The organism is Streptomyces sparsogenes (assembly GCF_001704635.1).
GTDB lineage: Bacteria > Actinomycetota > Actinomycetes > Streptomycetales > Streptomycetaceae > Streptomyces > Streptomyces sparsogenes.
This window is the reverse complement of record NZ_MAXF01000088.1, coordinates 1-48694: the sequence shown is the minus strand read 5'-3', so window position 1 is coordinate 48694 and position 48694 is coordinate 1. Positions and strand designations below refer to the sequence as shown.

The following is a 48694-nucleotide window of genomic DNA, read 5'->3' as shown; positions in this document are numbered from 1 at the left end:
CGACATGACATCACACAGACCCGCTGGCCACAGACCTAAACCGGTGACCCGCGAAGTCCGGGGCTAGTCAGCTCAGGCGTGCGAGGGGCCCCGGCAACCAGACCGTCGCCGGGGCCCAGGGACGCCCCAGCTCTACTCGCCATCCCCTCCCTGCGGAGCGGGGTCGCGAGGGGCCTCGGGAGGAATGGGTCCTCCGTCGTGCTTCCCTCCGTCGGCCTGCGCGGTCGCCAGGTCACGCGGGTGCGGGAACGGGACTCCGCGCCACCCTTCCGCGTCGGGCGTGCGCGTCTCGTACGAATCGACGGCCGCAGCGCTCATCCACCAACCTCCTCTTTTCTTTCGCGATGGGCCATGCCGCCGCACCGTCGATGCACGATGGTGCCGCCCACGCATTGACGGCATGGCATTTTGAACGTGTGGGGACACGTCCGGCAGTCGAAGAACCCGAAGAGGTGTGGCTCATCGCCCGCCCCTTCGGGAATTCTTGGTCGTATATCCAAGGTAGCGGCGGGCGCTGCGTGAGCCTGTCAGTATTCCCGTTGTCGACTAAAGATCATGAACGGCAAGCAGAGGACCACGCGGACATCTGCTCCCTGACCTGTTCCCCGAAAAGCGCATACCCCTCCAGGGCGGAGAACAGGTCAAGGTGTTCGGCAATATCTCTGGGACCTCTCAGGATCACGACTCCGGTAGTGGTTTCCACAGTGGTGAGCACATCGTCATAGATCGTGAATGTTTCCATCGGAGCTATGGGCATGTGCCCTCTTACGGGGATCACCCCGAGCCTCACGCTGGACAGATACGTAATGGAAACCAGATGGCCAATTTGTATGGCCATTGCGGCGGGAGGAACAAGGGGCCACCTGACGGCTTGCTCTGTGAGGATGAACGTGAACCGCTTCGTGGTGTCGTGCAGAACTTCCTGACGTTCCAGCTTCTTCGTTATGACCTTACGCGTGTCCACGATGGAATGAGCGAGGCTGGCCCGGATGTATTCCGGAGTCGAGAGAAGACCCGTAATCATCGACGGTGTTTGCCAGCCTGGCCAATGCTGTGACCTCAGCGATCACCTCGGCCGAGGCATCGACCGCACGAAGGATCCGGTTCACGTCAAGGAGACTGGGTTGTACCTTGCCATTCTCGATCCGGCTGATTTTGGATTGAGACATGTTGCAACGCAGAGCGAGCCGGTCTCCGGAGAGGCCGGCTCGCTTGCGTAGCTCTTTCAGCAGGGCAGCGAGTTCCTGCTTGGGCTGCCCTGGCTGCTCAGGCTCGAACGTCACCCGTTCACGTACTCCAGGAACGGGACGGACTCGGCAATGGCGATCCGCTTCCATTGCCTATATGGTTCCGGGTCCCCGTCGTAAAGTTCCCGATTGATCTGAGTTCCGTCAGCGCGGTAGTTCATCAGGACGACTTTGGATTCGTCGAACATCCAGAAATCCTGACCAGGCAGTCCCGGGTTCTCCCTGTCGGTGAGATCGAGAATGCGGATGTCCTCTCCGGCTTTGACGTGGTGCCGGTAGTAGTACTCGAACTCGAACTGGAGGTAGTCCGAGAGGGGACGGGTCACGACGTGAACCCTGCCGACACCCTTGCCCTCACTCGCCCACTTCCGTATCTCGCCCATCCAGCGCGAGGTGTAGTTGTCGGGCGATTTCTCTCCGGCAAGAAATCGCTCGAACTTCTCCGCTTCCTGCGGCATGGTGTAGACGGGCAGTGTTTCAAGCCGCCACGCCTCTCGCTTCATGGAATCGAAGCAGTCGTTCCACGCCTCACCATCCAAGAGCACGGACGGCCTCCCTCAGAACGTGCTCGGGGATCTTCACCAGCGCCTCACCGGCCGGCGGCTGGAACGCGGCGCACCGCTCCCCCTGGACGACGATTCCGCCGTCCGCCTCATCGCGGTAGACGTTCGGGCAGTCCTTCTCTCCGCAGTCACCGGTGCCCGTGCCGGTGAGCCGGGTGAGCGCCGCACGTTCAGACATTCCAGACCCCCTCGCTCCGGCCCTGTTTGGACCGACTGACCACGACGGTAGAGGAAGCGTGACGAACGCGTCCATGCGCACTCGGGACTATGCCCGTTGTTGCATAAACCCGCGTAAGGCCGGGTCGCCAACCGCCTGGGCTGCCAACTGCTTTGTGTGCGGTCCTATCATCAGCCCGCAAGGCCGATCCGCCCCTCATGCGCGGTAGGAAGCGGCCCATTCCCCGAGCACGTTCCTTGCCTCCTCTCCGAAGAGCGCGTAACGCTCATACAGGTCGAACACTGCCAGGTGTTCCGCGATGTCCCTGGCGTCCTGAAACACGATGCGCCCTGTGAAAGTCTCGACTGTCGCCAAGCGCTGGTCGTAGACCGTGAAGGTATTCATGGGGCCTCGACTTACGGCGGCACCGAAGGGGATCACGCCGATACGCACATTCGGCAAATGGGACAGCGACACAAGGCGGTCGATCTGTATGGCCATTGCCGCCCGGGGAACCACAGTCCACCTGACGGCTTGCTCTGTCAGCAGGAAGGTAAAGCACTTAGTGGTGTCATACAGGACCGCCTGCCGATCCAGCTTTCTTGCCACTGTCTTGGAGATGTCGACCGGCGAGTGCTCAAGACTGGCCTTGATGTATTCAGGCGTGGCCAGGAGCCCGGTCACCATCGCAGGCAGGAAATACCGGAGTGTCTTGGCCTCCGCTTCGAGGCCGGCCAGCTCTGCCTGGCGCTTCTCCAGACCCCTACGCCACGATGCCCGTTTGCCTTGCCATTCGGTGTTGGCAAGCCTTGCAAGGGCCATCGCCTCCGCGACGAGCTCCATGGGGGCGTCAAGAGCTCTCAGCATGAGTTCAACGTCGATAAGGCTTGGGGCAATCCGGCCGGTCTCGATGTTGCTCAGCTTGGTCTGAGACATATTGCAGCGCCTAGCGAGCCAGACCTGGGTTCGGTTGGCTCGCTTGCGTAGCGTACGAAGTGTTTCTGCCAGGTCAGCTTTCGACTGGCCTAGCTGCCCCGGATCAAAGGTCAAGGCCCTTCACGTACTCCTCGAAGGGCACGGCGTGCTTCAGGGCGATCCGCTTCCATTCTCGGTAGGGAGCGGGGTCTCCCTCGTACACCTCGCGGTTGATCTGGGTGCCGTCCGGACGGAAGTTGAGATGGGCGATACGGGTCCCGTCGAACATCCACCAGTCCTGGCCGGTGATGGGCAAGCCATGGTCATCGTGGGTGACATCCAGGACGCGGATGTCCTCACCAGCCTTGACGTTGCCGGGGATACCCCACGCGAATTGGTACCGCTGGTAGTCGGTGAGCGGCCGGCGCACGATGCGGACACGTCCAATGCTGCGGCCCGAGCTGACGTATCCCCTCACTCGCTCATGCCATCGCGCATTGTGGTTCGGGGGCTTTCCTTCACCCCGCAGGAAGCGGGCTACGTTCTCCTGTTCCTTGGGCATGGTGTACGTGGGCTGTGCCTCGAACCGCCATGCCTCCCGTTCGAAGGCATCGAAGAACTCGCGCCAACCATCACCATCCAAGAGCACGAACAGCCTCCCTCAGAACGTGCTCGGGAATCTTCACCAGCACCTCACCAGCGGGAGGCTGGAACGCTTCGCACTGGTCGCCCTGGATGACGATGCCGCCATCGGTCTCGTCTCGGTAGACGTTCGGGCAATCGTCGTCGTCGCAGTGAGGCCCGTCGGCATTGCCGGTGAGACGGGTCAGATCGCTTCGCGTCATGGTGCCCCCTTCGTGCGCAGACTGATCCCCGCTACCTGGACGACGCTAGGTCGGCTGTCCGGACCTCGTCCACGACACAGCGCCAATATTCGCGTACTCGGGTAGATGATCACGGCTCCGCCCGGCGTAACGCAACGCCCCTGCCAAGGTGTGGCGATCGCACTCGCCAGGCTCGTGGCCGTCATCAACATGGCTTGGGGCGGCTCGTAGGAGCGGCAGCACGAGGGGAAGGGCTCGGCAGGTCCATCGCCGCAAGCTTGGCCGGGTCGATCACAATCGCGATACGGGTGATCCGGGCTTCGGTGACGGTGAACGCCACGACCGAGAGGGGGGAGCCGTCCTCGCGCCATGCCGCGATTCCGGGCAGGCCGCCCACGAGCACCGCCCGCCCCCGCACGGCCGCGTTGGCGGAGAGCCGGGCGCCGGCGGCGACCTCGGTCGCGCCCAGGGTGACGAACACGCCGTCGGGGGTGTCGACGGTCAGCTTCACCTCGGGGTCGAGCACGCGCAGCAGCCCTTCGAAGTCGCCGTGGCGGGCCGCCGCCAGGAAGGCCTGGACCACCTCGCGCTGCTCCCGCCCGACGGCCGGCGGCTGTTTCGTCGCGCGCACCTTCCTGCGGGCGCGGCTGGCGAGCATCTTGGTGGCGGCGGTGGACTTGCCGAGGATCTGGCCGATTTCGTCGAACGGCACCGCGAACAGGTCGTGCAGCACGAAGGCCAGGCGCTCGCTCGGCCTGAGGGAGTCGAGGACGACGAGGAGCGCGAGCCCGACCGAGTCGGCGAGGGCCGCGTCGTCCTCCGGGGTGGCGCCGTCGTCGATCGTCACGACGAGGTCGGGCAGCCGGTCGTCATAGGAGGCCTGGGGACGGGACTGGCGCGAGCGCAGGACGTCGAGGCTGATGCGGCCGACGACCGTGGTCAGCCAGCCGGCGAGGTTGTGGATGGCCGCCGCGTCCTGGCCGGAGAGCCGCAGCCATGCCTCCTGGACCACGTCCTCGGCGTCGGCGTGCGAGCCGAGCATGCGGTGGGCGACCGCGCGCAGCCGGTCGCGCTGAGCCTCGAACGCCTCGGCCACCGGGTCCGTCGGGCTGGGGTCGGACATGTTGTTACCTTCCTCGGATCCGCTCCGTCATGGGGATGACGTGCCCGGTCGGGCACAGGTAACCGATGAAGGGGCGAGACCGATGGAAGCACGCATGAAGAGCGCGGCGAATCCCGATGTGACCACCGCGATTCAGCATCTTTTCAAGGCGATTCACGCCGGTGGCGTCGACCCGCGCCTGCTGGAGCTGGTCCACCTTCGGGCCAGCCAGATCAACGGCTGCAGCCCGTGCGTATACGCGGGGGTCCAGTCGGCGAAGAAGCGCGGGGAGACCGAGGAGCGGCTGCACAACGTGGTCGCGTGGCGTGAGACGCCGTTCTTCTCCGAGGAGGAGCGGGCGGCGCTCGAACTGGCGGAGGCCGCCACCCGGATCCAGGACGGCGCGCCGGGGGTGACCGACGAGATCTGGGACGCCGCGGCCCGCCGTTTCAGCGAGGAGCAGTTGTCCGCGATCACCCTGGAGATCGCGCTCACCAACTTCTTCAACCGGATCAACCGCACGATCCGGGAGCAGGCCGGCAAGACCTGGTGAGCCTCACCTCCAAGCGGCGGCTGAGCCTCACGTGAGAGCGGCCCGCAGCGCCCGCACCAGCGCCTGCGCGCGGGGGTCGGCGGTGACGCCGCGCTGCATGCCGTTGGTGACGTAGCCGAAGGCGACGCCCGAGTCGGGGTCGGCGAAGGCGAGGGAGCCGCCGCGGCCCGGGTGGCCGAAGGAGCCCGGGCCGAGGAGCGGGGAGGCGGGGCCGTGCAGCATGTAGCCGAGGCCGAAGCGGGTGCCGACGACCAGCACCTCGTCCGGCCCCGCCGACTCCTCCGTACGGGCCAGGGTCAGCGTGGCGGGCGCGAAGAGGCGGCCGCCGGACCGCAGGGGGCCCGCCGAGGGCAGCGGGCCGATCAGCGCCGCGTAGAAGCGGGCCAGGGCATCGGCCGTGGCGACGCCGCCCGAGGCGGGCAGCTCGGCCTCCAGATAGGCGGGGTCGTTCTCGTCGGGCAGGGGGCTGATCGCCCCGAAGGCGCGCCGGGTGAGCGAGTCGGGGTTCTGGTAGGCCTCGGTGACCGACCGCTTGGGCCGCAGCCGCGGGCCCTGCGAGGCGGGCGCCGGCGGGGCCTCCACCGGGCCGATCCGGCCGACGCGGCCGCGCTGTTCGCGGGGCAGCCCGAGCCACAGGTCGAGGCCGAGCGGCCGGGCTATCTCCTCGGCTATCCAGCGCCCGATCGTCCGCCCGGTGACCCGCCGGACCAGCTCGCCGATCAGCCAGCTGTACGTATGCGCGTGGTAGCCGTGGGCGGTGCCCGGCTCCCATACGGGCCGCTGCGCGGCGACCGCGCGCGGACCGTGGAAGCCGTCGATGGCCTGGACGGGGGCCAGCGGGGTGTCCAGCACGGGCACCCCGGCGCGGTGGCTGAGCAGATGCCGCACCAGCACCCGCTCCTTGCCGTTCGCCTTGAACTCCGGCCAGTACGTGCCGACCCGGCCGTCCAGGTCGAGCTGGCCGCGCTGGTGGAGCAGCAGCGGCACCGCGGCGGCGATGCCCTTGGTGACGGACCGGACGACCTGGGCGGTGTCCTGGGCCCACGGCTCGCCGCCGGCCCCGTCCCCGCCGGCCCCGTCCGCGCCTCCCTCGACGTCCTTCGTGCCGGCCCACAGATCGACGACCTTGTGGCCCTCCCGGTACACGGCCACCGCCGCGCCCCGCTCGCCGCGCCGGGCGAAGTTGTCCACGAAGGCGTCCCGGACCGGTTCGAATCCGTCGGCCACCGTGCCCTGGACGTCCACCACTGATCCGTACTCCCACCATGCCGAGGGCGATGCGTGCTTCCCCCCATGGTGCAACGCCCCCGCCGGAAACCTCAGACCGGGGCCGTCACCGAGCGGGGGTCGAAACCGAAGGGCAACTCGAGTCGATGTTCCCGCATCAGGGCCTCGTCGCACAGCAGGTCCTGGGTACGGCCGTCGGCCGCGATCACCCCGCCGCTGAGCACCACGGAGCGCGGGCACAGCTCCAGCGCGTACGGCAGGTCGTGGGTGACCATCAGCACCGTCACGTCCAAGGACCGCAGGATGTCCGCCAGTTCGCGGCGTGAGGCAGGGTCCAGGTTGGAGGACGGCTCGTCCAGCACCAGGATCTCCGGCTCCATGGCCAGGACGGTGGCGACCGCCACGCGCCGCCGCTGCCCGAAGGAGAGGTGGTGCGGCGGGCGGTCGGCGAACTCCGCCATGCCCACCCGCTCCAGCGCCGCAGCGACCCGCCGCTCCAGCTCGGCGCCGCGCAGCCCGGCCGCGGCCGGTCCGAAGGCGACATCCTCGCGCACGGTCGGCATGAACAGCTGGTCGTCCGGGTCCTGGAACACGATGCCGACCCGGCGGCGGATCTCGGCCAGGTTCTGCTTGGCGACCGGCAGCCCGGCCACCTCCACCGACCCGGCGCCCGCGCCCAGGATGCCGTTGAGGTGCAGCACCAGGGTGGTCTTGCCCGCCCCGTTGGGTCCGAGCAGCGCCACCCGCTCCCCTCGGGCGACGGTCAGATCGACGCCGAAGAGGGCCTGGTGGCCGTCGGGATACGCGTAGGCCAGGCCCGACACCTGGAGGGAGGGCGGGGTGCTCTCGGCAGGAGTGGGGCCGGTCATATCAACATCCATCCGGTCAGGCAGACCACCAGCGCGGTCAGCGGGAGGGCCGCGGCGGACAGCCACTGCGCCCGGGTCGCCGTCATATCGTCGATCACCGGCATCGTGCCCGCATAGCCCCGGCTGACCATCGCCAGATGGACCCGCTCACCGCGCTCGTACGAGCGGATGAACAGCGCCCCCGCCGACTTGGCCAGCACGCCCCAGTGGCGCACGCCGCGCGCCTCGAAGCCCCGCGACTGGCGGGCGATCCGCATGCGGCGCATCTCGTCGGAGATGACGTCCCCGTAGCGGATCATGAACGACGCGATCTGGATCAGGAGAGGAGGCATCCGCAGCCGCTGGAGCCCCAGCAGCAGGGCGCGCAGCTCGGTCGTGGAGGCCAGCAGCACGGAAGCGGCGACCCCGAGCGTGCCCTTGGCCAGGATGTTCCAGGCGCCCCACAGGCCGGGGCGGCTCAGCTCCATCCCCAGCACCGCCACCCGCTCGCCGTCCGCGACGAACGGCATCAGCACGGCGAACGCCACGAACGGGATCTCGATCAGCAACCGCCGCAGCACATACCCCGCCGGGATCCGCGCCACGGCCGCGACGGCCGCCAGCGCCACCGCGTACGCCCCGAAGGCCCACACGGCCTCGCGCGGTGTGGACACGACGACCAGGACGAAGCACAGCACCGCGGCGATCTTGCACTGCGCGGGGAGGGCGTGCACGGGCGACCGGCCCTCCCGGTAGAGCTTGTGCGCATGGCCGGCGCCCATGTCAGGCCGTCTCCGAGTCGCGGCCGGAGGGGGTGGCGGGCGCGGGGGCGGCGGTTGCGGCGGCGGCTTCGGCCTTCTTGCTGCTGCGGCGGCGTACGACGACGAACAGCCCGGAGCCGACCGCGAGCGTCGCGCCGACCCCGATCACCCCGGCGAGGCCGCCGGAGAGCCGGGCGTCGGTGATGTCCTTGACGCCGTAGTCGGCGAGCGGGGAGTCCTTGGCGGCGTGGTCCTCGGCCTTCTTGTCGATGCCGTTGTCCTGGGCGACCTTCTCCAGCCCGTCGGGGCTGGCGGACGCGTAGAAGCTCACCACCCCGGCACACAGCACCGCCGCCGCGACCCCGACCGCCCACACCCGCCGCGTGGACCGCCGCGCGGTGTGAACCGCGGCCACCGGGGCCGCGGCGTCCGCGCCGGGGGTTTCGCCGGCGGTGGCCCCGGGCCGCGCCGCGTCGGCGCCGGCGTCCGCGCCGGTCGTGGGCGCGCCCGCCTCGCCGGCGGCCACCGCCGGGGCAGTCCCGGCCTCCGCCCGGTCGTGACCGTCCTCCGCACGCGCGGCAACCGCGCCGCCCTCCGGTGCCGTCCCGTCCTCGGCGCCGGACCGCGCCGGCGGCGAGGCGGCGTCCCGCTCCGGGGAAGCCGCCGGAGCCGCCCCGGGCGCCGGGAGGCCAGGGGCTGCGGGCGCGGGCGCCGCCAGGCCGGAGGTCGCGCCCGCGGGCGCCGCCAGGCCGGGGGTTGCCGGCGCGGCCACCGTGCTGGTGCGGATTTCCAGGGTGCGGGTCAGTCCCCGGGCGCCGTAGACCAGGTCGGGGCGTACGGCTACGACCGCGCCCACCGTCAGGGCGGTGATCGCGGCCTCGCCGATGCCGATCAGCAGATGCACACCGACCATGGCGGTGAAGACCTTGCCGAGCGAGACGTGGGCCGTGCCGCCGAGGGCGTAGATCGCGGTGAAGGCGACGGCCGCGGCGGGGACGGACACCAGCGCGGCGACGAAGGAGGCCACGGTCACCGAGCGGCGGCGCCGGGGGGTGAGCTTCAGGAGGCCGCGGAAGACGGCGTAGGCCACCACCGTGGTGACCACCGCCATGTCCGTGATGTTGACGCCGAGCGCGGTGAGGCCGCCGTCGGCGAAGAGGACGCCCTGCATGAGCAGGACCACGGAGACGCACAGGACGCCCGTGTACGGGCCGACGAGGATCGCCGCCAGCGCCCCGCCGAGCAGATGCCCGCTGGTCCCCGCCGCGACCGGGAAGTTCAGCATCTGTACGGCGAAGATGAACGCGGCCACGAGCCCGGCCAGCGGGGCGGTGCGCTCACCCATCGAGCCCACCGAGCCCACCGAACCGACCAAGCCCACCGAACCGACCGAACCGGACGAGGCACCCGAGGCGCCCGAGGCGACCGCGCCGGCCGCCGCTCCGTCCTCCCCCAGTTCGCGCCGGGCGCCGCGCAGGCTGACCGCGACCGCCACGGCCGCGATCGCGCCGGTCGCCACGGACACCGGGGCGTCGATGAATCCGTCGGGGACATGCATGACGGGGGCTCCGCTTCTGCGCCGGGGGTGTCCGCTTCATCCGCGGAATCCGTTAATCCGGTTGATCCGCTCGATGATGGTAACCCGTTATTGCAATCAATTCGCAAGAGCGCTCTACCCGCGAAAATCACCGCCCACACGCCGCCCAGCCCCCGCGTTCCCGCCCCGCCGCGCACCCCGCACACACGACGGCGGCCCTCCGCGCACTCGCGAAGGGCCGCCGCCGCACCGGGGCCGGGCTCTCACCCCCGGCCTCACCCCGGGACCTACACCCGGGTCAGATCCGCGTCGGAGTCCCGCACGTCCCGCGCGCCCCGCTCATCGCGGCCCGCCTCGGGGCCCGACCCGAGCTGCTTGCGCAGGCCCTCGCCCTCCACGTCCACGTTCGGCAGCGCCTTGTCGAGCCAGCGCGGCAGCCACCACGCGGACTTGCCGAGCAGGGCGAGCACCGCCGGGACGATGGCCATGCGGACGATGAACGCGTCGAAGAACACCGCGATGGCCAGGCCGAAGCCGATCATCTTCACCATCGACTCGGAGGAGCCGATGAATCCGGCGAAGACGCTGATCATGATGATCGCGGCCGCGGTCACCACCCGGGCGCCGTGCTTGAAGCCCGTGACGACGGCCTGGCCCGGCCGCTCGCCGTGGACGTACGCCTCGCGCATCCGGGTCACGAGGAAGACCTCGTAGTCCATCGCCAGGCCGAAGACCACGCCGATCATGAAGATCGGCATCATGCTCATGATCGGGCCGGGCTCCTCGACGTTGAACAGGCTTCCGCCCCAGCCCCACTGGAAGACCGCGACGACCGCGCCCAGCGCCGCCACGACGGACAGCAGGAAGCCGAGCGCCGCCTTGAGCGGCACCAGCAGCGACCGGAAGACGACCATCAGCAGCAGGAAGGCCAGGCCGACGACCAGCCCCAGGTAGGGCAGCAGGGCGTCGTTGAGCTTCTGCGAGATGTCGATGTTCATCGCCGTCTGGCCGGTCACCAGCACCTCGGCGCCGGTCCCGGCCTTGAGGGACGCGGCCTTGTCGCGGATGTGGTGCACCACGTCCTCGGTGTCCACGCTGCTCGGCTTGTACTTGGAGATGACCGTCAGGGTCGCGGTGTCGCCGTCCTTGTTGATGAACTGCGGCTTGCTGACCGCGGCGACGCCGTCCACGTCGTGGATGGTCTTGCGGACCTGCTCCGCGGCACCCTTGGGGTCGTCGCTGCCCTTGGCGTCGACCATCACCATCAGCGGCCCGTTCATGCCGGGGCCGAAGCCGTCGGAGATCAGGTCGTACGCCTTGCGCTTGGTGGTGTCGGTCGGCTGCGAGCCGTCGTCGGGCAGGCCGAGCTCCAGGCTCGCCGCGGGGAGCGCGGCGGCGCCCAGCCCCAGCACACCCACCAGCAGCACCACGATCGGGCGGCGCAGCACGAACCGGGCCCAGCGGGTGCCCGCGTTGGGCTTCTCCTCGCCCTGGGCCTGACCCGCCTGGCCCTCCGCGCCCTGCTCGGCGGCCTTGGCGGCCTTGCGGGCCTTGCGGCTGACCACCTTGCTGCCCGCGAAGCCGAGCAGCGCGGGGATGAGGGTGATCGCGATGAGGACGGCGATCACCACCGTGCCCGCCGCGGCGAAGCCCATCTTGGACAGCACCGGGATGTTGACGACCGCGAGGCCGGCCAGGGCGATGACGACAGTGAGCCCGGCGAAGACCACCGCGGAGCCCGCGGTGCCCACCGCGCGCCCGGCGGCCTCCTCCCGCTCCTGCCCCTCGGCCAGTTCGGCCCGGTAGCGGGAGACGATGAACAGCGCGTAGTCGATGCCGACCGCGAGGCCGATCATCATCGCCAGCGTCGAGGTGGTGCTGGACAGCCCGAGAGTGGTGGCGAGGGCGGTGATCGACGAGATGCCGATGCCGACCCCGATGATCGCGGTGAGCAGCGGGAGTCCGGCGGCGACCAGGGAGCCGAAGGTGATGAGGAGGACGACCGCCGAGATCGCGATGCCGATGACCTCGGTGGCGCCGGTCTCGGGCATCTGCTCCAGCGCGTCACCGCCGATCTCGACCGTCAGCCCCGAGTCGCGGGCCTCCTGGCCCGCCTCCTTGAGGGCGTCCCGGGTCTTGTCGTGCAGCTCCATGGCGCTGACCTTGTAGGAGGTCAGGATGTACGCCGTGTCGCCCTTCTTGCTGACCGCGCCCGTCTTGTAGGGGTCGGCGACCGAGGCGACCTCGTCGGAGCCGGACTTGAGCTCGCGGACGGTCTTCTCGACCGCGGCCTTGTTGGCCTTGTCGGTCATCTTCTCGCCGTCCGGCGCGTGGAAGACCACGCGCGCGGTGGCGCCCTGGGGGTTGCCGCCCGGGGATCGCTGCTCCAGCAGGTCGAAGGCCTTCTGGGCCTCCGTGCCGGGAATGGAGAAGTTGTCGTTGGCCGGCGGCGAGGCGGTGGCGGCCCCGACACCGGCGACCGCGAGGAGCGCCACCCATATGAGGGCGACGAACCGGCGTCGCCGGAAGGCGAATCGGCCGAGTTTGTAGAGGAACGTGGCCACGAGGAGAGGTGCTCCCGTCGAGTAGGCGTTACTGGCAGGGGTGGGGAACCAGACGGCGACGAGAGCGGCGCGCCGGCTGGAGCTCTATGGGGTTGTGGGTGGTGCGGGGGGAGTGGGGGGAGGGGTGCCTCAGAGGAAGGCCGGGGAGGCCGGGGAGGCCGGAGAGGCTGGGGAGGCCGGGGAGGCCGGGGACGGCACGCCGAGTGCGGGGAGGATCACGGCGTCGATGTAGTCGAAGAGGTAGGCCATGTCCGCCTCCTTGGCCTCGACCAGGGGCCGGGTGGTGAAGGCGCCCACCAGCATGTGCACGGTGTAGTGGAGGGCGGGGCGGTCCGGGGCGACCTCCCCGCGCTCGACGGCCCGCCCGAGCACCTTCTCGAAGGCGGCGAGTTCGTGCTCGACCATCAGTTCACGCAGCGCCTCGAGCAGATCGGGGTTGTGGTGGACGGCGAGGGCCAGCCCGCGCAGCAGGGCCGCGTCGCGCTCCCGGGCCTCGTCGCCGCACCGCACCATCTCGCGCAGGTCGCCGCGCAGCGAGCCGGTGTCGATGTCGTCGAGCGAGACGGGCTTGGAGTGGCGCAGCGCGGTGGCGACGAGCTGCGGCTTGCCCTTCCACTGCCGGTAGAGCGTGGCCTTGCTGGAGTGGGTACGGGCCGCGACGGCGTCCATGGTGAGCGCGTCGTAGCCGACCTCGGTGAGCAGGTCCATGACGGCTTCGTACAGCTCGCTCTCCCGTTCGGGGGACAGCCTGCTGCGGCGTCGGTCCACTGCCTGCATCATGCCCTCCTTCCCGAACATGCGAGCGCACGAACGAAACGGTTTCGTACACCACAAGGGTACGCCCAGTTCGGCGGAGCATCGCGCGAAACGGGCCCGTTTCGGTCGTGGGATGCGTCACAAGACCGAGTTGCCCCGAACGGGTGGTCCCGGAAGGATGGTCAGGTGAGTGATGGTCTGTCGAACACCCGGGGCCCGGCCGCCGGCGCTTATCTCCGATTCCCGCATCTGCACGACGACTTGCTCTGTTTCGCCGCCGAGGACGACCTGTGGGTCGCGCCGCTGCCCGCGCCCGGCGAGCCCCCCGGGCGGGCCTGGCGGCTGACGGTCGACCGGACCCGGGTGGGGCACCCGCGCTTCTCCCCCGACGGCTCCCACATCGCCTACACGACCTGGCGCAGCCTCGACCCGGAGATCCATCTCGTCCCGGTCGACGGCGGCCCGGCGCGCCGGCTGACGTACTGGGGCGGCATCGACGCCCGGGTCTGCGGCTGGACGCCCCCCGACCAGGACGGCGCCTCCCAGATCCTGGCCGTCTCCTCCCACGGCCAGCCGTTCTCGTACTTCTCCTGGGCCTACAGCCTGCCCACCGACGGCAGCCCCGGCGGACAGCTGCCCTGGGGCCCGGTCTCCGGCATCGCGGTCGCCGACTTCGACGGCGAGCGCCGCACCCTGCTGCTGACCGGCACTCCCCCGCACGAGCCCGCCTCCTGGAAGCGCTACCGGGGCGGCGCGACGGGCCGGCTGTGGCTGCACGGCACGCGCCTGGTGCCGGAGCTGAACGGGCACCTGGACTCGCCCATGTTCGTCGCGGGCCGGATCGCCTTCCTCTCCGACCACGAGGGCATCGGCAACCTCTACTCCTGTCTGCCCGACGGCTCGGACCTGCGGCGCCACACCGACCACGCCGACTTCTACGCCCGGCACGCCTCGACCGACGGCTCGCGCGTCGTCTACCAGTGCGCCGGCGATCTGTGGCTGGTGGACGACCTGGGCCCGCGCGCCGAGCCGCGCCGTCTCGACGTGCGGCTCGGCGGGGCGCGCACCGGGCGGCGCCCGTACCAGGTCCCGGCCTCCTCCCACATCAACGGCCTCTCGGTGGACACCACGGGCCGGGCGAGCGCGGTGTGCGTACGGGGCAGCCTGTACTGGCTGACCCACCGGGACGGCCCCGCCAGGACCCTCGCCGACACCCCCGGGGTGCGGGTGCGGCTGCCGGAGATGCTGGGCGACAGCGGGCGGGTGGCGTATGTGACGGACGCCGGGGGCGAGGACGCCGTCGAGATCGCGTACCTGCCGCGCGCGAGCGGCCCGGAGGAGCGGCGGCGGCTGGCCTCGGGCCGGCTCGGACGGGTGCGCGAGATGGTCGCGTCGCCGGACGGCACCCGGCTCGCGGTGGCCTCGCACGACGGGCGGCTGCTGCTGATCGACACCTCGCCGGAAGCCGGCACGCCCGAGGGCGGCAAGGAGGGCGGCGACGAGGGCGGCGACGAGGTCAGCGAGCTGATCCGGTCGGTGAACGGCCCGGTGCGCGAGCTGGCCTTCTCCCCCGACTCCGGCTGGCTGGCCTGGTCGCACCCCGGCATCGGCCGCACCCTGCGCCAGATAAAGATCGCACGGCTCTCGGACCGGACGGTCGTGGACGTGACCAGCGGGCGGTTCGAGGACGAGGAGCCGGTCTTCACGCGCGACGGCCGGTATCTGGCGTTCCTGTCCTGGCGCGGCTTCGACCCGGTCTACGACGTGCACACCGGCGACCTGTCCTTCCCGCTCGGCTGCCGCCCCTACCTCGTACCGCTGTCCTCCGCCACCCCCTCCCCCTTCGCGCTCTCCCCCGAGGGCCGCCCGGCCGCGGGCGGCCTCGACCTGGACGGCGAGGGCGAGGGGGACACCGAGGGCACGGTCACGATCGAGGTGGAGGGGCTGTCCAGCCGGGTCACTGCCTTCCCGGTGGCCGCCTCCAAGTACTCGGGCCTGCGCCCGGTCAGCGGCGGCGGGCTGGTGTGGCTGCGCTGGCCCATCTCCGGCGCGCTCGGCGAGACCTTCGCCAACCCGGCCGAGACCTCCTCCCGCCCCACCCTCGAACACTTCGACCTGGTCAAGGCCAAGCGCACCGAACTCACCGGCGAGCTGGACTGGTTCGAGGTCAGCGGCGACGGCACCCGCCTGGTGGTCAACGACGACGGCGATCTGCGGGCGGTGCCCGCCACCGAGAGCGCCGACAGCGACTCGACCGTCCACATCGACATGCGGCGGATCCAGCACACCGTGGACCCGGCCGCCGAGTGGCGGCAGGCGTACGACGAGGCGGGCCGGATCACCCGCGCCTACTACTGGGAGCCCGGCATGTGCGGCGTCGACTGGGACGCGGCGCTCGCCCAGTACCGCCCCCTGGTCGAACGGGTCGCCTCCCCCGACGAGTTCGCCGATCTGCTGCGCGAGGTCCAGGGCGAACTCGGCACCTCCCACGCGTATGTCATCCCGGCCCGCCGCAACGAGGGCCCGGGCCACTACCAGCGCCCCATCGGACTGCTCGGCGCCAACTTCGCGCGCACCAAGGACGGCGCCTGGATCGTCTCCCGCATCCTGCCCGGCGAGTCCTCCGACTCCCGGGCACGCTCGCCGCTCGCCGGCACCGGGATCCGCGACGGCGCCACACTCACCCATGTCGACGGCCGCCCGGTGGACCCGGTGGCCGGCCCCTACCCGCTGCTCACCGCCGCCGGCGGCACCACGGTCGAGCTCACCTTCCTGCCCGCCGACGGGGAGGGCCCGCCGCGCCGGGTCGCGGTGCAGCCGCTCATCGACGACCGGCCGCTGCGCTACCAGGACTGGGTGGCCAAGCGGCGCGCGGTGGTGCGCGAGCTGAGCGACGGGCGGTGCGGCTATCTGCACATCCCCGACATGGGCGGCTCCGGCTGGGCCCAGTTCAACCGCGATGTGCGCCGCGAGATGTCGTTCCCGGCGCTGATCGTGGACGTACGGGGCAACGCGGGCGGCAACATCAGCGAGCTGGTCGTCGAGAAGCTCACCCGCGTCATCATGGGCTGGGACCTCACCCGCCACGCCCAGCCCGTCTCGTACACCAGCAACGCGCCGCGCGGGCCGATCGTCGCGGTCGCCGACGAGATGACCTCCTCCGACGGCGACATGATCACCGCGGCCTTCAAGATCCAGGGCATCGGCCCGGTGGTGGGCCTGCGCACCTGGGGCGGCGTCGTCGGCATGACCGGTCACCACGAGCTGGGGGACGGCACCTCGATCACGGTGCCGATGAACGCGGCCTGGTTCGACGCGTACGGGTGGGGGGTCGAGAACTACGGCGTGGAGCCGGACATCGAGGCGCCGCGCTCGCCGCTGGACTGGGCGGAGGGCCGCCACCCGCAGCTCGGGGTCGCGGTGCGCACGGCGCTCGACCTGCTGGAGCGGCACCCGGCCGCGACGCCACCGGACTACTCGGACGTGCCGGACCTGCGGCGCCCGAAGCTGCCGCCGAGAAGCGGCTGAGCCCCGATCCCACCCGCGTAGATCCCACCCGCGTACGAGACAGGGCGTACGCGGGTGGGGCGCGTCCGCGAACCGGACGCGCCCCTGGGCCCCGCCGAGGTCACATGGTCACATGTCCTCGAAGGGCTCCTGGTCCTCGATGCCCTCTTCCCGCTCCCGGGCCGGGCGCCCGCCGGTCTCGCGCGGCGGCTGCTCGCGCCGGGGCTGCTGCGACTGCCGGCCGGGCCGCGCCTCCTCGGTCCGGTCGCCCTGCGCCTTGCGCCTGCTCTGCCGGGCCTTCTCGTTGAACTGGTCCTTGCTGGCCATCGGTGTCACTCCTCAGGGGGTGGCGGAGGATGGGCCCGACCAGCGTGACATGCGGGGACGTACGCCGCATTTCGACCATGGGCTCTCATGGGCGCTCGCTCCGCGCCTTGTCGCCACGCGCCTTGTCATCCGCCTCGCCGCCCGCGCCCACCAGCCCGGTACGCCGCTCGCGCGTCGCCGCGAGCCGTTGCTCGTAGCGGCGCATGTCGCGCTGCGCGAGGGTGCCGATCAGCACGGGCAGGACGCCCCGCACCGGCTGCATGCCGCGCAGCCACCACTGCCCGTACACATGTGTCGCCCGGCGCTCGATCCCGGCCACCAGCCGGTCGGTGGCCGGGCCGAGCGGGCAGGTGCGGTTGACGGGCCAGGGCAGCCTGCCCCGCAGCTCCCGCAGCACGTCGTCCCGCTCGAAGCCGCGCACCATGTCGGTGTCGGTGAAGCTGAGGTAGGCCACGCCGACCCGTACCCCGCGATGGCCCACCTCGGCGCGCAGACAGTGCGCGTACGCCTCGACCCCGGACTTGGACGCGCAGTACGCGGACATCATCGGCGCGGGCGTGATCGCGGCGAGCGAGGCGATCTGCAGCAGATAGCCACGGCTCTCCAGCAGCGCGGGCAGGAACGCGCGGGCGGTCGTGGCGCTGCCCAGCAGATTGACCTCGATGACGCGCCGCCAGGCCGCCTCGTCGGTGTCCGGGAACGGACCGGCCTGGGCCACCCCGGCGTTGGCGACGACGATGTCCACCCCGCCGAAGCGCTCGGCGACCTCCCCGGCCACCCGGGCCATCGCCTCGTGGTCGGTGACATCGGCGTGCCAGTACGCGGCCTCGGTGCCGAGGCCCGCCGCCACCCGCCGCAGCCCGTCGGGCTCCAGCCCGACCAGCGCCAGCCTCGCCCCGCGCGCGGACAGCTTGCGCGCGAGCGACTCCCCCACGCCCCGCGCCGCGCCCGTCACGACGGCGACCCTGCCTTCCAGACTCCCGCGCGCACTCATGTCGTCGGCTCCTTGGTTGTCCCGGTCCCGGCCCCGCCTGTCCGCTCTACGTCCTGCCCTGCTGCCTCCCGCCCGTACGTCGCCACCAGGTCGCGGATCACCCGGCTCACCGCCGCCGGGTCCTCGAGGGGTGCCATGTGCCCGAGCCCGTCGAGTTCCGTGAGGCCCGCGCAGCGGGGCAGCCGGGCCGCCAGCGAGCGGGCGTGTTCCGGCGGGGTCAGCCGGTCGGCGGTGCCGGCGAGGACGGCGGTCGGCAGGGCCAGCCGCCCCACCTCCGCTTCGAGGTCCAGCTCGCCGATGACCCGCGCCCACGCGGCCCGCACCGCCCTGGGGCAGGCGTGCACGATGCCCGCGCAGGCCGCCACCAGCGCGGGGTCGGCCGCCGGGCCCATCGTCACGTACTTCAGCAGCCGTTTGGACAGCGGCGTGACCGGCCCGAACGGCGCGCTGGAGCCCAGCAGGGCGCCCTGCACCCGGGTGCGCAGGCGCTCGCCGCGCAGCGGCACGACCCGGCCCCGGGCGGTCAGCCGGGAGGCGCCGGTGTTGCACAGCAGCGCGGCCGCCGCGCGCTCGCGCAGCTGCGGCCGGTCGGCGGCCGCCATCAGCGTCATGCCGCCCATGGAGTGACCCACCACGACGGCCCGCTCCCCGGCCGCGAGCGTCTGCTCCAGCACCGCCGCCAGGTCGTCGGCGAGCGCGTGGGTGCTGTAGCCGCCGGGGCCGACGGCCGGGCTGCGGCCGTGGCCGCGCTGGTCGTAGAGGACGATCCGGTGATCGGCGGCCAGCTCGCGGACGACGGGGGCCCAGAAGGCGGTCGAGCAGGTCCAGCCGTGCACCAGCACGACGGCCGGGGCGCCGTCGGGGCCGTGCAGCTCGGCGTGCAGGCGGGAGCCGTCGGCGGAGACGACGGACAGTTCGCTCACGGCGGTGGGCGGCGCGTACGGCCCCGTGGCGAGGAGCCGCGCAGGGCGGCGCCTCACCACGCCCTCCGCCCCGCGCCGGAACCCGCGCCCACCGCACCCGAGCCCGTGCCCGTGCCCGAGCCCGTCTCCGCGTCCGCGTCCGCGTCTAGCGCGGTGTCCCGCGCGGTGTCGGGTGGTGCCTCCCGCTCCGGCCTCAGCACCCGGTACTCGGTCACGTCCACCCGCCGCGTGGCCCTGCGGAACTCCGTCGTGGTCCCCGGCCACACCGTCGTATTGAGCCCGTCCTGCAAGTACCAGCTGTCGCAGCCGCCCACGTTCCACACCGAACGGCTCAGCCGCTCCCGCATCCGGTCGGTCCAGGCGCGCACCGCCGAGGGCCGCGCGTCCAGCGCGACCTTTCCGCCCGCGCCGGCGCCCAGCACGTCCAACTGCCGCATGAAGTCGACCAGATACGCGAGCTGTGCCTCGATGACGAGGATCATCGAGCTGGTCCCCAGGCCCGTGTTGGGCCCGATGATGGTCAGGAAGTTCGGGAAGCCCGCCGCGCTCGTCCCGCGCAGCGCCGCCATGCCGTCCCGCCACTCCTCGGCGAGCGTGGTCCCGTACGCCCCGGTCACCCGCCGCGCGATCGGCATGTCGGTCACGTGGAAGCCGGTGCCGAAGATGATCGCGTCGGCCTCGGTCTCGGTGCCGTCGGCGGCCACGAGCGTGGAGCCGCGCACCTCCTTCAGCCCGGCCGCGACGACATCGACGTGCGGCTGGGCCAGCGCCGGGTAGTAGTCGCCGGACAGCAGGACACGCTTGCAGCCGAGCCGGTAGTCGGGGGTCAGCCGCGCCCGCAGGGCCGGGTCGTCGATGGCCCGCCGCATGTGGCGCAGGGCCACCCGCTCCACCAGCCGCAGCGCGTCGGGCCGCTTGGTGAAGGCGCCCGTCTGGAGCTCCCGGACCGCCCACAGCGCCGCCCGCCGCAGCGCGCGGGTCGCCGGGACCTTGGTGTGCAGCCACTGTTCGGCCGCCGAGATACGGCGGTCCATGCGCGGCAGCACCCAGGCCGGGGTGCGCTGGAAGAGGGTCAGCCGGGCCACCTCCCGCTGGATGGCGGGCACGATCTGGATGGCGGAGGCGCCGGTGCCGATCACCGCGACCCGCTTGCCGCGCAGGTCGTAGCCGTGGTCCCAGCGGGAGGAGTGGAAGACCGCGCCGGGGAAGCCGGCCAGGCCGGGGATGTCGGGGATCCTCGGGTCGGACAGCGGCCCGGTGGCGCTGACCACGACATCGGCGGTCAGCGGGCCCGACGCGGTGTCGATCTCCCAGTGCAGCGCCCGCGAGTCCCAGCGCAGGGCCCGCACCTCGGCGTCGAAGCGGAGGTGCGGCCGCAGGCCGAACGTGTCGGTGACCCGCTCCAGATACGCGCGGATGTGCGGCTGCCCGGAGAAGTTGCGCGGCCACTCGGGGTTGGGCGCGAAGGAGAAGGAGTACAGGTGGGAGGGCACGTCGCAGGCGCAGCCCGGATAGGTGTTGTCCCGCCAGGTGCCTCCGACCGCCCCGGCCCGCTCCAGGACCACGAAGTCGGTGATCCCCGCCCGGCGCAGCCGCACGGCCGCCCCAAGACCGCCGAAGCCGGCTCCGATCACCGCCACCCGTACGTGCTCTCGCGTCAGTTCAGCGCCAGTCATGTGGCCGCCTCCCACAACACTCGGAACCGTGCCAGCAATTACTGGCACAGTTGGAGGGTAGGACAGGGAGCTACCGAGCGGTAGGGGCCGGACGGAGGGAAGTTACCGGCGGTTCGGGCGCGCCGGCGCGGCATAGGCTGCCGAGGTGGCGACAAGCGAAGACCCCAAAGCGCCGGACGGGCCGGAACCGGACAGCCCGGCCGGGCCGGAACCAAGCGGCCCGGAGCGGAACCGTGAATACCGCATCGCGGAACTGGCCGAGGAGGCCGGGATCACCGTGCGCACCCTGCGCTTCTACCGGGAGCGCAAGCTCATCCCGCCGCCGCGCCGCGAGGGCCGCATCGCCTGGTACAACGACCACCACCTGGCCCGGCTCCGGACGATCGCGGCCCTCCTGGAGCGCGGCCACACCCTCGGCGGCATCGCCGAACTCCTCGCCGCCTTCGACGGCGGCGCCCGCGACGTCGCCGAACTCCTCGGCGTGCGGCCCGCCCCCATCCCCGTCCCCGCCTGGTCCGAGGAGACCCCCGTCCGGCTCACCCCGGAGGCCCTGGCCGACTACTTCCGGGGCGAGGCGACGCCGGAGAACCTGGCCGCCTCGCTCGACCTCGGCTATCTCGCGGTGGACGGCGACCAGTTGGTCCACGTCAGCCGCCGTCTGCTGGACGTCTCCCGCGATCTGGTCGACCGGGGTCTGCCGCTGGCCGCCGTCCTGGAGGCGGCCCGCGACCTGCGCCGCCATGTGGACGCGATCGCCGAGGTGTTCGCCACCCTCCTGCGCACCACGGTCCTGGCCGAGCCCCCGTCCCGGATCGGCGAGACGCTGGAGGAGCTGCGGCCGATGGCCAAGGGCGTGGTGGACGCCGAGCTGTCGATGGCCATGGACCGCCGTATCCGCGCCGAACTCGCGGCCTGGGCCGGCGACCCGGACCGGCGGCGGCCGACCGAGCCGTGACGGTATCCGTCACCTCCCGCCCGCCCATGACGGTTTCCCGCGCCTCTCCCCCGCTGGGTGGCACCGCCCGTCCGGCCCGCCGATCGTGAAGCCACAGGCCACACCTCGGCGACACGCAAGGAGAGCAAGGGATGACCGCCACGACGATCCTCGTCACGGGGGCGACCGGCAATGTGGGGCGGCAGGTGGTGTCCCAACTCCTGGCCGGCCACCCCGGGCGGGTACGCGCGCTGACCTGCGACCCCGCCACCGCCGCCCTCCCCGGCAGACGCGCCTCCCCGGCCGTCAGCCCGGTGGTGGAGACCGTCACCGGCGCGCCGGCCCGCACCTACCGCTCCTGGGCGGCCGACCACGCCGCCGACCACGCCGCCGACTTCAGCGCCGACTTCAGCCGGTGAGCGACGTCAGCCGGTGAGCAGCCTCGGCGGCAGATACGGGGAGACGACCCGGATGGCCCAGCCCCGGCGGCGGGCGTGGCAGGCCAGGGCCAGGATGTCGAGGTTGATCGCCGCGTCGGAGTCCTCGGCGCGGTCGGCGACCTGGTAGTGGGCGCGGTGGGTTTCGAGGGCGTCGGCCAGGGCCAGGTTGAAGCTCTCCTCGTCGCCCTCGACCAACTGGGACAGCAGCACGGCGGGCGGCGGGAAGAACCCCCAGGTCCTGGCCTTCTCGCAGTCCTCCAGAGCGCGGTCCGTGGCCGGTTCGGGGTCCACGCCCCGCAGATAGTCGTGCAGCGCCCGGCGGTACGAGGCGAAGGCCGAGCCGTCCCCCTCCAGGCGGGCCGACCCGCTGAGGACGAGCACGGCGATCTCCTCCCGCCGGCCGCCGATCAGCGCGAAGTTCATGGCGGTGTGCCAGCTCCCCGGCCCCGCCCGGTCACCGTGGTAGGCGGGGTAGACGAGCGCCTCGCCGTCGATCGTCACCGCCACGTCGGTGCCGGGCTCGGCGAGCGCGGTGCGGAACAGCGCGGCGCCCAGCTCGGCGGCCAGGCGCAGATTGCCGATCTGCTGGTCCGTGACGTCGGCGGAGAGCGAGGCACGGGCCTTGAAGAGGATGTCCTGGTAGCCCATGGCGCTCGCCAGGTCCCCCGCGAAGAGCGGCTCCCCGCCCGCCGGAGCCAGGGCCTCCCTGGTGTACTTCTCGAACAGGGCCTCGCTCTCCGGGTGCACGGCCTTCGGATTCCCGGGCCGCTCGACCACCACCGGCCCGGCGGCCAGCGCCGCGACCGCGTCCGGGCGCCGGTTGCGGCCGTAACGCTCCACCCGTGGCCCGGCGGCCTCGAACCCGGTCACCAGCGCACGCGGCAGATACCCGCTGTCCACGGGCGGCTGCCAGCCCTCGCGACGACAAGCCAGCGCGGCCAGGGCCAGTGGGAGGAGCGGCAGCAGGGTGCGCGGCCTGGCGCCCGGGCCCGACATGGCGCGGTGCGCCAGCAGCAGCGCGGCCAGTTCCTCGCGGAAGGAATCCCGGTCCCCGACGGTCAGGGCGCGCAGCGCGCGCAGCGCGCCGGTCTGCGGCCGGCCGAGGAGCCCGCCGCCGCCCGCCCCGTCGAGGGCCCCGATCCGGGCGAGCGCGGCGTCGAGCGCGGCGAGCTTCTGCTCCCTGGACGGCGGGTAGTCCGCGTCGTCGTCCCCCGTGTCGCCGATGACATACGCCATGAAGCCGTTGACCAGCTCCACGTCGGGCCGCCCGGCCCCGCCCCGCTGAAGCGGGCCCCGGGCGAAGTGGAACGCCTCGCCGTGCCACTCCGCCTTGTCGGAGAGCACCGCCAGACAGAAGGCGTCGAGCCAGTGGCCCAGGGAGACGGACTCCGGGCCGCCCTCGGACCCGGAGTCGTAGCTCATCCCGAAGTTCACGTAGTCCAAGAAAACCTGGAAGTGGTGGCGCGGATAGTACGCGGCGTACGCCACGGCGCCGGCGGCGGCCTCGGTGGCGTTGTCGAGGAGGGCTTTGGCCTCGGGGGTGTCGAGGTCGGGGAACTCGACGGACAGCGCGCCCAGGCCGTCGAGGAACTCCTCGGAGATCAGCTCCCACTCGTAGGTGGTCATCCGGCCGGCCCTCGACATGGAGTGGACCATCGAACCGATCCTGTCGGCGAAGCCCTCCCGGGCCGCCGCAACCGCCGCCTCGCCCACCTGGTGTCGCTCTATCCGCACTGCCCCGCTCCCCGTTCACGCGTTCCGGCGTCAGCCTACGCGGGTACGGGAACGAGCGACGGCGCCGGGATTACAGAGGCCAGGGGGTTGCCTGGACGATGTACAAGCGCTCCTGTCTTACGATCGTCAGGTACTGGAACATCCCTCCCGGCAGGACTTCCTCCTGCACACCGGGGGACTGCCCCTGGTAGGCGGAGCCGTCCAAGTAGAGAGCCGCTGCTGCGCGGACCAACTCATCCGCGCGTGCTTCGACCTGAGCGACGAAGGCGAGATTCGGCGTCTCACCGATGACGTGGTGGGCGTCTGGGTTGTACTCCCAGCCCCAGTCACCCATTGGCAACCTGGGCTCGTGCAGCCTGCATGATCTCCCGGATCTCGTCCATGGCCGCCTGCCACTTTGGGTCCTCTTTGTCAAGCGTCTGAGCAGCGTGCTCGGCAGCGTGCAGGCGCCGCGCTACGTCGGGAAACCGCTCGACCTCGATCACGGTGGCCCACTTGAGCTGAAACATGGCGATGGGCCCGAAGCTGTTGGACTGGGTGGCCATCGTGAAGACCGTGTCCCGCTCAGACGTCATCTCGGCGAGGCGGGAGGGCGCAACCTGCGCGAGTGCGGCACGCAGTGCGGGGAAGGTCTTCTCGGGTCTGGGGATGAGCGCCCCACCATCGTGAACCGGCTGCGTGGTCATGTGTCCTCTGCCCTCCAAGGGTGCCCCGATCACCGTACGGCAAGCGAGGGTGTCGGATAGGCCGGATGCACCCTTGGCGCGATTCAGTCATACCCAAAAGATCCGAAGTTTGCATTTCACCGCATGAGCGACATACCGCCGACCGGCGACCACAGCCAGCCCACTGCCGCGATGCAGGCTGGAACAGACCTGATCCGCCGCCCCCTGATACGAGGACTCCGCACCAAGGGGCGACAGATCCATTCGACACCGAATCACGCGACCTCGGCCCGCGTGAACGTGGCACCCGCCCCCGGGTCGAGCCACACCAGCCGTGCGGAGATCCCCTTACGGCGCCCGTAGTGCCACACCGCGCGCTCCGGCGAGCCGAGGGACATCGTCACCGCCCCGCCCATGCCGATCACATGCGCGCTGCCGTCGTCGTACGCCATTCCCCAGGCGGCGACGTGCGCGTCCGCGTGTTCCGTTTCCAGGTCGCATTCCTGGACCACGGCGAACATGCGGGGTGCGGTGTCGACGACGAGTTCGCACACCTCCTGGTCGAATTCGAACGCCGCTGAGCTGGGGTCTTGGGGGGATACGGTGGCCATGGAAGTCTCCTGTCAGGAGGAGGAGTTGGACAGGGCGGCCAACAGATCAGCAAGGGAACGCCCCGGCCAAGCGTGTGAGTTACACCATACGATTCGCGTTGAGCTACAGTCCATCACTCAAGTTCTTTACAGCCCAACACCCCTCGATCGGGTGATGGCTGATGTATGCGCGAGCAAGGAGAGACGAACGATGGCCCGAGCCAAACTCCCTCCCACCGTGCGGCAGCGGCGCCTCGGCGCCGAACTGCGCCGCATGCGTGAGAACGTGGAGCTGTCCGCGACCCGGGCCGGTGAGCTGTTCGGGGCCACCCAGTCACGCATCAGCAATATCGAGGCGGGCGGCTACGCGGTGAGCGCCGAACGGGTACGGGCCCTGGCCCGGCTGTACGAGTGCACCGACGAGGAGCTGATCGAAGCGCTCACGGGCATGACCGGTGGGCGGACCCGAGGGTGGTGGGAGGAGTACCGCGAAATCCTTCCCGCGAGCATGCTCGACCTCGCCGAGTTGGAGCACCACGCCACGTACATGCGGATCGTGTCCGTGTTCCACATGCCCGGGGTGCTGCAGACGACAGAACACGCTCGCGCGCTCATCAGTGACGCCTTGCCGGCGCTGGCGCTGCACGAGGTGGAGCACCACGTCTCGTTCCGTATCAAACGCCAGGCGGTGCTGTACGGAGACCGGCCGACACCGCTGACAGCGATCGTCCATGAGGCCGCTCTGCGCATGGGCTTCGGTGGGCCGGAGGTAGCCCGCGCCCAGCTCGAATACCTGATCAAGATGAGCGAGCGGGACAACATCACCTTGAGGGTGGTCCCGTTCGGGGTGGGGATCTTCCCCATGTCCGGGCAGGGCATCATCTACTTGGGCGGCGAGGTGCCGCGACTCGACACCGTCCAGCTCGACTCGGACCATGGCTCGGAGTTCCTGGCCGCCCAGCCGCAACTGGCCCGGTACCGGAACGTACTGACCAGGATGGAAGCCTGCGCGCTTGAGCCCACAAAGTCACGCGACGTGATTCACCGCATCGCGCGGGACATCTGAACTGAGGAGCACGCGTGTCAACAGACAACTGGCGAAAGTCGTCGTACAGCCCGAACGCGGGGAACTGCGTCTACGTCGCCACAGGGGACAACCACACCGTGCGGCTGCGCGAGAGCGACGCGCCGAACGCCATACTCATCACCCGCCCCGCCACGTTCGGGGTCTTCATACGCGCCATCAAGGCGGGCACCCTCGACCGGCTCGCCACGGACTGAGCCGGCGGACCCGGTGGGGGCCCGGCGGCCACGACCTGGGAACCGGCCGCCGGTGGGGGCGTGGTGTGACACTGGAGCGTCTGGGCGTGAACAGGTCATGAGGGGTGGCGGGTGGCGGGCATGGAACGCGGCACGGTGATCGCGGGCAAGTACGAGTTGGTCAGGCGGCTCGGCTCCGGCGGAATGGGCGAGGTGTGGGTCGGCCGGGACCGGGACCTGCACCGGGACGTCGCCATCAAATTCGTCGCCCGTGACGAGAACTTGTCGCCCGAGGTGCGGAAGCGCTTCGAACGGGAATCGATCGCCGCCGCGCAGATCAGCCACCCCCATGTGGTCGTTCTCTACGAGCGGGGCGTCCACGACGGCCTGCGGTACATGGTGATGGAGCACGTGGACGGCATCACGCTCGCGGAGCGGGTGCGCGACCAGCGGGCGATGGAGCCGGCGCCGGCGCTGGACATCGCGCGGAAGATCTGTGCCGCGCTGGTGGCGGCACACCGGGCCAAGATCGTGCACTACGACATCAAGCCGTCGAACGTCATGCTCACCGCCGACGGGGGCGTCAAGGTCGTCGACTTCGGCATCGCCGGCTTCGCCCACACCCACACCTTCACCGTGGCCTCCACCACCGAACTGACCCCGGCCGGCACCGCGTTGTACGGGGCGCCCGAGCAGTTCCTCGACGAGCGCGGCGATGAACGCTCCGACCTGTACGCGCTCGGTGGAGTCCTGTTCACCCTCCTCACCGGACAGCCGCCCTTCACCGGAAGGAGCGGCCTGTCGGTCATCCGCCGCAAACTCGACGAGGAGGCACCCGCGCTGAACCGCCTCCGCCCCGACACCCCGGAAGCCGTGAACCGCCTGGTGTCGGAACTCCTTCAGCGTGACCCGGCGCGGCGGCCGCAGACCGCCGAAGCCGTCCACGAGCGTCTGACCGAGCTGTGCGCGTCCACTGCCGGCAGCGACGCCCGCACGGAGACGCGCGTCGTCACCGGGGTGCCGCCCACTCCGACGAAGCCGGCGACAGGCACGTTCGGCCTGCGGCCCCCGGACGAGCCGCAGAAAGGAGAGAAAGGAGAGAAGCGAAAGCTCTCCCTGGTTCTCGTGGCCACCGTCGCCGCATTCGCGCTCGGCGCGGGCCTCAGCCTGCTCCTGACCTCCGGGGACGATGACGGCGGCTCTTCGCCCGACAAGAACAAGAACAGCACCAAGACGCCAGGAGTTCAGGCAAAACCCGCCGTCGTACCCGACCTCTGCGATCCCCTCGCGAAGCATCCCAAACTGAGCGAGTGGGTCCCGAACGCCAAGGCGGTACCGAACGCGAAGAGCGTGGGCGGGCCCGCGGGGAGCCAAACAGGCGTGCACTGCGGTTTCGTGGGCCAGGAGAAGAAGCCCGATGACACGGTCGAGGACTACAAGCTCGACGTCACTGTCTTCGGATACAAGGACGACAAAGCGGCCGGCGCCCGGTTCCGGTCGAAACTCACAGCGGAGGGCCATTCCGCGGACAGTTACCCGTCGCCAGGGGAGGAATCCTATTCCTCCGGAAGCCTCCTCAGGGGGTCACATCTTTTCCGCGCCGGTCCCTACCTGGCCCAGGTGGACTTCGAGGGCTATGGGGGCGACATCACGTCGGGAGAGGTCGCGGAGTGGGTCGACGGGCAACTCCGCGCCGTCTCGGGCGGTTAGACGTCCGGCACCCGCTACACCGACGCCGCCATGGGCACCGGAAACGCGAAGCGCGGTTCCGCGCCGTCCAGCCAGGCCCCGATCGCGAAGGCCGCCGTCGCCTCCACGTACACCGCGCGGGCCAGCCCGCCGCACGGGAGGGGCGTGCACCCCATCGAGGTGATGAGCGCGGCGGTCAGGTCGAGCGCGCCCGGGTCGTCGCCGCAGAACGGGACGGCCAGCGGGGCGCCCTGGAACTCGGGGCGCGGCAGGGTCCAGATGCTGTCGTGGCAGAGGTTGAACGCCTTGACGACCCGGGCGTCCGGCACCGCGTCCGCCATCCGCCGGGCGATCGAGGTCGTGGCGCCGGTGGACAGCACCAGGCCGTCGTCGCCCGGCACGATCGGGTTGCTGCAGTCGATCACCGTACGGCCGGCGAGGACCTCCGCGAACCCTTTGACCAGCTCGGGCCCCACGTCCGCCGGGACCGCCGCCAGGACGGCGGGGCCGTACGCCGCCGCGTCGGCGAGCGCGCCGTGCCCGGCGGCGCCGATCCGCGCGGCGGTCGCCTCGGCCGCCGCGCGGTCGCGTCCGCCGACGAGGACCTCGTGCCCGGCGCGGACCCAGGCCCCGCCCAGTGTGGTGGCCATCCCGCCCGTGCCAAGAATGCCGATGCGCATGGTGCTCCCCGATCCGAGGTGAAGAGGTGAAGTGGACAGGGCGTGACTGTAGGGATTCCGACACACACCACACGGTGTCCATCGGATGAGGCATGATGCACGCATGGAGCAGCCGCACTGCCCGCAGGACGCCACCCACGAGGACCCCGACCCCGCGTACACCGCGGACTGCCAGGCCCGCGTCGCGTTCGAGGTGCTCGCGAACCGCTGGGACAGCGTCGTGGTCTACACCCTCGGCGCCGCCGGCCCGATGCGGCCCCGGGCGCTGGTCGCCCGGATCGGCGGGATCAGCCCCAAGGTCCTCAACGACTCCCTGCGGCGCCTTGAGTACAACGGCCTGGTCGAGCGCCGTACGTACGCGGAGGCGCCCCCGCGCGTGGACTACGCGCTGACCGAGGCCGGCACCGCGCTGCTCGTCCCCATGCGGGCGATGGGCGCGTGGGCGATGCGGTACAAGGACGAGGTCCTGGCGGCGCAGGAGCGGTCCGAGGCGCGGGGGCGCGCCCCTGGAGGCGCGGCGGACACGGCCTAGTCCCGGGAGTCCCGCTGGCCGCGCGGGCGTACGTGGATGTCGAGACCGCTCGTCCCCGGCGCCTCCGCGCCCGGGAGCAGCCGCATGTCGCGGCCGTAGTCGCCGCCGGTGAGCGAGCGGTAGGCGACCGGCTCGTCGGTGAAGAGCCGGTCGAGCCGCCGCCCGTACTCCCGCTGGGTCCGCGCGAACCGCTCGTCCGACACGTCGAGCGAGCCGTACAGCGCGAAGGGTTCCAGCGGTGCCATGCCGGTGAACCAGAACAGGCCGTGCTGGAGCGGGAAGAGGACGTCGCTCAGCCGCCCGTGGATTCCCCGGTCGGCGAACGACGACTCCCGGGCGCCGATGGTCACCGACAGCAGGGCCCGTCGCCCGGCCAGGGCGCCCTCGCTGTAGGGCGGGGGGACGGACGGGCCGTGGGCGAACTCGAAGGTGAACACCCGGTCGATCCAGCCCTTCATGATCGCGGGCACCGAGAACCACCACAGCGGGAACTGCAGGATCACCGCGTCCGACCACCGGACCTTCTCCTGCTCGGCCGCGACGTCGGGCGACAGCCGCTCCTCCAGCGTGGCCTCCCCCTGGGCGGCCAGCACATCCAGCCGCCGGTCGGGGGCGCGGCCGGGGAAGTCGTCGGCGTCCACCGCCGCCTTCCACTTCATCGCGTACAGGTCGGACACCCGCACCTCGTGCCCGGCGGCGCGCAGGTGCTCGACCGCGAAGGAGGTCAGGGAGGCATTGAGCGAGCGGGATTCCGGATGGGCGCTGACGACGAGGATCTTCTTCCGCCGCTGCGGTGTGGCTTCGGTCATGGGGCCACGTTCCCCCGGGGGCGGCGCGACAGCCAGAACCCTGTTCAACCGGAGGAAGCGGCGACCGGGGGAACGGCGATCCTGGTATCGCGAGGGCCACGCATACTGGAACGCATGCGTACGGAGGACACGGAGGACACAGAGGGGTCGGAGGACGTGGGCAGCCGCATCGACGAGATCGGCGACGAGATCGGCGACACCCGGCGGGCGCTCGGCGGCTTTCTGCGGGTCCGCCGGGGACGCGTCGCGCCGGAGCGCGTGGGGCTCGCCGGCGGCGGGCGCCGGCGGGTGCGCGGGCTGCGCCGCGAGGAGCTGGCCCAGCTCGCCGGGATCAGCGTGGACTACTACGTACGCCTGGAACAGGGCCGGGCCACCCAGCCCTCGCCCGAGGTGCTCGACGCGCTCGCGAAGGCGCTGTGCCTGGACGCGGCGGAGCGCCGGCACCTCGCCACCCTCGCGGGCGGCCGGGGCGGCCCCGCGCCCGAGGCCCGGGTCAGCCGCCAGCTGCGGCGGATCCTGGACGGCATGGGCGGCCTCCCCGCTTTCGCGACCAACCACCGCCTCGACGTGGTCGCCTGGAACGGCCTGGGCGCGGAGCTGGTCGGCGGACTGGCCGACCCGCCCCGCCGCGACCGCAACCAGGCCAGGTTCATCTTCCTCGACCCCGCCTCCCGGGACGTCTTCCCCGAGTGGGAGGACCGGGCGGCGGAGACCGTGGGCCAGCTGCGGGTCTCGGCGGGCCGCTACCCCGACGACGCTGAGCTGGCCGCGCTGATCACCGAACTGTCCGCGCTCAGCGCCGACTTCCGGCGGATCTGGGCCACCGGCGAGGTCGTGATGTGCGGGGCGGGCCGCAAGCGGCTGCGGCACCCGGAGGCCGGGCCGCTCACCCTGGACTACGAGACGCTGCACGTACCGGCCGCGCCCGGCGAGACGGGCCTGGTCGTGCACGTCTTCGGCGCCGAGGAGGGCACCCGGGAAGCCGACGCACTCGCCCAACTGGCCCCGGCCGTAACAGAGGTGGCCGGGCCGCGCGCCCGGTAACGTAACGGGCCATGACAACGCCGTCTTCGAGGCGGAGGGCTGGACCCCGGCGAGGACCGGCGGCTGCGGCGGCGGGTGCGGGATGTCGTCGTACGGCATATGCGCGGCTGGGCCACGCTTGACCGGCCCGAGGATGACTGAGCGCTCCGACAACAGACACAGGCCGAACAACACGGGGGGACGAAGATGGACGGAAGGATTCCACAGCCGCGTGACGTCACGGACTCCGCGCAGTTCGTGACGGTGATGCGCCAGCTGCGGCAGTGGGCGAACCTGAGTTACCGGGAGCTGGAACGCCGCGCCACGGCGGCCGGAGACGTGCTGCCGCGCGCCACCCTCGCCGGCGCGCTGAACCGACAGGAGCTGCCCCGGGAGGACCTGGTGGCGGCCTTCGTCCGGGCGTGCGGCGGTGACGAGGCCACGGTCAGGGCATGGATCGGGGCCCGCAAGCGACTCGCTGTCGAGCTCGAGTCCCCGGTGCCGGGTGAGGCGCGTGAGGCGGAGGGGGCGGAGCCCGAGAGCGCCGGGCCGGAGGGGGCGGGGGCGGAAGGCGCGGGGGCCTCGGGCACCGGGGCGGAGAGCGCGGGAGCCGCCAGCGCGGGGGCGGAGAGCGCGGGCGCCGGTGCCGCCGGGACCGCCGGTGTGGCGGCCGTCAGCGCGGGGGCGGAGGGCGCGGCGGCCTCGGGCGCCGTGCCAGAGAGCGCGGGAGCCGCCAGCGCGAGGACGGAGAGCGCGGCGGCTTCGGGCGCCGGGGCCGAGAGCGCGGGAGCCGCCAGCGCGGGGGCGGAGGGCGCGGGGGCCTCGGGCACCGGGGCCGAGAGCGCGGGGGCCGGTGCCGCCGGGACCGCCGGCGCGGGAGCCTCCAGCGCCGGCGCCGCCGGGACCGCCGGTGTGGCGGCCGTCAGCGCGGCGGCCTCGGGCGCCAGAGCGGCGGACGAACCCGACCAGCCGGTCGTCCATGCGGGGGTACCGCTTCGGCCCGCCGAGGCCACCGTGCCGAAACCGACGGTGAACGAGACCGAGGCGCTGCCGGTCGCCGACCCCGTGGGCACCGGGAGTGCCACGGGATCCCTCGCGGCGGAGCCGATCCCGGGCCCGACCACCACCCCGGCCGCCGGCTCGACCGCAGAGCCGACCGCCGGGCCGACCACCGGCCCGGCCGCAGAGCCAACCGCCACCACCCCGGCCGCCGACCCAACCGCCGACCCAACCGCCGACCCGGTGCACCCCGAGCCGGAGCCGGGGCCGAAGAAGGCGTGGCGCCGCCTTCGGCGGCCGGGCCTGGTCATCGCGACCACCGTCGCGATCGTGCTGCTGACGGCCGCCGCCACGGCGATGCTGCACCCCGGGGACGATCCGGGTGAGCCGCGCAAGAGCCGGTCCGGCGTCCCCACGGCCTCGCACTCCCCCTCCGGCACGCCGAGCCGCTCCCAGGACGACGACCCCTCCAAGGCCGCCGAGGCCGAACCCGCCAAGGGCGAATCCCCGCGCGCCACCACCCCGGCGGCCACGTCGCCGGCCCCGTCCAGCAGGACGACGGCGCCTGAGAAGCCGACGTCGAAGCCGACGCCCCGGCACAGCTCGCGGACGCCGACCTGGACCCCCTACGACCCGCCGGCGGACCCCTACGACCCCCCGCCGTCGGCAAGCGACTCGCCCACGTCCGACGGCGGCGACCCCTTCCCGGAGGAGACCTGCTGGGACGTCACCAACGACTGCGTCTGAGGCCTGGGCGGACGGGGCCTCGACGGATGGGGCCTCGGCGGACGGGGCCGCCCGTCCGCCCGGTCAGCGCCCGGCCCGGGCGGCGAGCTCGTCGGCGTAGTGGGCCAGCGAGCGGTTGTACATCGGCAGGTGGCGGGAGAGGGCCGACAGCGCGAGGGCCACCGCCTCGCGCTCCCGCCCGGCGTCCACGAGCGCCAGCGCGAGGAACGCGGCGACGGCGTCGTCGAGCTCGTCGGACCCCGCCTCCCGCTCGGCGGTCAGCAGCGCGACGCCCTCCTCGGCCCGGCCCAGGTTGCGCAGCGTGCTGGCCAGCTGGATCCGGGCCTGGCGGCGGCGCGGGCCGGACAGGCCGGCGTCCAGGGCCGCCCGGTAGAGCGGGGCGGCCCGCTCCTCGTGGTCGGTGGCGTCGTAGGCCGAGGCCAGCTCGAAGGAGGCGACCGGGTCGCCGGCGGGGAGCTCGGCGGCCAGCGCCGTCATGGCCGCCAGGAAGTCGGCCGGGTCGTGGTCGTCGAAGGCGGTCCACAGGTCCGCGGCCCGCCGCTCCCAGTCCACGGGTGCCGAGGCCGTGTCCCGCGCGAGGGGCTGTTGTGCCGAAGTGCTCATCGTCACAGCATCCCAGCCCGGGACCGCCCTGGCGGAGTCAGGCGCCGAAGACCGCCGTCACCGGGGCGTGGTCGCTCCACCGCTGGTCGTAGGTCGCCGCCCGCTCCACGTACGCCTTGACGCACCGCTCGGCCAGCCCCTTGGTGGCGACGAGCAGGTCGATGCGCCACCCCGCGTCGTTGTCGAAGGCCTTCCCCCGGTACGACCACCACGAGTACGGGCCCTCGACGTCCGGGTGCAGCTCGCGCACCACGTCCACGTACGCCGCCTCCTCGTACACGCGGCTCAGCCACGCCCGCTCCTCGGGGAGGAACCCGGCCTTCTTCCGGTTCGCCTTCCAGTTCTTGAGGTCGGCCTCCCGGTGCGCGATGTTCCAGTCGCCGCACACCAGGACCTCGCGCCCGCCCGCGGCGGACCGCTCGCGCAGCTCCTTCAGATACGGCAGGAACTCCCCCATGAAGCGTTCCTTCTCCTCCTGCCGCTCCGTGCCGACCTCCCCCGAGGGCAGGTACAGGCTGGCGACCGTGACCCCCGGCAGGTCCACCTCCAGATAGCGGCCGCTGCCGTCGAACTCCGTGGAGCCGAATCCGACCCGTACGCCCTCCGGCTCGCGCCGGGTGTAGACGGCGACCCCGGCCCGGCCCTTGGCGGCGGCCGGGGCGTGCACGGTGTGCCAGCCGTCGGGCTCGCGGACCGGCGCGGTCAGCTCACCGGGCTCGGCGCGCACCTCCTGCAGGCACACCACGTCGGCGGCGGTGCCCGCGAGCCAGGGGAGGAAGCCCTTCTTGGCCGCGGCGCGCAGCCCGTTTACATTCACGGTGGTCACGGTGAGCATTCCGGCACGATACGCCAGAAAAAACGAGCACCCCGCCGTACCGCATGAATGTACGATCCCTCGCATGGATATCCGCCCCATCCGCTACGACCACCCGGACGCCGTCAAGCTCAACGACGAGGTGCAGGCCGAATACGTCGAGCGCTACGGCGAGGGCGACCTGACCGTCATGGACCCCGCCCACTTCGATCCGCCCCACGGGCTCTACCTCCTCGCGTACGACGCCCAGGGCCGCCCGGTGGCCAGCGGCGGCTGGCGCAGCCGGGAGCGCGACGAGGAGGGCTACTCGGACGGGGATGCCGAGATCAAGCGGATGTTCGTGGTCCGCGAGGCACGGGGGCAGGGCCTGGCGCGCCGGATCCTGGCCGCGCTGGAGGACAGCGCCCGCGCGGCGGGGCGGGTCCGGATGGTGCTGGAGACGGGGACCGAGCAGCCGGAGGCGATGGCGCTCTACACCTCCTCCGGCTACGCGCCGACGCCCAAGTTCGGGCTCTACCGCTTCGAGGAGGCCAGCCGCTGCTACGCCAAGCCCCTGCGGGGCGCGTAGCGGCCGGCCCCCGGGACTCGCCTCGCAACCTGCCCTCGCAGCCTGCCCTCGCCGGCTCACCTCGCCGGCTCACCCGGTGGCTCACCCGGTGGCCGCGAACTTCCGGCTGATCGCGTCGAACACCCCCTTGGCCTCGCCACCGAGACGCGGTCCCGCGAGCCAGGTGTGCGCGTTCGAGCTGATGGAGGTGTTGGAGACCAGCACTGTCCTGCCGCCGCGGTTCACCAGCCACCCGCCGCCGGAGGAGCCGCCGGTCATCGTGCAGCCGATGCGGTACATCGTCGGCGCGGTCGGCGAGAACGACAGCCGCCCGGGCCGGTCCAGGCAGCTGAACATCAGCGCCCCGTCGTACGGCGGCGCGGCCGGGTAGCCGTACGCGCCGACCGAGCCGACCCGGGCCGCCGGCGGCGCGTCGAACCACACCGGCACCGAGGCGCCGACCGTCTCCTGCAGCGACTTGCCGCCGCTGTCCTCCGGCTTCACGTGCAGCACCGCGAAGTCGTACGCCGAGCCGACGTTGCCGGTGTGGCCGCCCTCGTCGATCCACTGCGAGGAGGTCTGCGACCAGTCCGCCCACCACACGCCGTACGGGGCGACCTCCTGGCTCGCGGCCGCCTGGGCCCGGTCGGCCGGCAGCCCGTTGTCGTTGTACGAGGGCACGAACACGATGTTCCGCATCCAGCCGCCGCTCTTGCCGGAGTGGACGCAATGGCCCGCCGTCCACACCAGGTTGGACCTGCCCGGGTGGGCCGGGTCGTCGACGACCGTGCCCGAGCACACCATCGGCCCCTCGGGGCTGTCGAAGAAGACCTTCCCCACCGGCGCCATGTTCTGGTGGTACGGCCGCGAGACCTGCACCGCCTGGGTCGCGGGGGGCTCGGGGTCGGTGGCCGGCTGGTCCTCGCCGGCGCTCTGCGCGGTGACGGTGTTCGGTGAGTCCTTGGCCTCGGCCATCCTGGACGGCTGCCAGAAGTCCTTGATGACGGGGTTGGCGAACTCCGTGGCCTTGCGGGCCCAGTGCTCCCAGTCCTTCCAGCCGCCGTCCTTCCACTTCTTCAGCTCGTCCAGGCTGGTCGGCACTCCGTCCGGGAGCTTCAGCCCGTCCTCGGCCTTGTCCTCGGCCTTGTCCTGGGTCTTGTCCTGGGCGGCGGCCGAAGCGCCCGGCGCGGGCCCGGCGTTGTCGTCGCCCGGCCCGCAGGCCGTGGCGGAGACCGCGAGCAGCGCGGCCACCGCCGCGGCGGCCGCGGCGGAGCGGCATATCGATGGCATGGAGCCCTATCCCCCCTGTGTGGTGCCGGCGTGGTGCTGGTGCTGGTGCGGCGCCGCGCCGTGTGCTGTGCGTACGTACGCACGTACCCCTTCCGGGGCAAGCCCCCACTATGCCCGCGCCGTTGGCGGCGGCCCGCGCCCGGCCCGCGGCTCGCACACAACACCAACGGCGTCGGCACGATTCCATGACATCACATTGACGGAGTGAGTACTCACTCCGTACGGTTGACGGCATGGCAGAACCCCCGGCCCGGCGGCGCGCGCCGGGCATGAGCACCGAACAGCGCCGGGCGATGATCGTCGCGGCGGCGCTGCCGCTGGTCGCCGAGTACGGCGCCGCGGTGACGACCGCGCAGATCGCCCGCGCCGCCGGCATCGGCGAGGCGACGATCTTCCGCGCCTTCAAGGACAAGGAGGAAGTGCTGGCCGCCTGTACGGCCGAGGCGATGAATCCTCAGCATGTGCAGCGCGAGTTGGCCTCCATCTCCCTGGACCAGCCGCTCGCCGACCGACTGACCGAGGCGGCCGAGGCGATGCGGGCCCACCTGACGCGCATGGGCGCGGTGGCCGGAGCGCTCCACGCCTCGGGCCACCGCCGCGACCGCACCCCCGGCCAACCCCCCGGCGACCGCCCCCCTGGCCGATCCCCCGGCGACCGCGCCTCCGGCGACCGGCCGGCGGACAGCCGGGAGGCGGCGATGCGGGCGACCCGCGACGCCCTGACCGAACTCGTCGAACCCGACCGGGCGGCCCTGCGCCTGCCCCCCGAAAGAGTCGCCTCGATCTTCCTCGGCATGCTCTTCACCCAGCTCCACTTCGGCGCCGAGGGCGCCGAGGCCGATCCGGCCGAGTTCGTCGACGTCCTTCTGCACGGCACCCTCAGAACACCCGGGAGCGACACATGACCGTCACGCTGAACCACACCATCGTCCCCGCCACCGACCACCGCGAGGCGGCCCGGTTCTTCGCCTCGGTCATGGGCCTGGAGGAGCTGCCACCGGCGGGCCGCAACGGCCACTTCGCCCCCGTGCGGGTCAACGACACGCTCACCCTCGACTTCATGACCACGCCCGACCCCGAAGGCCACCACCTGGCCTTCGACGTGGACCCGGCCACCTTCGACGCGATCCTGTCCCGCATCCGCACGGCGGGCATCCCCTACGGCAGCGACCCCACCGAGCCCGACAACGGCCGGACCGACCACCCCCTGTGCCCGCGCGGCCTGTTCTTCCAGGACACCACGGGCAATCTGTACGAGGTGATGTCCCCGGCGTAAGGCGGGCGCGAGGTCCGGCGTGGCCACGGGGCACGCCTCGTCGGCCTCGCCGAGCCGGTCCTCGCCGAGCCGGTTCTCGTCGAGCCGGTTCTCGTCGAGCCGGTTCTCGTCGAGCCGCAGGGGGCACGGGGCCGGCTTTTCGGCGGCGCTGTCGGTGGCCCGGTGCATCATCGAGCCATGACATCCACGGACCCGGCCGGCGCCTCCCCACCCGCGTGGGCCGTCCAGCACACGCTGTGCCTGCCCAGTGAGGACGCGGCGCGGCAGGCCGCGTCGGAGCTGGCCGCGTTCGGACACCGGCTGGTGGCCGTACGGGCTCATGACCACTTCCGGTCCGATCCTTCGAGCTTCTGGTACGGCAAGCCGTCGCTCGACCCGGAACTGACCGGCTGGTGGCAGGTGTTCTCGCTGGCGGTCCACACCGGCCACGAGCGGCTGGCGCTGGAGCCGTTCCTGAGGGGCGAGCGGATACGGATCGCCGGGGTCGCCCGGTCCCACGGCGGGTTCCACCAAGGCTGCGCCGAGGGACACGCGACCACCCTGCAGCAGGTCTTCAGCCGGGAGGGGCTGGTGCACGAGCACCCCACGGCCGAGGTCCCACCGCCGGCCCCGCTGCCCACCGACCCGGCCCCGCCCGACCGGGGGCCGCGGTGGACGGGCCTGGCGTCGGGCGGGCCGGACGACGGGCCCGAGGACGTCGTCCGGGCAGTGGTGGCCGTGGCGGAGCGGAGGTACGGGAGCGCCGAGGACGCGCCCGACTCCGTCGGGTGGCTGCTCGAGGAGGACTTCGCCTTCGGGGAGCCGTACGAGACCACGGGCGCGTTCCTGGGCGACCTGGCGGACGCCGTGGCCCACCAGGGCACCTGCACGGACGACACCGTCGAGGCCGTCCCCTTCCTGGCCGAACTGGCGGGCGACGGCGGCCTTCCGGCCCGGGTCCGGGTGATCGTGCTCTGCGACCTTCTCCGGCTCGCGGCCACCGGCCCCTCGCTCGCCGCCTCCGCGGCCGACCGCATCGCGGCGCTCGGCGGCGCCTGGCAGGAGCCCGCCGCCGTCCACATGACCCGGCGGGCCATCGGCCGCGCGCTGCCGCGCCTCCTGACCCGCGGGGAGGAGGAGAGCGACGCGGCCCGGTTCGTACTCGCCGCCCTCACCGCGGCGGTGTCGGAGGACATTCCTGCCGACCTGGCCGCATCAGCCTGGGGGGACGCCCTCGCCGACCTCGCCGCCGCAGCCTCGGGGCCACCGGCGGGCGCTACCACCGCCCTCCCCACCACGGCACCGGCAGACGCTGCTGCCACCCTCGCCACCACGGCACCGCCGGAGGCACCCCCCGCTCTCCCCACCACGACCCCCGCGAGCGCGCTCACCACCCTCGCCCCGCACCTCGCGGACCGTCTGAACGACCTGCCCGCCCCCGCCGGTTCGCCCCGCGCCGACGCCCTCGCCCTCATCTCCGCGCTCCTCCACGACGACGAGACCCGCCTCGCCACCGCCCTGAGCCGCCTGACCTCCTGGCGCCCCGCCCTCGCGGAGCGGACCGCCACGCCCCACGCCGCTCCCCGGCAGGTCGCCCTGGCCGTCCTCCCGAATCTGGTCATGGAGGATGTCGGCCCGGCCCTCCACCCCTGAGATCGGACAGACGATGCCCGCGCCGACCGAGATCCCCTGGACGCACGCCGACACGGTCACGATCCGCGACCTGACCGGCCACGGCGAGCGGATCGTCGGCGACCCTGGCGAACTGGCGGAGCTGGCACGCCTCTTGGAGGTCGATCGCGCGGGCGCCGGATTCGTCTGCATGTGCTGGGGCGATGTGGAGTTCCTGGTGCGCGACCCGTCGCGGCGCACCCTGGCCGTGCTGAGACTGCACCTGGGCAGCGGGCTGGACTGGAGCGCGTGGGGCGGGCAGCTCCCGCTGCTGCGCGCCGAGGCCCTCACACGCTGGCTGACCGAGCGGGGGCTGTGCGCCGCCCCACGCCCGTAGCGGGGCCCCGACCAGCGGGGCCCTGACCAGCGGGGCCCTGACAGCAGAGGCCTGACCAGCGGGGGCCTGACCAGCACCAACCCGTAAAAATCTCGGCCTCGTTGAACGGTCCGCCGCGCGAGGCCGTATCTCCGGCTGCGACAGGCACCGCCCGGCATGGCCGATCAGACGAGGAGTTCCGCATGTCCCGGAAGCGCCGCATGAGCCGACCCCAGAAGATCGCCCTGGCCTTCGGGGCGGCAGGACTCGTCGGGGGCGGCCTGGCCGTCGGCGTCGGAGTCAGCCAGGCGTCGGAGACCGCTCAGGCCAAGGCGCCCACGGAGAACTGCGCGGGGCTCGACACCGCGCTGCGGAACAACCTGAACTTCATCGCCGCCCAGCGGGCGGACCCCGACGCCCAGTCGGAGGCCAGAATCGCCAACCGCCAAGAGGTCGTGAAGCAGATCCAGCAGCGCCGTCAGGTGGCGGGATGCACCGGAACCATCACACCCTCCGCCCCCACGACGACCGCGCCCACGACCGCACCGACAGCCACGGAGCAGCCAACCGCGCCCACCACGGGCGCCGGGCAGCCGAGCGGTGGCGCCGGCCAGGCATCCGGCGAGGTGGTCTGCCCCGGCTCCACGGTCACCCTCTCCGGCGAAGAGGGCGCGCCCGCCGCCTCCAGCAACCAGTTCCCGATCGGCACCCGGCTCAAGGTCACCAACCTCGACAACAACAAGTCGACCACGGTGACCGTGACCTCGCCCTCGGGCAGTTGCGCCCTGCTGAACAACGCCGCCTTCGAGCAGGTGCGCGAGCCCGGCAAGTTCCTCATCCGGCGGGCCGTCGTCGAACGCGTGGGCTGACCACCCCGGTCAGATCGCGGGTCGGCCCACGGGGAGGCGGGCGCACTGGCGGCACGCGCGGGCGGAGGCCGCGACCCTCGCGTGCGAGACGACGGTGAGGACCCCGAGGAGCCCGCTGATCAGCCAGTTCCCGGCCAGGGCCGACACGGCGGTGAGGGTCAGCGCGCTGATCCCCAGGGTCGTACCGGCGGTGGTCCCGGTCCAGGCGACCATCAGCGGGAGCCGGTCCGGGACGGGCAGCCGGCGGGCCAGAACACCGGTGGCGGCCAGCGACGCCGCCGCCAGCAGAGCGACGGCGGCCGCTATCCCGCCCAAGGGGGCGGCCAGGACCTGCGCGTGATGCGGCAGCTGCCGGCCCTGGCCGACGGCCGTCGTCCAGTACCAGCAGACCATCAGGAACGGAACGGTGAGCGCGACGGCCCGCGCGGTGTGCCGGGCCTGGGCGATGGTGAGTTCCCGCTGGAAGGCGGGCGCGACCTCCTCCACGCTCCCGAAGTCGTCGATCGCCCGGCGCGCGGCGTCACCGGGGCCCAGGTGAGGGGCGAAGTCCGCCGCGCCGTCGGTCAGGGCGTCGCGCGCCTCGGTCACCATCCGGGCCTTGGCCCGGGCCGGGCCGTGCAGGACCGCCGCCAGGGCGGCGACGTACTCGTCGATCGGATCGGGGCCGGATCCCGGCCCGGAACCGGGCCCGAGGCCGGGGCCGGCGGACCGTTCGAGGGCCGTCATGTGGCCGGCCCCGGCGCCGGAGAGGGGTCGAGTACGGCACCGATCGCGGCGGTGAGCTCGCGCCAAGCCGTGCGTTCTTCGCCCAGGGCGCGCCGCCCGGCGTCGGTCAGCTCGTAGCAGCGGCGACGGCGCTCACCGGCCGACTGCCAGTCGCTGCGCAACAGCCCGAGCCGCTCCAGCCGGTTGAGCGCCGGATACATCGTGCCCGTGCGCAGCTCCAGGACGCCGCCGCTGCGTTTCTGGACGGCCGTGATGATCGCGTAGCCGTGCAGCGGCCCCTGCTCCAGCGCGGCCAGCAGCAGCGCGTCAAGGTGCCCGCGCACCGCGTCTCCCTTCATGTAGGCAGCCTACCCATCGGGAGGTAGATGGCCTATATATTGGCTGCCAACATATAGGTTGCCCAACGACGGAGTCGCAGTGACCAAGCTGCTGTTGTCCGTGCACGTCCTGGCCGCGATCCTGGCGATCGGCCCGATCGCCGTGGCCGCCTCCCTCTTCCCGCGCTTCGCCCGCGACGCGGGCCACGACCACCCACCGACCGACGACCGGACAACCGGCAACGATCAGGAGCCGACCGACGGCCAGGCGCCGACCGACCGGCGAAGCCCCGCGATCGCCGCGTTCCTGCACCGCATATGCCGTGGTTACGCCGTCGTCGGCCTGGCCGTCCCCGTCTTCGGGCTCGCCACCGGAGCCCAGCTCGGCGTCCTGACCGACGCCTGGCTCCTCACCTCGATCGCGCTGACCGCGATCGCCGCCGCCCTCCTGATCCTCGCCGTCCTCCCCGGTCAACAACGCCTGCTGACCTCCCCGGACGGCACGACCGCCGCCACCGAGGACACGGGGGCGGCGGCGAGCCGGCTGGCCATGACGACCGGCATCTTCAATCTGCTGTGGGCGATCGTGGTCGTCCTGATGATCGTCCGCCCCGGCTCCACGACGGGGGCGTGACCGCCGTGCGTACGCTGCGTATCGCGGCCGCCGTCGAGGCGGTGTCCCTGGTGGTCCTGCTGGCCAACCTGGCCACCGTCCACACCCGGGCCGTCACCGCCCTCGGCGGCCCCGTCCACGGCACGGCCTACCTCGCCACCATCGCCGCCTGCGCCTGGCTGACCCCCGGCGCCACCCCCGCCGCCCGCTGGCGCGCCCTCATCCCCGGCATCGGCGGCCTGCTCGCCCTCCGCCGCATCCGGCCCCAAGGGGCCGGCGTTACGGATGCCCCGCGGTGACCTCCTCCGTCAGCGCGCGGTTCAGCCGTTTCACGGCACCGATGCCGACGAAAGGCGCGGCGATGGCATTGCCGAAGAGGGCCAGCCCCACACATATGTGCGCCGCGATGAAGGCGCCGTTGGTGTGCGGGCTGGCCGCGTCACCGCTGAGGCCGTCGTCCATGCCCAGGAACCAGGCGGTGCTCAGGCCGATCGCGCCCGCCCACGCCAGCCAGTAGAGCGCCCCGGCAACCGCCCAGAGCCGTACGCCCCACTCGCGGTACCGCTGCAGCCGGGCGCCCGTGTACTGCAATCCCGCCAGGACGATGAGGAGCAGAACGGGCGCCGGCATGAACCAGTCGTTGTGCTGGGCCCATTCGGAGAGCCCGCCGAAGTCGATGTTGTCGGGGGTCTCGGGGTAGTCGCGGACGATGGTGCGCAGCTTGGGGGCCATCAGCAGCAGGGCGAGCATGGGGACCAGCCCCAACATGCTGGGCCCCGGGTTCCCCAGTCCCCCTCCGCGTACCCACGAGCTGAGGCGCGCCCCGGCCGAGGGCGGGTCGTCGCCGCCTTGCCGACCGACCCCCGGACCGGAACCGGCACCAGCACCCAGGCCAGAGCCGACATCCGGACCGGCACCAGGCCCGACACCCTGGCCGGAACCGACACCCGGGCCGACACCCGGACCGGCGCCAGGACCAGAGCCCAGACCAGCGTCCGGACCAGAACCGGCACCCGGGCCAGGCCCCCCGGCCCGCGAATCCACCCTGGTCGGAGGGAGAACACCCGCCGCCGCCCGGCCGGGCTCCGGCGGGTGCGGAACGTCGGCGCTCTCCAGGTTGAGCAGGTGCTCGGCCCGACGGGCGATCAGCGCGCTGACGGGCCCCGGCAGCCAGTCCCGCCCGTCGGCGTCCCGCTCGGCCGCGAGGGCGTACAACTCCGCCACCGAGGGGCGGTCCTCGGGCCGTTTGCTCAGGCAGTCGCGGACGATGGCGGCCGGCCCCTCGGGCATGCCCTCCAGGTCCGGCTCCCGGTGCACCACCCGGTACAGCAACTCCGGTCCGGAGCCCGTGCCGAACGGCCCGCGGCCGGTGGCCGCGAAGGCCAGCACCGTCCCGAGCGAGAAGACATCCGCCGCCGGTGTCACCTCCCGGCCCTCCGCCTGCTCCGGCGACATGTAGCCGGCGGACCCCACGACCAGGCCGGTGCCGGTGAGCGCGGTTTCGTCGGCCGCGCGAGCGATCCCGAAGTCGATGAGCAGCGGCCCGTCCTGCGACACCAGCACGTTCGACGGCTTCAGGTCGCGGTGTACGAGCCCGCTGCCATGAACGGAGTCGAGCGCCTCGGCCAGCCCCGAAAGCAGCCGCCACAGCGAAGGCTCGGGAAGCGGACCGTGCTCGCCCACGACCTCGGCCAGGGCGGGGCCGGGCACATACGCCGAGGCCAGCCACGGCGCCGGCGCGTCGACGTCGGCGGCCACCACCTTCACCGTCCCCCGCCCGGACACCGCCTGGGACGCGCGCACCTCCCGCGCGAAGCGCTCCCGGAACCCGGGCGCCGAGGCCAGCCAGGGATGCACCATCTTCAGCGCCACATAGCGCCCGCCGGCCGACCGCCCCAGATACACCCGGCCCATGCCGCCCGCGCCCAGGCGGAACAACAGGCGATATCCGCCCACCTGTCGCGGATCCTCGTCCTCCAACCGCAACACGACGCGCGCTCCCCCGATCCCCGGCCCGCACGGGCCCGGCCCCGGCTGAGAATACTCCGCACCGCCAGGATCTCCGGCCGCCGTGATCGCCCCGGATCGCCGAGTGCTAAAGTCCCGCTCTTCGCCAGTCGCGCTGCGCGGAGTCCCCTCGGTAGGCCGTACTGTGTCCGATCCCGCTGCCACTTCGCCCGCCCCCCGCGCCCTGGATCCGTACGCGATGTGGCGGCAGGCGCTCGCCGAAGCCGACCGGGTTTTCGCCGACCCGCCCACCCTCGACCGCCCGGTGCACGGCTGCACTTACTGCACCCCGGAATCGGACCTCCGCCTTCTCGGCGGCGATCCCGCCGCCGTACCGGATGACGTCCTCGAGAATTTCCTGGGCGAGGTCGCCAGCCACTGGGACAAGGACCAATACCCCCTCCTGTGGCGTCGCCTCATGCCCCGCGCGCTGCGCTACTGGGGCCCGGACGGCACCGACATCGATCCGGCCCGCGAGATCGGCCGCCTCGGCCGCGACGGCGCCGACTTCACCACCTGGCCCGCCCCCGAACGCGCCGCGGTCGAGCAGGCCTTCCGAGCGCTGCTGACCCTCGCCCTGATCGACGGCCGGTCTCTGGGACACATCACCGACCTCATCGAGGGAATCGCCCACGCGACGGGTGACCTCCTCCCCTGGCTCGACCACCTCGCCGCCGTCCCCGGCCCCCAGGCAGACGCCGGCCTCGTCCGCCTCGCCTTCGACTGGGCGACCGACCTCCTCTGGGAGGACTTCCGGTTCTGGTCCTGGCACGACGGCGACCCCCAGACCATCGCGACCTGGCTCCCCACCCAGCGCCCCCGCATCGCCGCCTTCGCCACCCGCCACCCGCGCTGCAAGACCGCCGCCGACACACTCATCGCCCTCGACCGCCTCCAAGCCGGCGCCGGCAGCCCATGGCTCTACCCGCACAGCACGTACGAGACCCTCCCGCTGGCCCCACCTACCTTCTAGCGGTTCCGTAGCCGCGCCCCGACACGGGAAAGCCCCCGCCGGCCTTCCCGGCGGGGGCTTTGAGCTGTGCGGCGAAGCATCGGCGCCGCGGTCAGGACAGCAGCAGCACGGCGCCGGCCGCGGCCATGACCACGGTCGTGCCGCCGTGGATGCCGTAGTACGCCTTGGCGGGTCCGCCGCTGAGCTTCGTGATGAGTGCGTCTGCGAGCGTGACGAGTGAACCGGCCAGCATCATCCAGCCGCGCAGGTGCGTGTCTCCACCGATCAGCGCGATCAGCAGGAAGAGGCCGTAGCCGATGTCGCGGCCGCCCAGGACAGCCAGCCAGGCGCGGGTGGCGGGGTCCTCGGTGCGGGTGCCGGGGATGCCGAAGTCCGCCGCGGCCTGCGGGGCCCACATCATGCGGGAGCCGACGAAGATGATCCCGATGGCGATGGCCCAGGTGATGACGGTGGCGGCAGCGGTGGCAGCGGTAGGCATGACGGTGATCTCCTCTTCTCGCGGCACCGACCCCCTGTCGAGCACCGCTCTAACTTCTAGCAATGCTAGACCTAGCGTCGCCTCATTGTCTAGCGGTGCTAGTCGTCCGTCTCGGCTCAGGCTCCTCCTGTCGCTTCCGCTGTATTTCGCTGCTGTACGGCGCCAAAAAAGCCCCCGCCGGGTTTCCCCGGCGGGGGCTTTGAGCTGGGTGGACCTGAGGGGATTTGAACCCCTGACCCCCTCGATGCGAACGAGGTGCGCTACCAGTCTGCGCCACAGGCCCTTGCAGCGAGTGAAACTCTAGCATCCCCGTCGGGGTGCTTGGAAATCCGTTCCCCGTCGGCCCCCGGGCGGTCCCCGCTGGTCAGTGGAGTGGCGGGTGGAGTGGCGGTGGAGTGCCGGTCGGGGAGTGCCGATGCGCGGGGCCGGAGCGGGCGGGGTCACTCGTTGGCGGCGCGGGGGCGGTCGTCGTCCGCGTACTGGTCGAAGAGGGGGGTGCGGCCCCGTTCCCGGGGGGTGCGGGGGGCCGGGGGGTGGTGGGGGGCGGCGTCGGGGGCCTGGGTGGGTTCGGCGGTGCTGGAGCGGGCGGAGCTCCAGGCGTCGGGGGCGCCCAGGTCGACGCTGCCGGTGGCACGGGGGGCGACGGGCGCGGTGACGTAGGTGGGGAGGGGGACGGGCACCGGCTCCCAGCTCTCGCCGGTGGACGGGCCGCGCTCACGCTCCCGCTGCTGGTCGACCCACTCCGCGTGGTCGGTCTGCTCGACCAGGGCGCGGCGGCCCGCCGCGTGCGGGGAGGGCACCGGGGCGGCGCGGTCCGCGTCGAGGCGGGCGGGCGGCTCGGCGGGGTGGTCGTCGTCGGCGGGGCCGTCCGCCGGCGGGCGGGGGTGAGGGCGGCGCTCGCGCAGGCGCTGGGCGGCCAGCTCGGCGCGGCGCTGGTCCATGGTGAAGGTGAAGCGGCGGCGCTCCTGGGTGCGCAGGTAGGCGATGTAGGCGCTCAGCAGGACGGCCGGCATGCCCGGGACCCACAGGAAGGCGAGGCCGCCGACCGCCGCGACGACCGCGCCGAGGGTGAAGGCGAGGAACAGGATGATGGTGGTGCGCCGACGGCGCGCAAGCACCTTCGCGCGCCGGCTGCGGGCCGCGGCGGTGGGGGGCTGGGCGGCCGGGGACGGCTGGGCGGTGGAGCCGGAGGGAGGCGCGGCGGGGCCCTCGGCGGGCGGGGCTGCGTGGGGCGGCACGGGCGCACGCATGGTCACGGGGTCGGCGAAGGCCCGGACGTCGACCGCGTCGGTCACGGCGTCCGGGTCGACCACGCGCCGGTCCGGGTCCGTCCCGCGCCGGTCCGAGTCGACCGCGCGCCGGTCCGAGTCCGTCCCGCGCCGGTCCGGGTCGGCCGGGTCTCCCCCGGCCTCGGGGCGGTCCGCATCCGAGGCGCGCCCCTCCGGTTCCGCCGGACCCCTGAGGGCTTCCAGGTCCGCCCGCTCCTTGGCGTAACGACGCTCCATGCCCGCCCGTCCGGACAGCAGCCGGATGGCGGTACTGAAGCGCTCCGTCGGACGGGCTTCGTTGAGCTCGTCCTGCCTACGGAGCCACATCGGCACCAGATAGGCGGCCCAGGCCCCGACGATGACTGCGTAGATGAGGCCACTGCTGCTCACGGTCACACGGTAGAGGGGTCCGCGCGAGGCCATCTGCCAATTGGCGCGGTGTGTCGCACGATCTGGCTGATATCTCGAACTTTTTTTGTGATTGGTGCGATGACCAGTCCGGTAATGTGCTCAATTGGCCCACTGAATTCGAACACATATTTTATTTCTGCGATGCGCCAGGTCGCATCCGGTGCCACCGGGCCAACAACCCCTCCGGCACTTCCTCCGCCGTGAGCGCGAAGACCAGGTGGTCCCGCCAGGCGCCGTCGATGTGGAGGTAGCGCGGGCGCAGCCCCTCTTCGCGGAATCCCAGCTTTTCCACCACCCGGCGGCTCGGCCCGTTCTCGGGCCGGATGCACACCTCGATGCGGTGCAGTCCGACCGCGCGGAAGCAGTGGTCGGTGGCGAGGGCGACGGCGGTCGGCATGACGCCCCGGCCGGCGACCGCCTCGTCGATCCAGTAGCCGATATGGCCCGAGCACATCGAGCCCCAGGTGATCCCGGCCACCGTCAGCTGTCCGGCCAGCCGCCCCCGGTACTCCACGACGAACGGCAGCATCCGCCCGGCGTGCGCCTCGGCGCGCAGATGGCGGACCATCTGGCGGTAGGTGGGCCGGTGGGTGACGGGGCCGCCGGGCGGAGGCGGCGGGATGGTGGCCTCCCAGGGGCGCAGCCACTCTCGGTTGCGCTGGTTGACCTCACGCCAGGCACGCTGGTCGCGCAGCTTTATGGGGCGGAGGACCGTGTCGCCGTCCGCCAGCACGACCGGCCAGGGCGCGTTCAGCGCGCGCTCCCGGCGGGATCAGGACCGGCGGGACCGGCAGGACCGGCAGTACCGGTGTGGGTGGCCGAGGGGCCGTCGGTATCGGGAGGGTCGGCGGGTCTGGGGTGGTCGCCGCCGTGGATCTGCTCGATGGCATGGAGCAGGATCCGCCCGAGGACCGCGAGCCCGTCCCGTACGCCGCCGGTGGAGCCGGGCAGGTTGACGATCAGGGTGCTCCCGGCGGCTCCGGCCAGCCCGCGGGAGAGCGCCGCAGTGGGCACCTTGGCCAGCCCCTCGGCGCGGATGGCCTCCGCGATGCCCGGGATCTCGCGGTCGAGCACACGGCGGGTCGCCTCGGGGGTGTGGTCGGTGGGCGAGATGCCCGTACCGCCCGTGGTCACGACGACATCGTACGAAGCGGCCACCGCCTCGCGCAGGGCCGCCTCCACCGGGTCCCCGTCGGGGACCACGCGCGGCCCGTCGACGTCGAGGCCCAGCGCCGTAAGCCCCTCCACCAGCAGCGGGCCGCCCTTGTCCGGGTAGACCCCGGCGGCGGCGCGGTTGGAGGCGGTGACGACCAGGGCGCGGTACGCCGGCGAGCCGCTCATGCCCGGCTCCAGTCGCCGGACTTCCCGCCTGTCTTCTCCTCCACCCGTACGTCCGCGATGACCGCGGACTTGTCCACGGCCTTGACCATGTCGATCACGGTCAGCGCGGCCACGGTGACCGCCGTCAGGGCCTCCATCTCGACGCCCGTCCGGTCGGTGGTGCGGACCGTGGCGGTGATCTCCACCGCGTCGTCGGCGACCGCGAGGTCCACGGTCACGCCCGAGAGGGCGAGCGGGTGGCACAGCGGGATCAGGTCCGGGGTGCGCTTGGCGCCCATGATGCCCGCGATCCGCGCGGTGGCGAGGGCGTCGCCCTTGGGCACGCCCTCGCCCCGCAGCAGCTCCACGACGCGCGGGGCGACGAGCACACGGCCGCTGGCGCGGGCGGTGCGCGCGGTGACGTCCTTGTCCGAGACGTCGACCATGCGCGCCGCGCCCGTCTGGTCGAGGTGGGTGAGGTGGTCCTGGGCGCTGCTCATCGTTCTCCCGGTCCGGGCCAGGTGGCTCCTGTGGGACGACACCGTACCCGCAGCGGGCGGGGGCCAGGGGGTGTGCCCCCGATCTCTGTGGATCAGCCCGCGGCGTCTGGTGCGTGCGATCGCGGAGGGTCGC

53 protein-coding genes and 1 tRNA gene are annotated in these 48694 nt (G+C 72.4%); 19 read left to right on the top strand and 35 right to left on the bottom strand.

Annotated elements, in window-relative coordinates; all coding sequences use genetic code 11:
* Positions 1-553 precede the first annotated feature (553 nt).
* The 8 genes from BBH68_RS44260 to BBH68_RS17760 all read right to left on the bottom strand — a co-directional run bounded on the left by BBH68_RS44260 (position 554) and on the right by BBH68_RS17760 (position 4829).
* Positions 554-1024, bottom strand: coding sequence for a Scr1 family TA system antitoxin-like transcriptional regulator (locus BBH68_RS44260; protein ID WP_342673136.1), 471 nt, complete (start codon positions 1022-1024; stop codon positions 554-556).
* On the bottom strand, positions 951-1283 hold the full coding sequence (locus BBH68_RS44255) for a helix-turn-helix domain-containing protein (protein ID WP_342673135.1): 333 nt from the start codon (positions 1281-1283) through the stop codon (positions 951-953). The genes BBH68_RS44260 and BBH68_RS44255 overlap by 74 nt, the downstream gene beginning before the upstream one ends.
* On the bottom strand, positions 1280-1792 hold the full coding sequence (locus tag BBH68_RS17785; RefSeq protein ID WP_065963578.1) for a DUF6879 family protein: 513 nt from the start codon (positions 1790-1792) through the stop codon (positions 1280-1282). The genes BBH68_RS44255 and BBH68_RS17785 overlap by 4 nt, the downstream gene beginning before the upstream one ends.
* Positions 1776-1988 carry a hypothetical protein gene (locus tag BBH68_RS17780; protein ID WP_065963577.1) on the bottom strand — a complete coding sequence of 71 codons (213 nt, stop codon included), beginning with the start codon at positions 1986-1988 and terminating at the stop codon, positions 1776-1778. The genes BBH68_RS17785 and BBH68_RS17780 overlap by 17 nt, the downstream gene beginning before the upstream one ends.
* Before the next feature lie 195 nt (positions 1989-2183).
* Positions 2184-3017 carry a helix-turn-helix domain-containing protein gene (locus tag BBH68_RS17775; protein ID WP_076970820.1) on the bottom strand — a complete coding sequence of 278 codons (834 nt, stop codon included), beginning with the start codon at positions 3015-3017 and terminating at the stop codon, positions 2184-2186.
* Positions 3007-3531, bottom strand: a complete 525-nt coding sequence (locus tag BBH68_RS17770; protein WP_065963571.1) for a DUF6879 family protein — start codon at positions 3529-3531, stop codon at positions 3007-3009. The genes BBH68_RS17775 and BBH68_RS17770 overlap by 11 nt, the downstream gene beginning before the upstream one ends.
* The gene (locus BBH68_RS17765; RefSeq protein WP_065963569.1) at positions 3515-3727 is read right to left on the bottom strand and encodes a hypothetical protein; all 213 of its coding nucleotides are present in this window, start codon (positions 3725-3727) and stop codon (positions 3515-3517) included. The genes BBH68_RS17770 and BBH68_RS17765 overlap by 17 nt, the downstream gene beginning before the upstream one ends.
* A 184-nt stretch (positions 3728-3911) precedes the next feature.
* Positions 3912-4829, bottom strand: a complete 918-nt coding sequence (locus tag BBH68_RS17760) for a sigma-70 family RNA polymerase sigma factor (protein ID WP_065963567.1) — start codon at positions 4827-4829, stop codon at positions 3912-3914.
* An 82-nt stretch (positions 4830-4911) separates the two neighbouring features.
* On the opposite strand from BBH68_RS17760, the gene BBH68_RS17755 reads away from it, so the two are divergent.
* A complete protein-coding gene (locus BBH68_RS17755; RefSeq protein ID WP_065963565.1) occupies positions 4912-5361 on the top strand; it encodes a carboxymuconolactone decarboxylase family protein in 450 nt (149 codons plus the stop codon).
* Between the two features lie 27 nt (positions 5362-5388).
* Here BBH68_RS17755 and BBH68_RS17750 read toward each other — a convergent pair whose 3' ends face one another.
* The 6 genes from BBH68_RS17750 to BBH68_RS17725 form a co-directional block, all read right to left on the bottom strand.
* A complete protein-coding gene (locus tag BBH68_RS17750) occupies positions 5389-6609 on the bottom strand; it encodes a serine hydrolase domain-containing protein (RefSeq protein WP_065963563.1) in 1221 nt (406 codons plus the stop codon).
* 71 nt (positions 6610-6680) lie between these two features.
* The gene (locus tag BBH68_RS17745) at positions 6681-7457 is read right to left on the bottom strand and encodes an energy-coupling factor ABC transporter ATP-binding protein (protein WP_065963561.1); all 777 of its coding nucleotides are present in this window, start codon (positions 7455-7457) and stop codon (positions 6681-6683) included.
* Positions 7454-8218 carry a cobalt ECF transporter T component CbiQ gene (cbiQ, locus tag BBH68_RS17740; RefSeq protein WP_065963560.1) on the bottom strand — a complete coding sequence of 255 codons (765 nt, stop codon included), beginning with the start codon at positions 8216-8218 and terminating at the stop codon, positions 7454-7456. Before cbiQ ends, BBH68_RS17745 begins: the two co-directional genes overlap by 4 nt.
* Before the next feature lies 1 nt (position 8219).
* The gene (locus BBH68_RS17735) at positions 8220-9755 is read right to left on the bottom strand and encodes an energy-coupling factor ABC transporter permease (protein ID WP_065963558.1); all 1536 of its coding nucleotides are present in this window, start codon (positions 9753-9755) and stop codon (positions 8220-8222) included.
* Between the two features lie 266 nt (positions 9756-10021).
* Positions 10022-12298, bottom strand: coding sequence for an MMPL family transporter (locus BBH68_RS17730; RefSeq protein WP_065963557.1), 2277 nt, complete (start codon positions 12296-12298; stop codon positions 10022-10024).
* Positions 12299-12427: 129 nt separating this feature from the next.
* Complete coding sequence (locus BBH68_RS17725; protein WP_065963555.1) at positions 12428-13078, bottom strand: TetR/AcrR family transcriptional regulator; 651 nt, start codon at positions 13076-13078, stop codon at positions 12428-12430.
* Positions 13079-13240: 162 nt separating this feature from the next.
* On the opposite strand from BBH68_RS17725, the gene BBH68_RS17720 reads away from it, so the two are divergent.
* Entirely contained in the window at positions 13241-16582 is a 3342-nt protein-coding gene (locus BBH68_RS17720; RefSeq protein WP_065963553.1) for a S41 family peptidase, read from the top strand.
* Positions 16583-16690: 108 nt separating this feature from the next.
* Here the strand turns inward: BBH68_RS17720 and BBH68_RS17715 are convergent, their stop codons facing one another.
* The 4 genes from BBH68_RS17715 to BBH68_RS17700 all read right to left on the bottom strand — a co-directional run bounded on the left by BBH68_RS17715 (position 16691) and on the right by BBH68_RS17700 (position 20481).
* Positions 16691-16888, bottom strand: a complete 198-nt coding sequence (locus BBH68_RS17715; RefSeq protein WP_065963551.1) for a hypothetical protein — start codon at positions 16886-16888, stop codon at positions 16691-16693.
* Between the two features lie 85 nt (positions 16889-16973).
* The gene (locus BBH68_RS17710; RefSeq protein ID WP_065963549.1) at positions 16974-17882 is read right to left on the bottom strand and encodes an SDR family oxidoreductase; all 909 of its coding nucleotides are present in this window, start codon (positions 17880-17882) and stop codon (positions 16974-16976) included.
* Entirely contained in the window at positions 17879-18862 is a 984-nt protein-coding gene (locus BBH68_RS17705; RefSeq protein ID WP_065963547.1) for an alpha/beta fold hydrolase, read from the bottom strand. Before BBH68_RS17705 ends, BBH68_RS17710 begins: the two co-directional genes overlap by 4 nt.
* On the bottom strand, positions 18859-20481 hold the full coding sequence (locus BBH68_RS17700; protein WP_065963545.1) for a flavin-containing monooxygenase: 1623 nt from the start codon (positions 20479-20481) through the stop codon (positions 18859-18861). Before BBH68_RS17700 ends, BBH68_RS17705 begins: the two co-directional genes overlap by 4 nt.
* A 145-nt stretch (positions 20482-20626) precedes the next feature.
* Here BBH68_RS17700 and BBH68_RS17695 point away from each other — a divergent pair, with 145 nt between their 5' ends.
* Both BBH68_RS17695 and BBH68_RS44500 read left to right on the top strand, forming a co-directional pair.
* Positions 20627-21436 (top strand): MerR family transcriptional regulator, encoded by an 810-nt coding sequence (locus BBH68_RS17695; protein WP_065963541.1) that lies wholly within the window; start codon positions 20627-20629, stop codon positions 21434-21436.
* A 131-nt stretch (positions 21437-21567) separates the two neighbouring features.
* Positions 21568-21834: an NmrA family NAD(P)-binding protein gene (locus BBH68_RS44500; RefSeq protein WP_065963539.1), complete on the top strand. Its 267-nt coding sequence runs from the start codon at positions 21568-21570 to the stop codon at positions 21832-21834.
* Positions 21835-21840: 6 nt separating this feature from the next.
* On the opposite strand, the gene BBH68_RS17685 is transcribed toward BBH68_RS44500, so the two are convergent.
* The 3 genes from BBH68_RS17685 to BBH68_RS17670 all read right to left on the bottom strand — a co-directional run bounded on the left by BBH68_RS17685 (position 21841) and on the right by BBH68_RS17670 (position 24865).
* Positions 21841-23511 (bottom strand): immunity 49 family protein, encoded by a 1671-nt coding sequence (locus tag BBH68_RS17685; RefSeq protein ID WP_425428820.1) that lies wholly within the window; start codon positions 23509-23511, stop codon positions 21841-21843.
* Positions 23512-23915: 404 nt separating this feature from the next.
* The gene (locus BBH68_RS17675) at positions 23916-24275 is read right to left on the bottom strand and encodes a hypothetical protein (protein ID WP_065963532.1); all 360 of its coding nucleotides are present in this window, start codon (positions 24273-24275) and stop codon (positions 23916-23918) included.
* Positions 24276-24529: 254 nt separating this feature from the next.
* Positions 24530-24865 (bottom strand): hypothetical protein, encoded by a 336-nt coding sequence (locus BBH68_RS17670; protein WP_065963530.1) that lies wholly within the window; start codon positions 24863-24865, stop codon positions 24530-24532.
* A gap of 190 nt (positions 24866-25055) precedes the next feature.
* On the opposite strand from BBH68_RS17670, the gene BBH68_RS17665 reads away from it, so the two are divergent.
* The 3 genes from BBH68_RS17665 to BBH68_RS17655 all read left to right on the top strand — a co-directional run bounded on the left by BBH68_RS17665 (position 25056) and on the right by BBH68_RS17655 (position 27814).
* Complete coding sequence (locus BBH68_RS17665; RefSeq protein ID WP_065963528.1) at positions 25056-25910, top strand: helix-turn-helix domain-containing protein; 855 nt, start codon at positions 25056-25058, stop codon at positions 25908-25910.
* 14 nt (positions 25911-25924) lie between these two features.
* On the top strand, positions 25925-26125 hold the full coding sequence (locus BBH68_RS17660) for a DUF397 domain-containing protein (protein WP_065963525.1): 201 nt from the start codon (positions 25925-25927) through the stop codon (positions 26123-26125).
* Between the two features lie 120 nt (positions 26126-26245).
* Positions 26246-27814 (top strand): serine/threonine-protein kinase, encoded by a 1569-nt coding sequence (locus tag BBH68_RS17655; protein WP_141713016.1) that lies wholly within the window; start codon positions 26246-26248, stop codon positions 27812-27814.
* 14 nt (positions 27815-27828) lie between these two features.
* Here BBH68_RS17655 and BBH68_RS17650 read toward each other — a convergent pair whose 3' ends face one another.
* Positions 27829-28473: an NADPH-dependent F420 reductase gene (locus BBH68_RS17650; RefSeq protein WP_065963521.1), complete on the bottom strand. Its 645-nt coding sequence runs from the start codon at positions 28471-28473 to the stop codon at positions 27829-27831.
* Positions 28474-28576: 103 nt separating this feature from the next.
* Between BBH68_RS17650 and BBH68_RS17645 the strand changes: the two genes are divergently transcribed.
* Complete coding sequence (locus BBH68_RS17645) at positions 28577-29005, top strand: winged helix-turn-helix transcriptional regulator (protein WP_065963520.1); 429 nt, start codon at positions 28577-28579, stop codon at positions 29003-29005.
* On the opposite strand, the gene BBH68_RS17640 is transcribed toward BBH68_RS17645, so the two are convergent.
* A complete protein-coding gene (locus tag BBH68_RS17640; protein WP_065963518.1) occupies positions 29002-29814 on the bottom strand; it encodes an NAD(P)H-dependent oxidoreductase in 813 nt (270 codons plus the stop codon). The two genes, BBH68_RS17645 and BBH68_RS17640, sit on opposite strands and share 4 nt — an antisense overlap.
* A 114-nt stretch (positions 29815-29928) precedes the next feature.
* Here BBH68_RS17640 and BBH68_RS17635 point away from each other — a divergent pair, with 114 nt between their 5' ends.
* Together BBH68_RS17635 and BBH68_RS41980 are read left to right on the top strand one after the other, a co-directional pair.
* Positions 29929-30858: a helix-turn-helix transcriptional regulator gene (locus tag BBH68_RS17635; protein ID WP_079151047.1), complete on the top strand. Its 930-nt coding sequence runs from the start codon at positions 29929-29931 to the stop codon at positions 30856-30858.
* Positions 30859-31044: 186 nt separating this feature from the next.
* Positions 31045-32583 carry a transcriptional regulator gene (locus BBH68_RS41980; RefSeq protein ID WP_065963516.1) on the top strand — a complete coding sequence of 513 codons (1539 nt, stop codon included), beginning with the start codon at positions 31045-31047 and terminating at the stop codon, positions 32581-32583.
* 63 nt (positions 32584-32646) lie between these two features.
* On the opposite strand, the gene BBH68_RS17625 is transcribed toward BBH68_RS41980, so the two are convergent.
* On the bottom strand, positions 32647-33186 hold the full coding sequence (locus BBH68_RS17625) for a tetratricopeptide repeat protein (RefSeq protein WP_065963515.1): 540 nt from the start codon (positions 33184-33186) through the stop codon (positions 32647-32649).
* A 37-nt stretch (positions 33187-33223) separates the two neighbouring features.
* Entirely contained in the window at positions 33224-34021 is a 798-nt protein-coding gene (locus BBH68_RS17620; protein ID WP_065963513.1) for an exodeoxyribonuclease III, read from the bottom strand.
* A gap of 64 nt (positions 34022-34085) precedes the next feature.
* On the opposite strand from BBH68_RS17620, the gene BBH68_RS17615 reads away from it, so the two are divergent.
* Positions 34086-34568: a GNAT family N-acetyltransferase gene (locus BBH68_RS17615; protein ID WP_065963512.1), complete on the top strand. Its 483-nt coding sequence runs from the start codon at positions 34086-34088 to the stop codon at positions 34566-34568.
* An 81-nt stretch (positions 34569-34649) separates the two neighbouring features.
* On the opposite strand, the gene BBH68_RS17610 is transcribed toward BBH68_RS17615, so the two are convergent.
* The gene (locus BBH68_RS17610) at positions 34650-35837 is read right to left on the bottom strand and encodes a trypsin-like serine peptidase (protein ID WP_065963509.1); all 1188 of its coding nucleotides are present in this window, start codon (positions 35835-35837) and stop codon (positions 34650-34652) included.
* Positions 35838-36070: 233 nt separating this feature from the next.
* On the opposite strand from BBH68_RS17610, the gene BBH68_RS17605 reads away from it, so the two are divergent.
* From BBH68_RS17605 to BBH68_RS17585, 5 genes are all read left to right on the top strand, one after another.
* Complete coding sequence (locus BBH68_RS17605; RefSeq protein WP_065963508.1) at positions 36071-36742, top strand: TetR/AcrR family transcriptional regulator; 672 nt, start codon at positions 36071-36073, stop codon at positions 36740-36742.
* Positions 36739-37113: a VOC family protein gene (locus BBH68_RS17600; RefSeq protein ID WP_065963507.1), complete on the top strand. Its 375-nt coding sequence runs from the start codon at positions 36739-36741 to the stop codon at positions 37111-37113. Before BBH68_RS17605 ends, BBH68_RS17600 begins: the two co-directional genes overlap by 4 nt.
* 177 nt (positions 37114-37290) lie before the next feature.
* Complete coding sequence (locus BBH68_RS17595) at positions 37291-38745, top strand: hypothetical protein (protein ID WP_065963504.1); 1455 nt, start codon at positions 37291-37293, stop codon at positions 38743-38745.
* A 13-nt stretch (positions 38746-38758) separates the two neighbouring features.
* Complete coding sequence (locus BBH68_RS17590) at positions 38759-39100, top strand: hypothetical protein (RefSeq protein ID WP_141713015.1); 342 nt, start codon at positions 38759-38761, stop codon at positions 39098-39100.
* Positions 39101-39282: 182 nt separating this feature from the next.
* Positions 39283-39948, top strand: a complete 666-nt coding sequence (locus tag BBH68_RS17585; RefSeq protein WP_065963499.1) for an RlpA-like double-psi beta-barrel domain-containing protein — start codon at positions 39283-39285, stop codon at positions 39946-39948.
* A gap of 9 nt (positions 39949-39957) precedes the next feature.
* On the opposite strand, the gene BBH68_RS17580 is transcribed toward BBH68_RS17585, so the two are convergent.
* The gene (locus tag BBH68_RS17580; RefSeq protein WP_065963497.1) at positions 39958-40674 is read right to left on the bottom strand and encodes a hypothetical protein; all 717 of its coding nucleotides are present in this window, start codon (positions 40672-40674) and stop codon (positions 39958-39960) included.
* A complete protein-coding gene (locus BBH68_RS17575; protein WP_065963495.1) occupies positions 40671-41012 on the bottom strand; it encodes a PadR family transcriptional regulator in 342 nt (113 codons plus the stop codon). The genes BBH68_RS17580 and BBH68_RS17575 overlap by 4 nt, the downstream gene beginning before the upstream one ends.
* A gap of 79 nt (positions 41013-41091) precedes the next feature.
* Here BBH68_RS17575 and BBH68_RS17570 point away from each other — a divergent pair, with 79 nt between their 5' ends.
* Positions 41092-41625: a hypothetical protein gene (locus BBH68_RS17570; RefSeq protein ID WP_065963493.1), complete on the top strand. Its 534-nt coding sequence runs from the start codon at positions 41092-41094 to the stop codon at positions 41623-41625.
* Positions 41626-41630: 5 nt separating this feature from the next.
* The gene (locus BBH68_RS17565) at positions 41631-41903 is read left to right on the top strand and encodes a DUF3817 domain-containing protein (RefSeq protein ID WP_065963582.1); all 273 of its coding nucleotides are present in this window, start codon (positions 41631-41633) and stop codon (positions 41901-41903) included.
* On the opposite strand, the gene BBH68_RS17560 is transcribed toward BBH68_RS17565, so the two are convergent.
* Positions 41884-43560: a serine/threonine-protein kinase gene (locus tag BBH68_RS17560; protein ID WP_065963491.1), complete on the bottom strand. Its 1677-nt coding sequence runs from the start codon at positions 43558-43560 to the stop codon at positions 41884-41886. The genes BBH68_RS17565 and BBH68_RS17560 overlap by 20 nt on opposite strands.
* A gap of 196 nt (positions 43561-43756) precedes the next feature.
* Between BBH68_RS17560 and BBH68_RS17555 the strand changes: the two genes are divergently transcribed.
* Positions 43757-44584, top strand: coding sequence for a hypothetical protein (locus BBH68_RS17555; protein ID WP_245738094.1), 828 nt, complete (start codon positions 43757-43759; stop codon positions 44582-44584).
* A 91-nt stretch (positions 44585-44675) separates the two neighbouring features.
* Here BBH68_RS17555 and BBH68_RS17550 read toward each other — a convergent pair whose 3' ends face one another.
* The 6 genes from BBH68_RS17550 to moaC form a co-directional block, all read right to left on the bottom strand.
* Positions 44676-45062 (bottom strand): DUF4267 domain-containing protein, encoded by a 387-nt coding sequence (locus tag BBH68_RS17550; RefSeq protein ID WP_065963486.1) that lies wholly within the window; start codon positions 45060-45062, stop codon positions 44676-44678.
* A gap of 209 nt (positions 45063-45271) precedes the next feature.
* A tRNA-Ala gene (locus tag BBH68_RS17545) sits at positions 45272-45345 on the bottom strand.
* Positions 45346-45502: 157 nt separating this feature from the next.
* Complete coding sequence (gene sepX / locus BBH68_RS17540; protein ID WP_065963580.1) at positions 45503-46720, bottom strand: divisome protein SepX/GlpR; 1218 nt, start codon at positions 46718-46720, stop codon at positions 45503-45505.
* 151 nt (positions 46721-46871) lie between these two features.
* A complete protein-coding gene (locus BBH68_RS17535) occupies positions 46872-47495 on the bottom strand; it encodes a GNAT family N-acetyltransferase (RefSeq protein ID WP_065963484.1) in 624 nt (207 codons plus the stop codon).
* A complete protein-coding gene (locus BBH68_RS17530; protein WP_065963482.1) occupies positions 47492-48082 on the bottom strand; it encodes a MogA/MoaB family molybdenum cofactor biosynthesis protein in 591 nt (196 codons plus the stop codon). Before BBH68_RS17530 ends, BBH68_RS17535 begins: the two co-directional genes overlap by 4 nt.
* Positions 48079-48561: a cyclic pyranopterin monophosphate synthase MoaC gene (moaC, locus tag BBH68_RS17525; RefSeq protein WP_065963481.1), complete on the bottom strand. Its 483-nt coding sequence runs from the start codon at positions 48559-48561 to the stop codon at positions 48079-48081. Before moaC ends, BBH68_RS17530 begins: the two co-directional genes overlap by 4 nt.
* Between the last annotated feature and the right edge of the window lie 133 nt (positions 48562-48694).

What these genes read in the sequence shown, in the direction of transcription:
- BBH68_RS17655 (WP_141713016.1), top strand. Translation starts at nt 26,246, where the DNA reads ATGGAACGCGGCACGGTGATCGCGGGCAAGTACGAGTTGGTCAGGCGG.
- BBH68_RS17650 (WP_065963521.1), bottom strand. Translation starts at nt 28,473, where the DNA reads ATGCGCATCGGCATTCTTGGCACGGGCGGGATGGCCACCACACTGGGC.
- BBH68_RS17640 (WP_065963518.1), bottom strand. Translation starts at nt 29,814, where the DNA reads ATGACCGAAGCCACACCGCAGCGGCGGAAGAAGATCCTCGTCGTCAGC.
- BBH68_RS17710 (WP_065963549.1), bottom strand. Translation starts at nt 17,882, where the DNA reads ATGAGTGCGCGCGGGAGTCTGGAAGGCAGGGTCGCCGTCGTGACGGGC.
- BBH68_RS41980 (WP_065963516.1), top strand. Translation starts at nt 31,045, where the DNA reads ATGGACGGAAGGATTCCACAGCCGCGTGACGTCACGGACTCCGCGCAG.
- BBH68_RS17745 (WP_065963561.1), bottom strand. Translation starts at nt 7,457, where the DNA reads ATGACCGGCCCCACTCCTGCCGAGAGCACCCCGCCCTCCCTCCAGGTG.
- BBH68_RS17755 (WP_065963565.1), top strand. Translation starts at nt 4,912, where the DNA reads ATGGAAGCACGCATGAAGAGCGCGGCGAATCCCGATGTGACCACCGCG.
- BBH68_RS17725 (WP_065963555.1), bottom strand. Translation starts at nt 13,078, where the DNA reads ATGATGCAGGCAGTGGACCGACGCCGCAGCAGGCTGTCCCCCGAACGG.
- BBH68_RS17625 (WP_065963515.1), bottom strand. Translation starts at nt 33,186, where the DNA reads ATGAGCACTTCGGCACAACAGCCCCTCGCGCGGGACACGGCCTCGGCA.
- cbiQ (WP_065963560.1), bottom strand. Translation starts at nt 8,218, where the DNA reads ATGGGCGCCGGCCATGCGCACAAGCTCTACCGGGAGGGCCGGTCGCCC.
- BBH68_RS17595 (WP_065963504.1), top strand. Translation starts at nt 37,291, where the DNA reads ATGACATCCACGGACCCGGCCGGCGCCTCCCCACCCGCGTGGGCCGTC.
- BBH68_RS17600 (WP_065963507.1), top strand. Translation starts at nt 36,739, where the DNA reads ATGACCGTCACGCTGAACCACACCATCGTCCCCGCCACCGACCACCGC.
- BBH68_RS17665 (WP_065963528.1), top strand. Translation starts at nt 25,056, where the DNA reads ATGGCCCGAGCCAAACTCCCTCCCACCGTGCGGCAGCGGCGCCTCGGC.
- BBH68_RS17610 (WP_065963509.1), bottom strand. Translation starts at nt 35,837, where the DNA reads ATGCCATCGATATGCCGCTCCGCCGCGGCCGCCGCGGCGGTGGCCGCG.
- BBH68_RS17715 (WP_065963551.1), bottom strand. Translation starts at nt 16,888, where the DNA reads ATGGCCAGCAAGGACCAGTTCAACGAGAAGGCCCGGCAGAGCAGGCGC.
- BBH68_RS44500 (WP_065963539.1), top strand. Translation starts at nt 21,568, where the DNA reads ATGACCGCCACGACGATCCTCGTCACGGGGGCGACCGGCAATGTGGGG.
- BBH68_RS17675 (WP_065963532.1), bottom strand. Translation starts at nt 24,275, where the DNA reads ATGACCACGCAGCCGGTTCACGATGGTGGGGCGCTCATCCCCAGACCC.
- BBH68_RS17590 (WP_141713015.1), top strand. Translation starts at nt 38,759, where the DNA reads ATGCCCGCGCCGACCGAGATCCCCTGGACGCACGCCGACACGGTCACG.
- BBH68_RS17575 (WP_065963495.1), bottom strand. Translation starts at nt 41,012, where the DNA reads ATGAAGGGAGACGCGGTGCGCGGGCACCTTGACGCGCTGCTGCTGGCC.
- BBH68_RS17735 (WP_065963558.1), bottom strand. Translation starts at nt 9,755, where the DNA reads ATGCATGTCCCCGACGGATTCATCGACGCCCCGGTGTCCGTGGCGACC.
- BBH68_RS17580 (WP_065963497.1), bottom strand. Translation starts at nt 40,674, where the DNA reads ATGACGGCCCTCGAACGGTCCGCCGGCCCCGGCCTCGGGCCCGGTTCC.
- BBH68_RS17670 (WP_065963530.1), bottom strand. Translation starts at nt 24,865, where the DNA reads ATGGCCACCGTATCCCCCCAAGACCCCAGCTCAGCGGCGTTCGAATTC.
- BBH68_RS17615 (WP_065963512.1), top strand. Translation starts at nt 34,086, where the DNA reads ATGGATATCCGCCCCATCCGCTACGACCACCCGGACGCCGTCAAGCTC.
- BBH68_RS17605 (WP_065963508.1), top strand. Translation starts at nt 36,071, where the DNA reads ATGGCAGAACCCCCGGCCCGGCGGCGCGCGCCGGGCATGAGCACCGAA.
- BBH68_RS17685 (WP_425428820.1), bottom strand. Translation starts at nt 23,511, where the DNA reads ATGGTCCACTCCATGTCGAGGGCCGGCCGGATGACCACCTACGAGTGG.
- BBH68_RS17550 (WP_065963486.1), bottom strand. Translation starts at nt 45,062, where the DNA reads ATGCCTACCGCTGCCACCGCTGCCGCCACCGTCATCACCTGGGCCATC.
- BBH68_RS17700 (WP_065963545.1), bottom strand. Translation starts at nt 20,481, where the DNA reads ATGACTGGCGCTGAACTGACGCGAGAGCACGTACGGGTGGCGGTGATC.
- BBH68_RS44260 (WP_342673136.1), bottom strand. Translation starts at nt 1,024, where the DNA reads ATGATTACGGGTCTTCTCTCGACTCCGGAATACATCCGGGCCAGCCTC.
- BBH68_RS17645 (WP_065963520.1), top strand. Translation starts at nt 28,577, where the DNA reads ATGGAGCAGCCGCACTGCCCGCAGGACGCCACCCACGAGGACCCCGAC.
- BBH68_RS17635 (WP_079151047.1), top strand. Translation starts at nt 29,929, where the DNA reads ATGCGTACGGAGGACACGGAGGACACAGAGGGGTCGGAGGACGTGGGC.
- moaC (WP_065963481.1), bottom strand. Translation starts at nt 48,561, where the DNA reads ATGAGCAGCGCCCAGGACCACCTCACCCACCTCGACCAGACGGGCGCG.
- BBH68_RS17780 (WP_065963577.1), bottom strand. Translation starts at nt 1,988, where the DNA reads ATGTCTGAACGTGCGGCGCTCACCCGGCTCACCGGCACGGGCACCGGT.
- BBH68_RS17530 (WP_065963482.1), bottom strand. Translation starts at nt 48,082, where the DNA reads ATGAGCGGCTCGCCGGCGTACCGCGCCCTGGTCGTCACCGCCTCCAAC.
- BBH68_RS17585 (WP_065963499.1), top strand. Translation starts at nt 39,283, where the DNA reads ATGTCCCGGAAGCGCCGCATGAGCCGACCCCAGAAGATCGCCCTGGCC.
- BBH68_RS17760 (WP_065963567.1), bottom strand. Translation starts at nt 4,829, where the DNA reads ATGTCCGACCCCAGCCCGACGGACCCGGTGGCCGAGGCGTTCGAGGCT.
- BBH68_RS17620 (WP_065963513.1), bottom strand. Translation starts at nt 34,021, where the DNA reads ATGCTCACCGTGACCACCGTGAATGTAAACGGGCTGCGCGCCGCGGCC.
- BBH68_RS17765 (WP_065963569.1), bottom strand. Translation starts at nt 3,727, where the DNA reads ATGACGCGAAGCGATCTGACCCGTCTCACCGGCAATGCCGACGGGCCT.